This window comes from Lacibacter luteus (assembly GCF_004118265.1).
Classification (GTDB): Bacteria; Bacteroidota; Bacteroidia; order Chitinophagales; family Chitinophagaceae; genus Lacibacter; species Lacibacter luteus.
The window spans coordinates 1-57,671 of the sequence record NZ_SDHW01000001.1 but is presented as its reverse complement, the minus strand read 5'-3'; the positions used below and the strand labels follow the sequence as shown (position 1 = coordinate 57,671).

At 40.2% G+C, this 57,671-nt stretch carries 53 protein-coding genes (1 of these 53 running past the window's edge); 29 read left to right on the top strand and 24 right to left on the bottom strand.

The window, feature by feature from the left end:
* Nucleotides 1-767, top strand: partial view of a cysteine desulfurase family protein gene (locus ESA94_RS00265; RefSeq protein WP_129128861.1) — the 3' portion only. It extends 361 nt beyond the left edge of the window; only the last 767 of its 1,128 coding nucleotides appear in the window; its start codon lies off the left edge, out of view; it ends in the stop codon at nucleotides 765-767.
* Nucleotides 768-771: 4 nt separating this feature from the next.
* On the opposite strand, the gene ESA94_RS00260 is transcribed toward ESA94_RS00265, so the two are convergent.
* Entirely contained in the window at nucleotides 772-1,392 is a 621-nt protein-coding gene (locus ESA94_RS00260) for a T9SS type A sorting domain-containing protein (protein WP_164972580.1), read from the bottom strand.
* Between the two features lie 120 nt (nucleotides 1,393-1,512).
* Here ESA94_RS00260 and ESA94_RS00255 point away from each other — a divergent pair, with 120 nt between their 5' ends.
* Nucleotides 1,513-2,871 carry an alpha-amylase family glycosyl hydrolase gene (locus ESA94_RS00255; RefSeq protein WP_129128859.1) on the top strand — a complete coding sequence of 453 codons (1,359 nt, stop codon included), beginning with the start codon at nucleotides 1,513-1,515 and terminating at the stop codon, nucleotides 2,869-2,871.
* A gap of 134 nt (nucleotides 2,872-3,005) precedes the next feature.
* Here the strand turns inward: ESA94_RS00255 and ESA94_RS00250 are convergent, their stop codons facing one another.
* Entirely contained in the window at nucleotides 3,006-4,061 is a 1,056-nt protein-coding gene (locus ESA94_RS00250) for a tryptophan 2,3-dioxygenase family protein (protein ID WP_129128858.1), read from the bottom strand.
* 139 nt (nucleotides 4,062-4,200) lie between these two features.
* Between ESA94_RS00250 and ESA94_RS00245 the strand changes: the two genes are divergently transcribed.
* The 4 genes from ESA94_RS00245 to ESA94_RS00230 all read left to right on the top strand — a co-directional run bounded on the left by ESA94_RS00245 (nucleotide 4,201) and on the right by ESA94_RS00230 (nucleotide 9,803).
* Nucleotides 4,201-5,082 carry a DUF6089 family protein gene (locus tag ESA94_RS00245; RefSeq protein WP_129128857.1) on the top strand — a complete coding sequence of 294 codons (882 nt, stop codon included), beginning with the start codon at nucleotides 4,201-4,203 and terminating at the stop codon, nucleotides 5,080-5,082.
* A 140-nt stretch (nucleotides 5,083-5,222) separates the two neighbouring features.
* Nucleotides 5,223-7,829, top strand: a complete 2,607-nt coding sequence (gene gyrA, locus ESA94_RS00240) for a DNA gyrase subunit A (protein ID WP_129128856.1) — start codon at nucleotides 5,223-5,225, stop codon at nucleotides 7,827-7,829.
* A gap of 32 nt (nucleotides 7,830-7,861) precedes the next feature.
* Nucleotides 7,862-9,127, top strand: a complete 1,266-nt coding sequence (locus ESA94_RS00235) for a hypothetical protein (protein ID WP_129128855.1) — start codon at nucleotides 7,862-7,864, stop codon at nucleotides 9,125-9,127.
* Nucleotides 9,128-9,203: 76 nt separating this feature from the next.
* On the top strand, nucleotides 9,204-9,803 hold the full coding sequence (locus ESA94_RS00230; protein WP_129128854.1) for an HD domain-containing protein: 600 nt from the start codon (nucleotides 9,204-9,206) through the stop codon (nucleotides 9,801-9,803).
* Nucleotides 9,804-9,864: 61 nt separating this feature from the next.
* Here the strand turns inward: ESA94_RS00230 and ESA94_RS00225 are convergent, their stop codons facing one another.
* Genes ESA94_RS00225 through ESA94_RS00215 form a run of 3 tightly spaced genes read right to left on the bottom strand, consistent with a single transcriptional unit; the run spans nucleotide 9,865 to nucleotide 12,725 of the window.
* The gene (locus ESA94_RS00225) at nucleotides 9,865-10,842 is read right to left on the bottom strand and encodes a GSCFA domain-containing protein (protein ID WP_129128853.1); all 978 of its coding nucleotides are present in this window, start codon (nucleotides 10,840-10,842) and stop codon (nucleotides 9,865-9,867) included.
* Complete coding sequence (locus ESA94_RS00220) at nucleotides 10,842-11,699, bottom strand: hydroxymethylglutaryl-CoA lyase (protein ID WP_129128852.1); 858 nt, start codon at nucleotides 11,697-11,699, stop codon at nucleotides 10,842-10,844. Before ESA94_RS00220 ends, ESA94_RS00225 begins: the two co-directional genes overlap by 1 nt.
* Nucleotides 11,700-11,732: 33 nt before the next feature.
* On the bottom strand, nucleotides 11,733-12,725 hold the full coding sequence (locus ESA94_RS00215; protein ID WP_129128851.1) for a helix-turn-helix domain-containing protein: 993 nt from the start codon (nucleotides 12,723-12,725) through the stop codon (nucleotides 11,733-11,735).
* Between the two features lie 242 nt (nucleotides 12,726-12,967).
* On the opposite strand from ESA94_RS00215, the gene ESA94_RS00210 reads away from it, so the two are divergent.
* The 4 genes from ESA94_RS00210 to ESA94_RS00195 all read left to right on the top strand — a co-directional run bounded on the left by ESA94_RS00210 (nucleotide 12,968) and on the right by ESA94_RS00195 (nucleotide 18,187).
* Nucleotides 12,968-13,618, top strand: a complete 651-nt coding sequence (locus ESA94_RS00210) for a porin family protein (RefSeq protein ID WP_129128850.1) — start codon at nucleotides 12,968-12,970, stop codon at nucleotides 13,616-13,618.
* Nucleotides 13,619-13,901: 283 nt separating this feature from the next.
* Nucleotides 13,902-16,250, top strand: coding sequence for a TonB-dependent receptor (locus ESA94_RS00205; RefSeq protein WP_129128849.1), 2,349 nt, complete (start codon nucleotides 13,902-13,904; stop codon nucleotides 16,248-16,250).
* A gap of 102 nt (nucleotides 16,251-16,352) precedes the next feature.
* Nucleotides 16,353-17,351, top strand: a complete 999-nt coding sequence (locus tag ESA94_RS00200) for an NAD-dependent epimerase/dehydratase family protein (RefSeq protein WP_129128848.1) — start codon at nucleotides 16,353-16,355, stop codon at nucleotides 17,349-17,351.
* Between the two features lie 2 nt (nucleotides 17,352-17,353).
* Nucleotides 17,354-18,187, top strand: coding sequence for an SDR family oxidoreductase (locus ESA94_RS00195; protein WP_129128847.1), 834 nt, complete (start codon nucleotides 17,354-17,356; stop codon nucleotides 18,185-18,187).
* A 4-nt stretch (nucleotides 18,188-18,191) separates the two neighbouring features.
* On the opposite strand, the gene rlmB is transcribed toward ESA94_RS00195, so the two are convergent.
* The 4 genes from rlmB to ESA94_RS00175 form a co-directional block, all read right to left on the bottom strand.
* Nucleotides 18,192-18,986, bottom strand: coding sequence for a 23S rRNA (guanosine(2251)-2'-O)-methyltransferase RlmB (rlmB, locus tag ESA94_RS00190; RefSeq protein ID WP_240670942.1), 795 nt, complete (start codon nucleotides 18,984-18,986; stop codon nucleotides 18,192-18,194).
* 45 nt (nucleotides 18,987-19,031) lie between these two features.
* Complete coding sequence (gene metK, locus ESA94_RS00185) at nucleotides 19,032-20,288, bottom strand: methionine adenosyltransferase (RefSeq protein ID WP_129128846.1); 1,257 nt, start codon at nucleotides 20,286-20,288, stop codon at nucleotides 19,032-19,034.
* Nucleotides 20,289-20,363: 75 nt separating this feature from the next.
* Entirely contained in the window at nucleotides 20,364-21,854 is a 1,491-nt protein-coding gene (locus ESA94_RS00180) for a DUF4270 family protein (protein ID WP_129128845.1), read from the bottom strand.
* A gap of 15 nt (nucleotides 21,855-21,869) precedes the next feature.
* Nucleotides 21,870-22,688 (bottom strand): glycogen/starch synthase, encoded by an 819-nt coding sequence (locus tag ESA94_RS00175; RefSeq protein WP_129128844.1) that lies wholly within the window; start codon nucleotides 22,686-22,688, stop codon nucleotides 21,870-21,872.
* Between the two features lie 107 nt (nucleotides 22,689-22,795).
* Here ESA94_RS00175 and panC point away from each other — a divergent pair, with 107 nt between their 5' ends.
* The 7 genes from panC to panB all read left to right on the top strand — a co-directional run bounded on the left by panC (nucleotide 22,796) and on the right by panB (nucleotide 29,445).
* Nucleotides 22,796-23,644 carry a pantoate--beta-alanine ligase gene (panC, locus tag ESA94_RS00170; RefSeq protein WP_129128843.1) on the top strand — a complete coding sequence of 283 codons (849 nt, stop codon included), beginning with the start codon at nucleotides 22,796-22,798 and terminating at the stop codon, nucleotides 23,642-23,644.
* 37 nt (nucleotides 23,645-23,681) lie between these two features.
* Complete coding sequence (panD, locus tag ESA94_RS00165; RefSeq protein WP_129128842.1) at nucleotides 23,682-24,026, top strand: aspartate 1-decarboxylase; 345 nt, start codon at nucleotides 23,682-23,684, stop codon at nucleotides 24,024-24,026.
* Between the two features lie 15 nt (nucleotides 24,027-24,041).
* Nucleotides 24,042-25,079 (top strand): lysylphosphatidylglycerol synthase transmembrane domain-containing protein, encoded by a 1,038-nt coding sequence (locus ESA94_RS00160; RefSeq protein WP_129128841.1) that lies wholly within the window; start codon nucleotides 24,042-24,044, stop codon nucleotides 25,077-25,079.
* Complete coding sequence (gene rfaE2 / locus ESA94_RS00155) at nucleotides 25,042-25,533, top strand: D-glycero-beta-D-manno-heptose 1-phosphate adenylyltransferase (RefSeq protein ID WP_129128840.1); 492 nt, start codon at nucleotides 25,042-25,044, stop codon at nucleotides 25,531-25,533. The genes ESA94_RS00160 and rfaE2 overlap by 38 nt, the downstream gene beginning before the upstream one ends.
* Before the next feature lie 69 nt (nucleotides 25,534-25,602).
* The gene (gene ppk1, locus ESA94_RS00150; protein ID WP_129128839.1) at nucleotides 25,603-27,702 is read left to right on the top strand and encodes a polyphosphate kinase 1; all 2,100 of its coding nucleotides are present in this window, start codon (nucleotides 25,603-25,605) and stop codon (nucleotides 27,700-27,702) included.
* A complete protein-coding gene (locus ESA94_RS00145; RefSeq protein WP_129128838.1) occupies nucleotides 27,683-28,594 on the top strand; it encodes a Ppx/GppA phosphatase family protein in 912 nt (303 codons plus the stop codon). Before ppk1 ends, ESA94_RS00145 begins: the two co-directional genes overlap by 20 nt.
* 35 nt (nucleotides 28,595-28,629) lie before the next feature.
* A complete protein-coding gene (gene panB / locus ESA94_RS00140; protein WP_129128837.1) occupies nucleotides 28,630-29,445 on the top strand; it encodes a 3-methyl-2-oxobutanoate hydroxymethyltransferase in 816 nt (271 codons plus the stop codon).
* A gap of 49 nt (nucleotides 29,446-29,494) precedes the next feature.
* Here panB and ESA94_RS00135 read toward each other — a convergent pair whose 3' ends face one another.
* The 3 genes from ESA94_RS00135 to ESA94_RS00125 form a co-directional block, all read right to left on the bottom strand.
* Nucleotides 29,495-30,685 carry a pyridoxal phosphate-dependent aminotransferase gene (locus ESA94_RS00135; protein WP_129128836.1) on the bottom strand — a complete coding sequence of 397 codons (1,191 nt, stop codon included), beginning with the start codon at nucleotides 30,683-30,685 and terminating at the stop codon, nucleotides 29,495-29,497.
* 61 nt (nucleotides 30,686-30,746) lie between these two features.
* A complete protein-coding gene (locus tag ESA94_RS00130) occupies nucleotides 30,747-31,499 on the bottom strand; it encodes a DUF4397 domain-containing protein (RefSeq protein ID WP_129128835.1) in 753 nt (250 codons plus the stop codon).
* Between the two features lie 13 nt (nucleotides 31,500-31,512).
* Nucleotides 31,513-32,697 (bottom strand): serine hydrolase, encoded by a 1,185-nt coding sequence (locus tag ESA94_RS00125; protein ID WP_205755879.1) that lies wholly within the window; start codon nucleotides 32,695-32,697, stop codon nucleotides 31,513-31,515.
* A gap of 218 nt (nucleotides 32,698-32,915) precedes the next feature.
* Between ESA94_RS00125 and secDF the strand changes: the two genes are divergently transcribed.
* The gene (secDF, locus tag ESA94_RS00120) at nucleotides 32,916-35,930 is read left to right on the top strand and encodes a protein translocase subunit SecDF (RefSeq protein WP_129128834.1); all 3,015 of its coding nucleotides are present in this window, start codon (nucleotides 32,916-32,918) and stop codon (nucleotides 35,928-35,930) included.
* Nucleotides 35,931-35,993: 63 nt separating this feature from the next.
* Here the strand turns inward: secDF and ESA94_RS00115 are convergent, their stop codons facing one another.
* Together ESA94_RS00115 and ESA94_RS00110 are read right to left on the bottom strand one after the other, a co-directional pair.
* A complete protein-coding gene (locus tag ESA94_RS00115) occupies nucleotides 35,994-36,887 on the bottom strand; it encodes a hypothetical protein (protein WP_129128833.1) in 894 nt (297 codons plus the stop codon).
* A gap of 139 nt (nucleotides 36,888-37,026) precedes the next feature.
* Nucleotides 37,027-37,365, bottom strand: coding sequence for a HesB/IscA family protein (locus ESA94_RS00110; RefSeq protein ID WP_129128832.1), 339 nt, complete (start codon nucleotides 37,363-37,365; stop codon nucleotides 37,027-37,029).
* Between the two features lie 108 nt (nucleotides 37,366-37,473).
* On the opposite strand from ESA94_RS00110, the gene ESA94_RS00105 reads away from it, so the two are divergent.
* The 5 genes from ESA94_RS00105 to ESA94_RS00085 all read left to right on the top strand — a co-directional run bounded on the left by ESA94_RS00105 (nucleotide 37,474) and on the right by ESA94_RS00085 (nucleotide 43,112).
* Nucleotides 37,474-38,058: a DUF7935 family protein gene (locus ESA94_RS00105; protein WP_129128831.1), complete on the top strand. Its 585-nt coding sequence runs from the start codon at nucleotides 37,474-37,476 to the stop codon at nucleotides 38,056-38,058.
* Nucleotides 38,059-38,081: 23 nt separating this feature from the next.
* Complete coding sequence (locus ESA94_RS00100) at nucleotides 38,082-39,629, top strand: acyl-CoA mutase large subunit family protein (protein WP_129128830.1); 1,548 nt, start codon at nucleotides 38,082-38,084, stop codon at nucleotides 39,627-39,629.
* 87 nt (nucleotides 39,630-39,716) lie between these two features.
* Nucleotides 39,717-40,160, top strand: coding sequence for a pyridoxamine 5'-phosphate oxidase family protein (locus ESA94_RS00095; RefSeq protein WP_129128829.1), 444 nt, complete (start codon nucleotides 39,717-39,719; stop codon nucleotides 40,158-40,160).
* A gap of 124 nt (nucleotides 40,161-40,284) precedes the next feature.
* A complete protein-coding gene (locus ESA94_RS00090) occupies nucleotides 40,285-41,799 on the top strand; it encodes a serine hydrolase (protein WP_129128828.1) in 1,515 nt (504 codons plus the stop codon).
* Between the two features lie 26 nt (nucleotides 41,800-41,825).
* Nucleotides 41,826-43,112 carry an amidohydrolase gene (locus ESA94_RS00085; RefSeq protein ID WP_129128827.1) on the top strand — a complete coding sequence of 429 codons (1,287 nt, stop codon included), beginning with the start codon at nucleotides 41,826-41,828 and terminating at the stop codon, nucleotides 43,110-43,112.
* Nucleotides 43,113-43,256: 144 nt separating this feature from the next.
* Here the strand turns inward: ESA94_RS00085 and ESA94_RS00080 are convergent, their stop codons facing one another.
* Both ESA94_RS00080 and ESA94_RS00075 read right to left on the bottom strand, forming a co-directional pair.
* A complete protein-coding gene (locus ESA94_RS00080) occupies nucleotides 43,257-43,979 on the bottom strand; it encodes a LytR/AlgR family response regulator transcription factor (RefSeq protein WP_129128826.1) in 723 nt (240 codons plus the stop codon).
* Complete coding sequence (locus tag ESA94_RS00075; RefSeq protein ID WP_129128825.1) at nucleotides 43,979-45,001, bottom strand: sensor histidine kinase; 1,023 nt, start codon at nucleotides 44,999-45,001, stop codon at nucleotides 43,979-43,981. Before ESA94_RS00075 ends, ESA94_RS00080 begins: the two co-directional genes overlap by 1 nt.
* Nucleotides 45,002-45,171: 170 nt before the next feature.
* On the opposite strand from ESA94_RS00075, the gene ESA94_RS00070 reads away from it, so the two are divergent.
* Nucleotides 45,172-45,816, top strand: a complete 645-nt coding sequence (locus tag ESA94_RS00070) for a dioxygenase family protein (RefSeq protein WP_129128824.1) — start codon at nucleotides 45,172-45,174, stop codon at nucleotides 45,814-45,816.
* A gap of 62 nt (nucleotides 45,817-45,878) precedes the next feature.
* Here the strand turns inward: ESA94_RS00070 and ESA94_RS00065 are convergent, their stop codons facing one another.
* The 3 genes from ESA94_RS00065 to ESA94_RS00055 all read right to left on the bottom strand — a co-directional run bounded on the left by ESA94_RS00065 (nucleotide 45,879) and on the right by ESA94_RS00055 (nucleotide 48,030).
* Nucleotides 45,879-46,133: a hypothetical protein gene (locus ESA94_RS00065; protein ID WP_129128823.1), complete on the bottom strand. Its 255-nt coding sequence runs from the start codon at nucleotides 46,131-46,133 to the stop codon at nucleotides 45,879-45,881.
* Entirely contained in the window at nucleotides 46,130-46,801 is a 672-nt protein-coding gene (locus ESA94_RS00060; protein ID WP_129128822.1) for a YggS family pyridoxal phosphate-dependent enzyme, read from the bottom strand. The genes ESA94_RS00065 and ESA94_RS00060 overlap by 4 nt, the downstream gene beginning before the upstream one ends.
* A gap of 74 nt (nucleotides 46,802-46,875) precedes the next feature.
* Nucleotides 46,876-48,030 carry an acyl-CoA dehydrogenase family protein gene (locus ESA94_RS00055; RefSeq protein WP_129128821.1) on the bottom strand — a complete coding sequence of 385 codons (1,155 nt, stop codon included), beginning with the start codon at nucleotides 48,028-48,030 and terminating at the stop codon, nucleotides 46,876-46,878.
* A 142-nt stretch (nucleotides 48,031-48,172) separates the two neighbouring features.
* Between ESA94_RS00055 and ESA94_RS00050 the strand changes: the two genes are divergently transcribed.
* A complete protein-coding gene (locus ESA94_RS00050) occupies nucleotides 48,173-50,248 on the top strand; it encodes a caspase family protein (protein WP_129128820.1) in 2,076 nt (691 codons plus the stop codon).
* A gap of 208 nt (nucleotides 50,249-50,456) precedes the next feature.
* Nucleotides 50,457-51,041 (top strand): methyltransferase domain-containing protein, encoded by a 585-nt coding sequence (locus ESA94_RS00045; RefSeq protein WP_129128819.1) that lies wholly within the window; start codon nucleotides 50,457-50,459, stop codon nucleotides 51,039-51,041.
* On the opposite strand, the gene ESA94_RS00040 is transcribed toward ESA94_RS00045, so the two are convergent.
* The 3 genes from ESA94_RS00040 to ESA94_RS00030 all read right to left on the bottom strand — a co-directional run bounded on the left by ESA94_RS00040 (nucleotide 51,038) and on the right by ESA94_RS00030 (nucleotide 53,727).
* On the bottom strand, nucleotides 51,038-52,105 hold the full coding sequence (locus tag ESA94_RS00040) for a fatty acid desaturase family protein (protein WP_129128818.1): 1,068 nt from the start codon (nucleotides 52,103-52,105) through the stop codon (nucleotides 51,038-51,040). The genes ESA94_RS00045 and ESA94_RS00040 overlap by 4 nt on opposite strands.
* 106 nt (nucleotides 52,106-52,211) lie before the next feature.
* Nucleotides 52,212-52,952, bottom strand: a complete 741-nt coding sequence (bshB1, locus tag ESA94_RS00035) for a bacillithiol biosynthesis deacetylase BshB1 (protein ID WP_129128817.1) — start codon at nucleotides 52,950-52,952, stop codon at nucleotides 52,212-52,214.
* A gap of 88 nt (nucleotides 52,953-53,040) precedes the next feature.
* On the bottom strand, nucleotides 53,041-53,727 hold the full coding sequence (locus tag ESA94_RS00030) for a DUF4294 domain-containing protein (RefSeq protein WP_129128816.1): 687 nt from the start codon (nucleotides 53,725-53,727) through the stop codon (nucleotides 53,041-53,043).
* A gap of 285 nt (nucleotides 53,728-54,012) precedes the next feature.
* Between ESA94_RS00030 and ESA94_RS00025 the strand changes: the two genes are divergently transcribed.
* Nucleotides 54,013-54,663 (top strand): pentapeptide repeat-containing protein, encoded by a 651-nt coding sequence (locus tag ESA94_RS00025; RefSeq protein WP_129128815.1) that lies wholly within the window; start codon nucleotides 54,013-54,015, stop codon nucleotides 54,661-54,663.
* Between the two features lie 123 nt (nucleotides 54,664-54,786).
* Here the strand turns inward: ESA94_RS00025 and ESA94_RS00020 are convergent, their stop codons facing one another.
* Together ESA94_RS00020 and ESA94_RS00015 are read right to left on the bottom strand one after the other, a co-directional pair.
* Complete coding sequence (locus ESA94_RS00020; protein ID WP_129128814.1) at nucleotides 54,787-55,137, bottom strand: hypothetical protein; 351 nt, start codon at nucleotides 55,135-55,137, stop codon at nucleotides 54,787-54,789.
* A 212-nt stretch (nucleotides 55,138-55,349) separates the two neighbouring features.
* Nucleotides 55,350-56,621, bottom strand: coding sequence for a DNA sulfur modification protein DndB (locus ESA94_RS00015; protein ID WP_129128813.1), 1,272 nt, complete (start codon nucleotides 56,619-56,621; stop codon nucleotides 55,350-55,352).
* A gap of 127 nt (nucleotides 56,622-56,748) precedes the next feature.
* On the opposite strand from ESA94_RS00015, the gene ESA94_RS00010 reads away from it, so the two are divergent.
* Together ESA94_RS00010 and ESA94_RS00005 are read left to right on the top strand one after the other, a co-directional pair.
* Nucleotides 56,749-56,904, top strand: coding sequence for a ribbon-helix-helix domain-containing protein (locus tag ESA94_RS00010; protein WP_129128812.1), 156 nt, complete (start codon nucleotides 56,749-56,751; stop codon nucleotides 56,902-56,904).
* A gap of 33 nt (nucleotides 56,905-56,937) precedes the next feature.
* Nucleotides 56,938-57,645 carry an IS1595 family transposase gene (locus tag ESA94_RS00005; protein ID WP_129128811.1) on the top strand — a complete coding sequence of 236 codons (708 nt, stop codon included), beginning with the start codon at nucleotides 56,938-56,940 and terminating at the stop codon, nucleotides 57,643-57,645.
* Nucleotides 57,646-57,671 lie beyond the last annotated feature (26 nt).

Here is a 57,671-nt window from a genome sequence, read left to right as displayed (position 1 = left end):
TTTTGCCCAATGGTCATATTGATCTGGAGCACCTTGAACAACTTCTGGCTGCAAGCGAAGAAAAAACATTAGTAACCTTGATGCATGCCAACAATGAGATCGGCAACATTACCGATCTGCATGCCGTAGGTAATCTTTGTAAATTATACAACGCCATTTTTCATTCCGATACGGTACAAACCATCGGCCACTTCAACTTCGATCTGCGCAGCACACCCGTGCATTTCATCAGTGGTTCAGCGCATAAATTCCATGGACCAAAAGGTGCAGGATTGTTATACATCAACGAAAATGTACACATCAAACCTTATATCCATGGTGGCGGACAGGAACGTAACATGCGTGCAGGTACAGAGAATGTGTATGGTATTGTTGGCTTTGCAAAAGCATTACAAATTGCTACAGAAAAACTGGAAGAAGAAAGTGCTTATATCCAAGGCATCAAGTATTACATGATCGAACAATTAAAGAAACACATTAAAGGCGTAAGCTTCAATGGCGATCCAATGGGCAGAAGTAACTATACCGTGTTAAATGCAAGCTTCCCTAAATCGGAAAAATCTGAAATGCTGTTGATGAACCTTGATATGGATGGTATTTGTGCATCGGGCGGCAGTGCCTGTACAAGCGGTGCACAACAAGGCTCCCATGTAATTCGTGCCATTAACAGTAACCCCAACCAGATTCCTGTTCGTTTTTCCTTTAGTAAATACAATACAAAAGAAGAAGTGGATGCTGTAGTTCAAAAGTTGAAAACACTTATTTGATAACTCAGCGGATGACGATCTGTTTTTGCATTCGCTCATTTCCGTTCCGCATCTGTACAATGTAATTTCCTTTGGCAAGATTGGTTAAAGAGAACGACATCGTAAGTTCTCCTGCTTTCATTTGCTGATCGATAAACGTATGCACAATACGTCCGGCAAGATCGTACACCTGTATTGAAACTCTCTCTGACTTTTTTAGATAAATATTGATCCACGCATCTGCACTCACCGGGTTGGGATAAACAGTGAAATTAAAGTCCCGTACATTATTTTCACTAATCCCCGATACAACATTTACAACAATCTGTCCTTTCATTCCCGAGCTGAAATGTGCGCTACAACCATAATAAATAGTTGTGCCGGCCATGCCTGCTGTAATGGTTAATGTATAATTGGATGTGGAAGAAAACCCACCTGATAGTTGTGTAGCTTCATTGGCATCCCAGCTGGCCTGGCTTACCTGTAACAGCGGATGAGAACCACTTGCTTCAATAATTACCTGGTCGCCTACGTTTACCGTAACTGTACTTGGCGAGTAGGCTGTTCCAACGATTGTAACATTATATTGTGCTGCCTGCACTGTAACAAAGAAACAGGAAAGCACTGTTGTTAACAGTTGTTTCATATACCTTGGTTTTAATTTAAAATACTTAACAGAGGCAGGAATTAAAAAGGAATTGTTCTTCATGGTTTTTGAAATCCGTATTCAAAAAGTGTCTAAATTTCCTCTTCCAAACTATTGATTATGCCAAGCAAAAAATTCATGAGTGCAGTTACAGCCTTTGCTGTTCTGTTTAGTTCGTGTACCAATCTATCAGACAAGAAGGCCGAACAAACTGCTGCACACACTGTGCCATCTTATGTACTGCAATCAAATATCTACGAAGTAAATGTGCGCCAATATACACCCGAAGGAACATTTAAAGCCTTTGAAGCAAATCTGCCACGTTTAAAAGAAATGGGAGCGGAAATACTTTGGTTTATGCCCATTACACCCATCAGCAAAGCAGACCGTAAAGGCGTATTAGGCAGTTATTATGCAGTAGCAGATTACACCGCAGTTAATCCGGAATTTGGAACAATGGATGATTGGAAAAGCCTGGTGAACAAAGCCCATGAATTAGGTTTTAAAGTGATTACCGATTGGGTAGCAAATCATACCGGTGCTGATAACAGATGGATACAAAGCAATCCTGATTTCTTTGTAAAAAAAGCGGATGGCACATTGGCATTTGCATTCGATTGGAGTGATACACGTGATCTTAACTTTTGGAATCCTGTTTTGCACGATAGCATGATCAACGCCATGAAATTCTGGTTAACCGAAACAAAGATCGATGGCTTCCGTTGCGATGTGGCGATGGAAGTACCACGTAGCTTTTGGCAAAAATGCATTGCTGAACTAAAAACAGTAAAGCCCGATATTTTTATGCTGGCCGAAGGTGATGTGGCCTGGTTACACGATGCAGGCTTTCATGCAAGCTATGGTTGGGATGGTTTTGCAAAGATGAAGAAAGTAGCAAAAGGAGAGGCGAGTCCGAAAGTGCTTGATACTGTGCTTCGTCATTTGGATGAAACTTATAACCCCAACTACATTAAAATGTATTTCACCAGCAATCATGATGAAAACAGCTGGAACAAAGCCGACTATGAAACCATGCCCGGCGAAATACATGCGCCGTTTGCAGTGCTATCACAAACATGGAAAAATACATTGCCGTTAATTTACAGCGGACAGGAAGAACCTTTTCTTGATTCTATTTCATTTTTCTATAAAGACACGATCACGTTTGGTAAATATCAACGTGCTGCTTTTTATAAAACATTACTTGCACTACGTAAGAGCACGCCTGCATTAGCTGTTGATGCAGCTTACACAAAACTGCAATCTTCAAACGATGAAGCTGTGTTTGCTTATACAAGGGAGAAGGGAGGAAAGAAAGTTTTGGTGATCTTCAATCTTTCAAATAAACCACAAACAACAAAACTGCAAGGTGCTATTGCGGGCGAAACACAAAATATCTTTGCCAACAAACACGAACATTTAACCGATGGACAGGATTTTACTTTAGCACCATGGGGTTATTTAGTTTACAGCTATTGAACTAAGAGATAAAGAAGGAGAAAAATAAAAGAGGGATTACAAATATGTATTCCCTCTTTTTTATTGAAATAAAGCAATGATTCTTTTACCACATCTATATTATCTCTTACATCTTTTTTTCTTTCTTCAATCTCTTAGCTAATAAATCCCAACGCCTTGATCAACTCTTCAGGAAGCTTCGGCAACTTTCTCCGTTCAATCAAATAAGTTGAAAGTGCTGCCAGGTCTTTAAAGATATAATGCTGTTGCACGGCACCTTCTAAATAACCGGCGCCACTTGTATTACCTGTGCCCACACGCATACCAATCATACGACGCACCATCACATAATGTTTATGTCGCCAGCCTGCCAGCCAATGATCAATTTCAATTAATGTATCAAGAATCTGAAATGAAGTTTGAAACACAGGAAAATCTCTGTACAGCATAATGAACAATGCAGTACGCATAGCTGCATCGCTGAAAGAACCATCTGCTTGCTTTTCCTGGATGAACTGCGTATCAAAATCAACCAGCTTATGTTGTTCACGTTCCGTTAAACTGTTGGCATAAATGGCCCGGTAATCGTTCCAGAACGGATGAAGTTCTGTTGATGCATATTGTGCTGCATAACCTTTCCAGAATTTTTCATCAAAGAACGGCATACGTTCCAGCCATTGATTGATGAGCTGCAGAATGGTTCTGGAAGCTTCAATTGAATTGATTTCATTAAAATCATTCGGTGCAAAACCACCTTCGTTGGTGCGTTTGTAATAATCATGCTGATGACGCTTTTCCATTTTCAACCCAAGTGTTGCTTCTATTAAGCGGAACTGTTTGCTTTGAAAACCCGAAGCAGGAGTGAGGAGGTTACGAAACTCCAGGAAATCCATCGGCGTCATTGTATCCAGAACCGTTACCTGTTGATTGAGCAATGCAAGAATGCTTGTAACACGCTTTAAACGGTGGCGGCAAAGGTTCAGGTCTTCGCTGTTATCATCCACTTTTTCTTTGCTGAATACTTTTTTTACAAAATCCAGTTCAAATAAGATTTGTTTAAACCACAGTTCATAAGCCTGGTGGATGATGATGAATAACATTTCATCATGAGCAGGAGCTTGCCCTTCTTCAAAACTTAAAGGGTGCTGACTGTCGAGAATTTTTTCTAATTGCAAATAAGAGGGGTAGTACTGTCCGTTATCATTTTTCATATGCTTCGTTTACGGCCGCAAGATTAACTAAAATCCCTCATTCAAAGCATTTGTTTAATTTGATGTTCTATGATTTTTTCTATGTTTGGAAAACAACATTTGAATTAAAACTGGCTTTATTTTTGCACAATTATATACTATGCAAAAGAAACTGCTGACACTCATTTTTACCGCTTCGTCTTTTCTTTTTTCAACAGCACAGGATCTTCGCTTAAATCTGTTTGGCGGTATGGCCAATTACAATGGCGATCTGCAGGCAAAGCCATTAACATTTCAGCAGGCACGTTATGCACTTGGTTTGTGGGCCAGTTACGATATTAATCCCTACATCATGTTGCGTGGTGGATTGCATTTTGCAAACGTAAGAGCCGAAGATCGTTTTCAAACCAATCCATTTAATCAATTGCGAAATCTCAGTTTCAGTACAAATATTTATGAGCTTCATGCCGGGGCAGAATATCATTTTCTTGGTATGGACAGAGGTGCATTCTCTCCCTATGTTTTCGGAGCATTGGCAGGATTTTATTATAATCCTTACGCATACGATCAAACAGGTAATAAAGTTTTCCTTAAACCATTGTCTACAGAAGGACAGGGTTTGCCCGGCTACCCCGACAGGAAGCCTTACAGCTTAACACAATTTGCCGTTCCGGTTGGCTTTGGCGTACGCATGGTTCTAACCGATAGGCTTGATGTGGGTGTAGAAATAGGTTATCGCAAAACCTTTACGGATTACATGGATGATGTAAGCAAAACCTACGTTGATCCGACTGTGTTATTTGCGAATCGTGGTGCAAAAGCTGTTGAGATGTCGTACCGTACACCGGAGCTGCCTACGCACAGTAACGATCCTTATCCACCCAATTTACAAGTAAGAGGTGGCAGTCAATACGACGATAATTATTACTTTTTAGGTGTTACGCTCAGCTATAGAATTACAGGTGGCGACCGAAGTAACTCAGGAGGAGGAAGAGGAGGAAGAAAGCGGTCTTCACTGGGCTGCCCGATCAATGTTTTTTAGTAATTTTTTGAAGCCGGAAATCCTCCGGCTTTTCTTTTCCACATAGGCCGTTAATTTGTTGAAAAACAGTGTAAATAAACGCTTGTTGAAGTGCGTATTGCCCTCGCTTTTCGGTATCTTTGACCGCTTTATTTTTTACTATGGATCAAACAGAAAATACAATGGAAAACGGCCAGGATCGCAATGGCCGCATTATTCCGGTTAATATTGAAGAGCAAATGAAAACAGCCTACATCGATTATTCGATGTCGGTAATTGTTGGCCGTGCACTTCCCGATGTAAGAGACGGTTTAAAACCTGTTCATCGCCGCATTTTATTTGCCATGAACGAATTAGGGCTTCAATACAACAAAGCCTATAAAAAAAGTGCCAGGGTAGTTGGTGAAGTGCTGGGTAAATATCACCCGCATGGCGACAGCTCGGTATATGATGCCATGGTGCGTATGGCCCAGGAATGGAGCATGCGTTACACATTGGTTGATGGCCAGGGTAACTTTGGTAACCAGGATGGTGATGGTCCGGCGGCAATGCGTTACACAGAGGTACGTATGGAGCGCCTTACCGAAAGTATGCTTAACGATATCGACAAAGAAACAGTCGACTTCAATAATAACTTCGACGATTCGGAAACAGAACCATCTGTGCTTCCTTCTCGTATTCCGCAATTGCTTGTAAATGGCTCAAGTGGTATTGCTGTAGGTATGGCTACCAACATGATGCCGCATAACCTCAGTGAAGTTATTGATGGTTGCGTTGCGTACATCGATAAGCGTGATATCAGCATTGAAGAATTGATGCACTACGTTAAAGCTCCTGATTTTCCAACTGCAGGAACCATTTTTGGCATGGAAGGCATTAAAGCCGGTTATCACACCGGTCGTGGCCGTGTTGTATTGCGTGGTAAATTATCGGTTGAAACAAAAACCAGTGGTCGTGAACAGATCATCATTACCGAAGTTCCTTACCAGGTAAACCGTGATGCCTTGACCGATAAGATCGGCCAGCTTGTAAACGATAAAGTAATTGAAGGCATTGTTCATGTAAACAACGAAAGTAACCAGAAGGAAGGAACACGTATTGTGGTTGATCTGAAACGTGATGCAGTAGCAAACGTTATCATTAACCAGTTGTTCAAATATACCGAGCTGCAAACTTCTTACGGCATCAACAACGTGGCACTTGTAAAAGGACGTCCGAAAACGCTCAACCTGAAAGACATGATTTCAGAGTTTGTGGAGTTCCGTCACGAAGTGGTTGTGCGCCGTACCAAATACGAATTACGAAAAGCGCAGGAGCGTGCGCATATCCTGCAAGGCTATTTGATTGCATTAGATCATCTCGATGAAGTAATTGCACTCATCCGCAGTTCTGCTACTCCCGATATTGCAAAAGATAACCTTATCAATGCAGGATGGGGACTTGATGAAATACAGGCAAAAGCAATTCTTGAATTACGACTTCAGCGTTTAACAGGCATGGAGCGTGATAAGATCAAGATGGAATATGATGAATTGATGAAACTCATTGCCCACCTGAACGAACTGCTGTCGAACGAAGGCATGCGTTTCGATTTGATTAAGACCGAACTGCTGGAGGTAAAAGATAAGTTTGGAGATGAACGTAAAACAGAGATCACTTACCTCGATAACGAAGTTCGTATCGAAGATTTGATCAAAGAAGAAGATGTGGTTATCACCATCTCACACCACGGTTATATTAAACGTACTTCGGCTACAGAATACCGTCAGCAGAAACGTGGCGGCAGGGGAGCAATCGGCAGTAAAACAAGAGAAGAAGATTATGTAGAACACCTCTTTGTTGCATCTACCCATCACACATTACTTTTCTTTACTGAAAAAGGAAGATGCTACTGGCTGAAATCGTACGAAATTCCTGAAGGTGATAAAACTAGTAAGGGGCGTGCTATACAAAACCTGATGCAATTACCGCCGGATGATAAGGTGAGAGCAATCATAGATGTAGCTAATCTTGACGATGAGGAATTTGTGAAGAATCACTACATTGTACTGTGTACAAGAAAAGGAATTATTAAGAAAACACTTTTAGAAGATTTTAGCAGACGCCGTGCAACCGGTGTTAATGCTATTACCATCGTAGAAGGCGACCAGTTACTGGAAGCAAAGATGACCGATGGTAACAGCGAAATTATGATGGCGGTGAAGAGCGGACGGGCCATCCGTTTCCCTGAAGAAAAAGTAAGACCAACAGGTCGGGGTGCAATTGGTGTTGCAGGTATTGAAGTGGATGATGAAAGCGACGAAGTGGTTGGTATGATTTGTGTAAACAGGGAAGACTCTACCAGAACGGTATTGGTGGTAAGCGAAAAAGGCTATGGTAAGCGTACGGCAGTTGATGAGTATCGTATTACCAATAGAGGCGGTAAAGGTGTTAAAACCATCAATGTTACCGATAAAACAGGTCCGTTAGTAGGTATGCTTGAAGTAACCGAAAAAGAAGACCTGATGATCAGTTGTAAGAGCGGAATTACCATCCGGATGAAGGTGGCACAGATCAGCGAACAAGGACGTGCAACGCAGGGTGTAAAACTGATTCGTGTTGATGATGGCGATGAAATTGCAGCAATTACACGATTAGATGATAGTGAAGACGAAGAAGTAACTGATGTTGAAAATGCCGATGCAACGGATACCACCACTGAATCATCTAACGAAAACATAACGCCAACCGACGAACAAGCAAACACTGAACAAACTGACAATCAATAGACAAAACAATAATTATCAAAATAAAAAAGAAAATGAAAAAATTTCTTTTCGCAGCGCTTGCTGTAACGTTTGCATTGAGTATTTCGGCTCAGGATGTTAAGAAGATCCGCAGCGCCTACGACAAAAAAGACTGGGCAAAAGCAAAAGAAGCTGTTGACTTAGCCCTGGCTACCGAGAAAGAGCAAAAGAACTGGGAAGCCTGGTATTACAAAGGAATGGTTTATGGCCAGATAGCAAAAGATGCCAATCTCAAAGCAACAGTTCCCGATGCATGGATGCAGTCGTTTGAAGCTTACCAAAAAGCAATGGAGCTGGATAGCAAGCAAACTGAAATTGGTATGATGACGAAAAGCTACCCGGTTTTCGAAAACTACCTGGAATTACAAAAAGAAGCAAATAGTTTATACAACACCGGCAACTACCAGGGAGCATTGGATAACTATAAGAAGGCTGATAAAGTTGGACGTTTCATTTTCAAAAACAAATGGGCCCTCAGCGAAGTTGATACAATCCTGTACTATTACGCAGGTGCAGCTGCAATGCAACTTGAAAACAAAGAAGAGGTTGTTTATTTCTTCCAGAAAATTGCTGATGCAAAGATTGGCGGAGAAGGATTTGATGTAGTTTACCGTTACCTCGCATATTATTTTGAACAAAAGAAAGATGCTGATAACGCTAAAAAATATGCTGATATCGGTCGCCAGCTTTATCCAAAAGACTCTTATTACGATAAAGTAGAGCTGGACAAAATGCGAAAAAACGGAGCTGACCCGATTGAAGTTTTCAAGAAATATGAGACCATTGCCAATTATGATCCTAAAGACTACGAAGTACGGTATGATTATGCTGCCGAAATCTTCAACTGGATCTATATGGATCTGAAGGCAACTCCGGAGCAACGTCCTGTTTATTTCGATAAAATGATTTCAATCCTCAAAAACTGTGTTGAATTGGATGCAAAACAACCAGACGCACATTTGTTAATGGGTAAAATCTATTATAACGAAGCTGCAGCTATTCAGGATGAAATCAAGAAAATTAAAGGAACTACACCGGCTGATACGCAGAAGAAAAACGACATGAAGAAGAAAATGGATGATCGCATGAAAGAATCAATTCCTAATCTTGATAATGCTTACAATATCTACAGCGCTATGACTGCAGATCAGTTAAAAGACAGACGTACAAAGAACGAATACAAATCAACTGTATATCTTTTAACCGAAGCACATCGTTTCCTTGGCAACAAAGACAAGGAAAAAGAATATGACACAAAATATCAGGCATTAAATCAATAATAACTGATTATCAATAAAAAAGGCTGTTCGTTTGAGCAGCCTTTTTTATTACATTTAAGTACGAAAATCAAATACGATGTCGCTGCAATTGAACCGAACCAGCTTTGGAGATCCTTTGAATACCGGAAATGTATTAAGTAAGGAACAAGCTAATACATTGTTGAACGAATGGGTTAAAAACGACCGGCTGAAACTACATATGCACCAGGTAGCTTACTTGATGAAAAGCTGGGCCGCCGAAAAGGAAGGTCTGAACGAAACTGATCAGTGGCGTTGGGAAATGGCAGGTTTACTGCACGACGCAGACTGGGACCAATGGCCGGAGCAACATTGTCGAAAGATCATAGAAGAACTTGAAAGCAGAAATATTGATCCTGAGATTATAAGAGCAATTGCCAGTCATGGACCAAATCATTTTGGTGTGGAGCCGGTTACACGAATGGATCAAATGCTGTATGCATTTGACGAGCTTAGCGGCCTGGTTCATGCTTACAGTTTAATGCGACCTGAAGGATATTCCGGCATGGAACTGAAAGGTGTTAAGAAACGTTTGAAAGAAAAAAGCTTTGCCGCTAACGTTAACAGAAATGAAATAGCCGATGCATTAAACAGGGCAGACCTTGAACTCGACAACCTAATTCCATTCATCATCGAGAAGCAGCAAATAACGATTTAAATTTGTCTTTTACCTGTTTAACATAATATTAATTATAAGAAAATAATTTTCTAATCTATTACTAACCAGGCTTAAAGTACTTTAGCTCATTTTGCAAATCCAGGTGTGGATGCTCTTGGAGCAGCTTCAAGGTTTTCTCATAATGTTGTCGCAGAAACTGCTCGTGTTGTTTCGAATCGGGATGAAATGCTTTATGATTTTTAGCCGTTACAACTTGTTTAATGTCTTTAATTAAACTCTTTGTAGCATCTGTAAAAGCACACTCACTGAACTTATCCATAACAAACTGTGTAGCGGCATAATTCGGATGCGCCAAGTCTATATCGTAAAAACGATAATCCCGCAACACATCAATTACTAATTCATAAGCCGGGAAATAAAACAACCTGTCGAACTTGTTTACCAGGTGATGAACCGTTTCAAGCAAACGGGCTTTGCTGCGGTTATTCTCAACAACACCATCCCTTAAATGCCTTACCGGGCTGATGGTAAAAATGATCTTCAACTTCGGGTTAAAATGAAATAATTGATGAATCGTATTATCAAGCAAAGCAATCTGCTCATCAATTGGCAACAGATGCTTTGTAAACCATTGAGCTGGTGCTTTATGGCAGTTCGCAACAAAACGTGCTTCATCGTTTAACTTGTAAACAAAGGAAGAACCCAAGGTTATGATCAACCAGTCTGCATCCTTTAAAAACGAGTGCGCCCGGGTTTGCGACTGGTTAATGCCGGCTAAGGCAGCTTCCTGCGATGGATTTGAAAAACGACTATGATGGTTCCAACTCTGCCAAAGCTCATTATATTGAAACAAATCTGCTGCTGTATATTGTTTGTTTTGAATATACGAAACCAAACTGCGGGCCACGCTTTCAGTTTCAAACAAAATACCATTTGGATTTTGTAATATATTAAATTTCAAATCACTAAGATTATTTCCTATATGTTCTGTAAAACAACTTCCAATGAGTAAAAGCTTATGTTGATGCGTTATGGGCATCGGCAATGGCTTCAGGTCAATATGTGCAAAAAAGTTCATCAGTTAAATATTTCAGCCGCTAAGTACAGGCTTAGCTGCAGGGCTTCCGCATTAATTTGTAAAGGCTCTTTTCCTTCAAAAAAGTCGAGCAGTTTGGCTGTATCCATATTTCCCACCAATTCATCGTTTGCCATTGGGCAGCCGCCAATTCCCAAAAGCGCAGAATCGAACCTGCGACAACCGGCTGTATAGGCAGCCTGTAGCTTTTCTTTCCAATTACTGATGGTGGAATGTAAATGAACACCAATTTCAACGTTGGTCATTTGTTTTACCAGGTAGCCGGTCATTTGTTCAACTTGCCCGGCTGTAGCTAAACCAACGGTATCTGCAAGCGAAATAATCGTTATTCCCATTTCTGCAAGTTCATTGGCTTTTTCAAAAACAATATCTTCCGACCATGCATCGCCATACGGATTACCAAAACCCATTGAGAGATATACAACAAGTTGCTTGCTGTTATTAATGCAAAGCTCCTGTATTGCTTCTACCCTTTTTAGCGATTCTGCAATTGAACTGTTGGTGTTTCGTTGCTGAAATGTTTCTGAAACAGATAAGGGAAATCCGAGGTAGCTGATTGCATCACAACCAACAGCTTCTTCTGCTCCACGTTCGTTTGCTACAATACTGAGAAGTTTCGATTTAGAACCGGCCATATCAAGTCCTGCGAGCACCTGTCTTGTGTCCGCCATTTGAGGAATAGCTTTGGGTGATACAAAACTGCCGAAATCGATTGTATCGAATCCTACTTTCAATAAAGCATTGATATAAGCTACTTTCTTTTGGGTAGGAATCAAGTGTTTCCACCCCTGCATAGCATCACGTGGGCATTCGACAAGCCTGATGGGTTGTTGTACCATAGTTGCCTGCAAAATTAAGCGAAGAGAGCCGTATTAATTTTTAAGGGCCGCCACCTTTTCACGCATCGTATTAAAAAACCGATTGCGCTCTTTTTCTCCTGTTGCACTTATTTGCGATGACCTGCTCACCAGCGTAAAGAAGTTGCCGAATGATTTTTCGTTGAAGCGGGGATCCTTGGTAATAAGATAACTGAGTACATTATAAGTTACAAACGAGAGCTTTTCATCATCAAGTTCCACAAGTATGTTGTTACTGCCGATTATTACTTCATTAATGTAGAACTGTAAAGGTGCACGGTAAACAATTTCCGAATCGCCGGGCATAAACTTTATTCCTTTCTCTACTTCCAGTTCAATATGATCGAGACAAAGCTGAAACGAATCGAGAATAATATCCAGGTCGTCGGGGTTTTTAAAATAACCGCCTTCTTTATAATACTTTATCTGGCTGAGTGTGCTGTTGATGCTTTCTGCATTCCATAGTTCCAGCGATGGGATTTTGTTGTACTCCCGAATAATCTGTTGCCCCAATTCAAAACAATCTGTATGCGGATACTCTTCAAGAGAATAAAGCTTGCCTTTATACTCAGGCAGATCCTTGATCGTTTTACTCCAGAAAAATGTTTTAAACGAAGCAATTTCCGGATATAAATAAAAATGAAAAAAGGTAATGTCTTTACAGAAGTACAGCATGCGTTTCTTTTCAAACGTATTAAAGTACTTCATATACTCCAGCATCCCTCTTAAGTAATCTGCCAGTGAAACCCGTTCGGAATTTATCTCCGGTGCACGAAAAACCACCAGCTCATTTTTTAACTGCAATACCTGGTCCAGTGAAATTTTAAAATGATCGCTGAGCATCTTTAATTCTGACAGGGAGATTTCCTTCTCTCCTCTTATACGCCTGTAAGCACTATCGTTACTGATATTAAGCAGATCGGCCACTTGATCAACCAGTGAAACATGACCGGGCAAGGAGGTCTTTATATACTGAAATAACAGTACCTGGGGGTGGTTTGTGTCCATATGTGTAAGTTTTGGGATTTTCTGCAAAGCAGCCTCTTTCCTTTTGCAGAACTTAATAACCATTAGTAAGATAACGACATTTTTTGCAAGTAACAATAGCTGCATAGGAGCGTATGCCCCGCTTTGTGGTAGTGTACAAAGTTGAGCGAACGCACAGCAAGGATCAATTATGAATCGGCTTCTGGCAGAAGTAGGTTTGATTTGTCAATTGGCACATTCACTAACAATTTAAACCTAAAACAATGAAAAAGATTTTCGCACTTACAGCAGCTCTGTTTCTGTTTGCAGGATTATTAAACGCACAGAACTCTTCATTCGGCTTCCATGCCGGCATGGCAATGAGCAAAATTTCAGCTAAATCAGACAACATAAGCTTTACTACAGATGATTTATTTGCTTTACAAGCTGGTTTTGTTGTAGACCTTCCTATCGGCAAAAGAATAAGCTTACAACCGGGTTTGTCCTTTTTACAAAAGGGAGGCAAAACTTCTGAAGAGTATGCCGGAATAACTGAGGAATCAAAAATCAGGATTAATTACATTGAAATTCCAATGAATGTTCTCTTCAATGCGAGAACGAAAAGTGGAACATTTTTCGTTGGTGCCGGTCCATCAGTTTCGTTTGCGATGTCTGGAAAGTCAATTTACAAATTCGACGGTCAGGAAGACAAGGAGAAGATTAATATTGGTAACGATGAAGAAAACGACGACATGAGAGGATTAGACTTTGGAATTAATACATTAGCAGGCTATCGCTTTAAATCTGGACTTTTTCTTGGAGCCAGCTACAATTGGGGATTACGCAACCTTAATCCAGGAGGCAACAAAGACGACGGAACAGCTCAAATGAGTTATTACGGAGTAAGACTTGGCTTTATGATTGGCGGCAAGTAATCATTTTACAAATAACCCCACATTAATGGAGCACAATTTTAATCCAAACAAAGGCGATTACAAATACATTCTGGAAGAAATACGCCGTAAAGAAACCGGGGAGCCAATAACTCCCCCGGTTTCCAAAAATCAAAAAAAAAGCAGCAGCTTATGGAAACGGGCAGTTTCACTAATCCAAAAACTTACAAAGCGAAAAAGTAATATCAACACTTCCTTTATTCTTTTTCTTGAAGTATTTTATTAGACAGAGTTATTCAATAATCACAACCAAAATCGAACAACCATGCGCATACTACATTTCTTCCTGCTTTCTTTTTTATACTGCGAGGCAGAAGCAAAAGCTCAACAACAAACTCCTGTGCAAACAATTCGTGGCCGTATAGTGGATGTTGAGTCACAATCGCCTGTTAAAGGTGCTACAGTAAGTATTGCAGAAGGTAAGTTTACCACTATTTCCGACTCTGCCGGAAACTTCATTCTCAGAAATATTCCTGTAGGACGTCAGCGTGTGCAGGTAAGCTTTGTTGGTTATCAAACTTACTTTTCCGACCATTTTATTCTTAATGCAGCTAAAGAGTCGGAATTACTGATAACACTTGTTGAAGAAAAGAAAAGCCTTGGTACGATAAACATTACCGGTATCCGAAACCCGAAACTACCTGTAAATAAACACGCACTTGCAAGTGGTAGATCTTTTAACCCGGAAGAAGCGCAGCGTTTTCCGGCAAGTGCTAACGATCCGGGCCGAATGGCGATGGGCTTTCCGGGCGTGCAGCCCAGCAGAGACAGCCGTAACGATATCATCATTCGCGGAAATAATCCTGTTGGTATGAACTGGCGTGTTGAAGGACTTGACATACCTAATCCTAATCACTTTGCTCGCAGAGGCAGCAGCGGTGGTGGCATTACTATTTTCAGTTTAAGTGTTTTGGATAATTCTGATTTCTATACAGGAGCCCTTGCAGCTGAATATGGCGATGTGCTAAGTGGTGCATTTGATGTGCACTTTCGCAAAGGAAATCAGCAAAAAGCCGAACACACATTTAAAGCAGGTATGATCGGTTTAGAATTTGCAACGGAAGGACCCATTCAAAAAGGAAGAAGTTCTTACCTCTTTAACTACCGGTATTCGTTTCTTGATATTCTCAATGCATTTGGTTTGCATCTTGTTGATGAACGTGAGCGGAATAAATTTACAGATGCATCGTTTAATGTAGCGTTCTCAAATAAAAAGAATACAGTACAAACAAATATCTGGGGAATGGGTGGCTACAGCAAAGAAACGTTTCTTGCTGTTGAAGATACTGCACTATGGAAACAATACGACGATTATGCAGTTTACGACAGTCGTACCTGGATGGGTGTTTTTGGCATTGGACAAACCATCAACATCAACAAAAAATCATTTCTTAAAACGTCGGTTGCTTTTATGGGACAAAAATTAACCTGGGTTGATGACACCTTAACCAAGCAGCAGGTTGCCACAAAAGTGAACGATGAATTGTATAACAATAACAGGATATCATTCGCTACCTCGTACAGTTTAAAAATGAATGCTACTGTAAATTTTAAAGCAGGCGTATATGTAAACATGCTCGATTATAAGTTTAATAAAGGCGAATGGGATTACAGCAACAACAATTATAAATCAAATGTAATTAACGGCGAAGGCAACAGCTGGTTAATTCAACCATATATACAGTTTAGCTTTAAACCAACAAGCAAACTACTTATAAACCCGGGAGTACATACCATGTACTTTGCATTGAACAAACAATTTGTTACCGATCCCCGGCTTTCGGTACAGTATCGCTTTACACCCAAAAACAGCATTACTGCTTCTTATGGATTGCACAGCAAGTTGCTGCCATTGGGCTCTTATTTCTACAAAGAGGGAAATTCATTTCCGAATATGAATTTGAAAATGATGCGCTCACACCATTACATTCTTGCATACGATCAGTTATTGGGTAACAGATGGCGGTTTCATGCAGAGGCCTATCACCAGCAATTATTCCAGGTGCCTGTTGTTAATGATGCAAACCGCACATTCTGGATACTTAATGAAATGGAAGGTTATGCAAGCCAGGCATTGGTGAGCAAAGGCGAAGGAAGCAATACCGGCGTTGATCTTTCATTGGAAAAGTTTTTCAACAAAGGACTTTTTATGATTGCTTCATTTTCTGTTTTCGATTCGAAGTTCAAACCGCTTAATGGCAAAACATATAACACCCGTTTCAATTCACGTACCAGTGGTTCTTTTGTAGGAGCAAAAGAATGGAGTATGCGAAAAAACAAAGTATTACAGGTTGGATGGAAGATGCTTTATAATGGAGGTGTACCCCTCACCCCTCTTGCAGCGGTGCAAAACGGAAGTACCAAACAGCCTGTATTGGATGAAACAAATCCATACAGTGAATTTATACGTCCGTATTTCAGAACCGATGGAAGAATCAGTTTACGAAAAGATAAAAAGCATATCAGCTGGCAGTTGGCACTCGATATACAAAACCTGTTTGCACAGGAAAATGTTGATGGTCTCAGCAGAAGATATGATCCCACAACAAACAAATGGACTTTTAAAACTCAATCAGGCATTGTGCCGGTATTAAGTTACCAGATCGATTTTTAAACGAAGTAAACATTCTCATTACTAAACTGGCTACAACAATACAACTGTCTTGAAAAAGGCATAAGGCATGTTATTTCATTTTCTTACCCAAATCATAACTATATGCGAATACTTATTACAGGTGCAACAGGTTTACTTGGAAGTAATCTTGTACGGTTATTGGTTGAGCGTGGCTATTCTGTTGGTGTTTTCATTCATACTAGATCGTACACGAAAACATTGCAGAACCTGCCCATTAAAAAACACTTTGGTGATATACTTGATCCGGAATCAGTTGAAGCTGCAGTTCAGGAATACAACGTGGTCATTCATGCAGCTGCCATTACCGAGTTCTGGCCATCACGTTCAAAAAAAATCAGGGAAGTAAATATAGAAGGAACAAGAAATGTTGTAGAAGCCGTAAAGAAATTCAACATTCAACGGCTTATTTATATTGGTTCGGGCAGTTCTGTAAATGCTCCCGACGATCATCCTGAAAAATATGAACTCAGTTTTATTGGTGCAAAATACGGACTTGATTATGTTGACTCGAAGTATATAGCGTTACGATATGTATTGGAAAAAGCAAGACAGGATGGCTTGCCCGCCTTAGCAATTCTTCCAACATTTATGATTGGGCCTTACGACTCGCTGCCCTCGTCAGGAAAGTTAATACTTGCGCTTGCAAAACGGAAACTGAAATTCTATTCAGGTGGCGGAAGAAATTTTGTACATGTCAGGGATGTTGCAACAGCAATTGCCAACAGTATTGAAAAAGGCCGTGTTGGAAAATATTACGTGGCAGGAAATGAAAACATGACATACTCTGAGTTTTTTGAAAAGGTGACAAACATTGTTGGTGTACAGCCGCCGCAATACAAACTATCAGACAGGGTTATTCAGCTTGCCGGCTTTTTGAGTGGTTTAAGTAGTGAATTAATGGGCAACAAACCAATTCTCAGTTATCCAACAGCAAAAATAGCATGCGACAAATTGTATGTCGATTGTAATGATACGATCGAAGAGTTAGACATGCCGCAAACACCTATTGAAACAGCCATCACCGAATGTTACGATTGGCTGAATAAAAATGAACATCTTATTCAATCACCTACGTTTTAGTTATGCACTATAACTGGCAAAATAAAGTTGTACTTATTACCGGGTCTGCCATGGGAATTGGATGGCAGCTTGCACAGGAATTTGCACAGGCAGGTGCAAGTGTTGTACTAAATGCGAGAAACAAAAAACGGTTGAAATTTAAAGAACAGTTGCTTGCAGAAAAAGGTTACAAAGTAACATCGTTTTGTGGAGATGTTTCTGATGCACATACCTGCAAACAAATGATTGAACATTGCATTACAACTTTTGGAAAAATTGATATACTGATCAACAACGCAGGACTTTCTGCAGAATCAAACCCAGTAGAAGAAATAAATGTTGATGTTTTTGCTGAGCTTGTAAAAGTTAATTTTCTTGGTGCTGTTTATTGTTCAAAGGAAGCGCTGCCGTACTTAAAAAAAACAAAAGGACATCTGTTGTTTATCAGCAGTGTTGCAGGCATCCATGGGCTTGGCAATTATGCAGCTTATTGCAGCAGTAAAATGGCGTTAACCGGTTTTGCAGAATCGTTACAAAAAGAATTATGCGATCATTCCGTTTCTGTTGGCATAGCCTATATCGGTTTTACCGAGAACGATCCCGACAAACAAGTAGTTGCAGGCAACGGCATTTATATACCACAACCGAAACGAAACTTAAAAGTTGCTTCAGCAAAGCAGGTTGCCATCCGCCTTATTAAAATGATTGAACAAAAAGAAAAAGCAGTTGTGTTTTCTGCAATGGGAAAACTCTTATGGTATTTAAACCGATTATCACCTGCTATAACAAATAAACTACTTGTGCTTCTGTATCGGAAAGAACAAATGAAAAACCAGCAGCAATTGCAGCATGCATAAAAAACTATCCTCTTTGTTTCATTGCTTCATACAAAATCATGGCCGTTGCTACACCTACATTTAAACTTTCAAAATCTCCTTTCATGGGGATTTTGAAAGTTTCATCGCAGATCTTCATTAAACCCGGAAAAACACCTTTTTCTTCACCACCCATTACAATAGCACAAGGCTCCTTAAAATCACAATCGTAAATACTTTTCTTCGCTGTCATTTCGCTGGCCAGCACTTTAATACCATTGAGGTGCAGATCATCCACAGCTTTCATTAAACTATTTACACGGCAAACAGCAATCAGTTCCAATGCACCGGCACTTGTAAGAATCGCATCTTCATTCAATGCCCCTACTCCCTTATCAGGAATAATAATTGCCTGTGCTCCGCAGCATAAAGCTGTTCGTGCAATACCGCCAATGTTACGCACATCTGTAACGCCATCAAGAATAACAAACATTGGTACTTGGCCTTTGTCAACAACCCAATCAATAACCTGCTGCAGATCCTGGTAGCGAATTTTTGAGAGCTGTGCAATTACACCTTCATGATCGTTTACATTAAAACTGTTCAGCTTTTCAACAGGAACTTTGTTAATTGGTATCTGTTGTTTGTATGCAAGCTTCTGTATCTCATCCGCAACATCGCCACGTAAATTACTTTGTATATAAATACGATCGAGCTGCTTCGCCTCCTGTAATGCTTCAAGCACAGCAATTCTACCGATTACTAATGAAGATTTTTTCGGACGCTGTTGTTTTTGACGGAACTGTTTCACCCTGCAAAGAAACAGAAAAAAGAAACCCACAAACCTTTCGGTTTATGGGTTGAACCACATTGATGGTTTATTGGGTTATTTTAAACCGAAAGCTTTTTTCACTTTCGATACATAATCTAATTTTTCCCAGGTAAACAATTCCACTTTTACTTTTTTCACTTTACCATCAGGGCTTTTGAAACTTTTTTCAACAACTTCAGGCACACGACCCATATGACCATAAGCAGCTGTTTCGCTATAGATCGGGTTACGTAATTTCAAACGTTGCTCAATAAAGTAAGGACGCATATCAAAGATGCCTTCAACGATCTTTGCAATTTCGCCATCGCTTAATTCAACGTTTGCAGTACCGTATGTGTTAACGTTGATAGAAGTTGGTTTCGCTACACCAATTGCATACGAAACCTGAACGAGTACCTCATCGCACAAACCAGCCGCAACTAAGTTTTTTGCAATATGGCGAGTTGCATAAGCAGCAGAACGATCTACTTTAGAAGGATCTTTACCGCTGAATGCACCACCACCGTGTGCACCTTTACCACCGTAAGTATCAACGATGATCTTACGACCGGTTAAACCTGTATCACCGTGTGGTCCGCCAATCACGAACTTTCCGGTTGGGTTAATGTGGTACTTAATATCGTTGTTAAACAGTTTAGCGTATTTCTTGTATTTCGACTTAATGCGAGGAATCAGGATGTTGATCACATCAGCCTTGATCTTCGCCAACATTTTAGCTTCTGCATCAAAATCATCATGCTGTGTAGAGATTACAATTGCGTCGATACGAACCGGGCGGTTGTTGTCATCATATTCCAAAGTTACCTGGCTCTTTGCATCGGGGCGTAAGTACGGCATCTTCGAATTCTTTTCACGACGGATAGCTGCCAATTCAATTAACAGGTTATGTGCAAGATCGAGTGCCAATGGCATGTAATGCTCTGTTTCGTTGGTAGCGTAACCAAACATCATACCCTGGTCGCCTGCACCTTGTTCTTCTTTCTTTTTACGATCAACACCTTGGTTGATATCAGCGCTTTGCTCATGAATGGCACTTAACACACCACATGAGTTTGCTTCAAACATATACTCACTCTTTGTATAGCCAATCTTCTTAATTACACCACGGGCAATATCCTGCACATCCAGGTATGCTTTCGATTTTACTTCACCGGCTAATACAACCTGTCCGGTTGTAACCAATGTTTCGCAAGCCACTTTCGACTGGGCGTCAAATGCAAGAAAGTTATCAATCAATGCATCACTGATCTGGTCTGCAACTTTATCAGGATGTCCTTCAGAAACTGATTCAGATGTAAATAAATAAGGCATAAAATAATGAGTTTAGATGTTCCGCTGTTTTATCCCGGAAAGCCGCAAAGATAAGCTGCGAAACAATTCAAAAAATTATTGCTTAGAGTAATAGATACGCACATACATTTTTTGAGTAGAATGTGCGCCGCCACCTAGTTGAACCCTTCCGTAAGCAAGAGGGTTAAGATAGGTTGAGCCAATTTGCTTATTACTGAAACGGGGATAATATGGAGCAGAAAGTTTAAAATCTCTGCGGGTAGCTTTTCCGTTTACAAGGTTCTGCACATAGCTCGTCATGTTTAAATGATATTCTGCTATCTGGTTATTTACATTGTCTCTGATATAGTTCGGATTACCTCCTGTATAAGCAGTTTCAATGTTAAACGATGTATCTAACTGGCGGGGATTAAGAAAATACGTATTGGTAAAATAATAGGGTTGATCGAACGGAATTGGCTCAACAGCATTTGTTGAAGAATAGCTGAACAGGTGCAGATAAGGAGGAACAAAAATATTCTCCTGGGCCAAAGGTCCTTGATATACTTGTTGCGCAACAAGCTCAGCACGGTGAATGATGTACTCTTTATTACGGATAGTATCTAAACCGGGAACAGAAATACGCACTGCTGTGCCGGGACCACTTTGCAGATATACAAGGCTTGAAGGCGTTGTATTTATAAGATAAGCAGCAACTGTGCTGCCTGTATAGTTACGGTAAACTTTATTTGCGCTGGCGCTTCGTACAGTGTCGGCTACGTAATTAAAACTGATAGAAGTGGTATCTGTTTTTCCTTCTCTGTTCAACTGACGATAATACAAGTTGATTCTTGTTTTAGCATTGCTCAGCTGAAAATAGCTGATAGCATTACCGCTAACTGCAGTATCAGGTACAATCGCTACACCATTAAAGAAATTTTTAAAGATGGTATCGTTACGGAAAGCGCCATTTACATTATCCTGATCGAGTAACAAACGACCAAAGGAGTTATCTAAACGAATACGCAGTTGATTGAAAATGCTATCGTCGGTATAACGGGTATTGTATTTTTTGTTACGTATTTCAGCAACCGTGTACGATGTTGAACCTAACAGATCACCTGTTGAAAAATTCGGTAAAAATGATAACGGATAATAAACGTTCGATTTAAATGTTGGATCGGTTAGCTTATACACATTTACTTTCGTTACTGCATTGGTATCGCCATACAAACCATTAAATGAAAGTGAAAGCACGCAGGAGTCTAAAAACAGACTGTCCTTTGCCACTGCATAAGAAAACGGATACGATGATGGCAGAAACTGCATCGAAATAGATGCACTTGTTGTACCAAACATTGGATCATTTACCCAACCGAGCAAATACTGCTCACTTTTATCTAACAGAATGGAATCCTGATCGAGAAACGAATGGGTTATTACAGGAAGAACAATCGTATCGGTTATAAGCCTGTCGCTGCCAGGCAACAAGTCGCCACCCAATCTTGTACTCTCGAGCTTGGTACAACCGTTCAGAATAAAAACAAACAAAAAAGAAACAGCTAAAAACGTAGTACTTCTGCGCATCTCCGGTGTGAGAAAGTTCATAGAATGATGACAATATTATTTCGCCGAAAGGTCGGTATATAGTTGTAAATAGTCTGTTAAATCACCATCAGGATTAAATGGCAACACTTTTTTACCACGCACTTTACCAAACTCTTCAAGCAGTTTTTTATCAACTTTCTCTGCTCCAAAAGTAATCGCATCAGCATACGTAGCACCACCACGGAACATGGCTGTGTTGTTGGTATCCTTGTATGGCTCAAGATCTTTGTCTTTAATACTTGCATGAATGTTTGCAAGCTTTAAAAACTTAGCACCAAGCTTTTCTTTAAATGTATTTTGACCAACAGTAAAAATGAGTTTGCTGTTACCAAAAACAGGTTCTTTCTTATACGCTGTCTGCAGGTACATTGGAATTAAACCTGTCATCCAGCCACTGCAATGAATAATGTCCGGAGGCCAGCCGAATTTCTTCACAGTTTCTAAAGCGCCTTTGCAGAAGAAAATCGTACGCAGATCGTTATCATCAAACCATTTCTCATTTTCATCATGATAAATGAACTTGCGTTTAAAGAAGTCTTCGTTTTCGAGGAAGTAAACCTGCAAACGTGCATTGGGCAACGATGCTACTTTGATCTGCAATGGATAATCGTCGTTATCAACCGATACATTAATACCGCTCAAACGAACCACCTCGTGTAAACGATGACGGCGTTCGTTGATTACGCCAAAGCGTGGCATTATGCAACGGATCTCAAAACCACTATCATTTGCTTTAATTGCCAGTTGATTTACGATGGACGAAAAATCTGTTTCCTCCAGATACGGAGACATTTCACTGGCAATGAATAAAATTCTTTTCTTTGCTGCTACCATTACTGATTGTTAAAGAAACGTTACCTGTTAAATAAGGTGTGCAAAGGTAGTGGATTTTATGCAAAAGGCTTTGATTATGGCTGTTTTGCACGCAAAAACAATACTTTATGCTCATTTTTCATACAATTTCGGAGTTACAAACCTATTTGCGAAGCGCAAGAAAAAAAGGTCTTAAAACAGGTTTTGTGCCTACCATGGGCGCCTTGCATAAAGGGCATGTTTCACTGCTGCAACAGGCAAAATCCTACACCGATATAACCATTTGCAGCATTTTTGTAAATCCTACCCAGTTTAACGACCTAAATGATTTTAAAAAATACCCGGTTACGATTAACGCTGATATTGAAAAACTGCTCGGCTTTGGCACCGATATCCTGTTTCTGCCGTCGGTAGCCGAAATATACCCAAACGGTACAACCGATCTCCCCCACTTTGAACTCGGTTTTCTTGAAACAGTTTTGGAGGGAAAGTACCGACCCGGTCATTTCCAGGGAGTGTACCAGGTAATGAACAGGTTGCTGCAAATTGTGGAAGCCGATGATTTGTTTATGGGTCAGAAAGATTACCAGCAGTGCATGATCATTCAACACCTCATCAAACAAGAAAATAGTAACACACGGCTACATATTGCTCCCACCCTTCGTGAAGAAGATGGATTGGCCATGAGCAGCCGCAACATACGTTTAAGCGATGCACAGAGAACAACAGCTGCATATATATATAAGGCCTTGCAACAAATGAAACAGCAATTGCATCAAGGCGATCTTAAAAACATAAAAGAAGCAGCTTCCGGACTTCTAACCTATAACGGGTTTATAGTTGATTATACCGAACTCGCCAATGCTTCCACACTTGAACCGCTGGATAATTGGAATGGAACAGATCCGGTAGTTGCCTTAATTGCCGCACATCTTGGCGAAGTACGTTTAATCGACAACATGGTATTAACGCACTAAGCAATTTCTTTAAAAAGATTCCTTATAACTTTGCCGCATGGAAATTGAAGTATTAAAGTCGAAGATTCATCGTCTTGCCATTACCGAAGCCAATCTGCATTATGTTGGCAGCCTTACATTAGACGAAGACCTGATGGATGCAGCGAACATGATCGAATATGAAAAAATTCAGGTGGTAAACGTAAACAACGGTAATCGTTTAGAAACATATCTCATAAAAGGTAAACGTGGAAGTGGTGTTTGTTGCCTTAACGGACCTGCCGCCCGGCAAGGTGCAGTTGGAGATGTGGTAATTATCATATCTTACGCAACCATGAAGTTTGAAGAAGCAAAGAACTTTAAACCATGGGTAGTATTTCCAAAAGAATCAAATAAACTCTAACGAGTATTCATTTTTATGCTGAAGAAACGAATCATCCTCGCAGCGCAATTCCTTTTTTTTCTCGGGCTTGGTTTGTTTCTTGTATGGTGGATGGCCAGGGGTATTGATGATAAAGGCTGGCAACAGATACGCACATCGTTGAAGCAGGCAAACTACTGGCTGTTCATTCCTGTGTTTGCAATGCTACTCCTCAGTCATTATGTGCGTGCATTACGCTGGAAAATTTTAATGGAGCCGTTAGGTTACAAACCCGGCACTTTTAATGTATTTAACGCAGTAATGATCGGCTACCTCGCCAATCTTGCTTTTCCACGTTTAGGCGAAGTACTGAAATGCACATTGCTTGCACGTTACGAAAAAGTAGCTCCCGATAAATTAGTTGGCACCATCGTAGCTGAAAGAGCGATTGATCTGGTATGTTTGATCACTGCATTTGTAGTAACGATTTTGCTGCAGATTGATACCGTTGGCAACTATGCCTTATCGCTTTTACAAAACACATTTAATGGTAATGGCAAAGAATTTTCCTGGCTGCGTGCAGGAATGATCCTTGGCATCATCGTTTCATTTCTTTTCATCAGCTATTGGTTGCTCAAACGCTTCAGCCATATCCGTATTATTGAACGCATTAAAAATGTAATCAAAGGTATCTGGCATGGGCTAAACAGTGTACGGTATATCAAACAACGTCGTTTGTTCATCATCCATACCATTCTTATCTGGAGTTTGTATTTTTTCAGCAGCCGTGTTGGTTTTTATGCAATGGAAGAAGTATCGCACCTTGGTACAAGAGAAGCATTCTCCATTCTTTCATTTGGCAGCGTTGGTATGATTGCTACACAAGGCGGTATTGGCGCTTACCAGTTTATTGTGCAGGAAATTTTAATGCTGTACGGTCTTTCGCAGATCACCGGCTTCACCTTCGGCTGGATATTGTGGATTGCACAAACACTGGTAATTCTGTTAGGCGGCCTCATCTGCTTTATTCTTCTACCTATCATTAATCGTAAGAGCAATGAAATCAGTCAAACACATTCAACAGAAAATACATAATGAACATCAGTTGCAACAGGAATTGATGCGGTGGCGCAAGTTTGGTAAAACAGTAGCGTTTACCAATGGCTGTTTTGATATTTTACACGCCGGGCACATTCATTCGCTCATGCAGGCTGCTTCGTTTGCAGATATATTGATTGTTGGCTTAAACAGCGATGCTTCTACCAAACGGTTAAAAGGCGAAAACCGTCCTGTAAACAACGAACAGAACAGAGCGTTGCTGCTTGCATCGTTGGTAATGGTTGATGCTGTTGTTTTGTTTGATGAAGACACTCCCCACAAATTAATTACATCTGTTATGCCTGATGTATTGGTTAAAGGCGGCGATTATTCAGTTGATACGATTGTAGGTGCAAAAGAAGTGATGGCTAACGGAGGTAAAGTAGAAATTATTCCGTTGGTTGAAGGATTATCTACAACATCACTGCTGCAAAAAATTGAGCGTCTGTAAGTTTTGCAAAAACTTAATGTTGTAACAAACTGATGCTGCGTACTTTTAGAGTAAGTATACCCGGTAGTTATGGCTTCAGAAAAACGTAAGACGATCGTTCGTGATATCAGCTGGCTTTCTTTTAATGCAAGGGTTTTGCAGGAAGCCAACGACGCATCTGTTCCCCTTCGTGAACGTGTTCGCTTTCTCGGCATTTTTTCCAACAACATGGATGAGTTTTTTCGTGTGCGTGTAGCCACACTTAAACGCATGACGGAGTTTGAAGAGAAGGTAAAAGGCAAAATGCATCTCGAAAAAAATCCGCAACAGATCCTTGAACAGATACAAGAAGTGGTTTTGCAACAACAGAACGAGTTTAACCGTATCTGGAACCAGGTGCAACAGGAACTGAAGAAAGAAAAGATCTTTCTCATTACCGAAAAGCAATTAAGCCGGGAACAAAAGAAATTTGTTGAAACTTTTTTTGATGAAGAAGTAAGACAGGAAGTGATTCCGATGATGATTGAAAGCAACCCGCAAGTGCCTTACCTGCGGGAACGATCGTTGTACCTCGCTGTTGCCATGAGTACAAAGAGTACTGCCTATAAAAAAAAGTATGCACTTATTGAAATACCGGCCAAGTATAAACGCCGTTTTGTAAAACTCCCCTCGCCTTCCGGTCAGCATCACATTATTTTAATGGAGGATATTATCCGCCATTGTTTGCCAAAGATTTTTTCCTTTCTCGGCTTTAACGAATACAGTGCACACATCATTAAAGTAACAAAGGATGCGGAGATTGATATGGATGCGGATGTAAGTACAACACTTATTCAGAAAATTGAAAAAGGATTAAAGAACAGACGTAAAGGAAAACCAGTTCGTTTTATTTATGATAAAGAAATTGATGCGGGATTGTTGGAGTACCTTATTCGTCGTTTAAACTTAACACGAAGAGATGCGATTATTCCGGGCGGACGGATACACAACTTCCGACACTTTATGGATTTTCCCGGCGATGTATTTACAACAAAGCAGGAACGCAAGAAGCCCTTTCTTCATCCACGGTTTCAGAAAACGATCAGGGTAACAGATGAGATCATTAAGGAAGATTTGTTACTGCACTTCCCCTATCATTCCTTTAATACTGTAATTGATCTGTTGCGGGAAGCTGCAATGGACCAGGATGTAAAAGAAATCAAGATCACCGCTTACCGCCTTGCAGAAACTTCCAAAATAATCAATGCATTGATTAATGCTGCCCGTAACGGAAAATCGGTAACTGTTATGCTGGAGTTGCGTGCACGTTTTGATGAAGAAGCCAATCTTGAATGGAAAGAAAAACTGGAAGAAGAAGGCATTCGTGTATTGATTGGTGTGCCCAACATGAAAGTGCATGCCAAACTTTGCATAATTAAAAAGCGGATAAAAAATAAAACCATTCAATACGGCTTTGTAAGCACAGGCAATCTCAACGAAGGCACATCGAAAGTGTATGGCGATCATTGTTTGCTTACTGCCAATAGAAAAGTAATGGCAGACATCAATCGCATTTTCATGTACCTCGAACATCCGGTATTAAGTCGGGTAAAATATTTACGCCAATGTAAAACGCTGGTTGTTTGTCCAACCGGAATGCGCCAGCGTTTTTTGCATCATATCGATACTGAGATCAATAATGTAAAGAAAGGATTGCCTGCTTCGATCATTTTAAAAATGAACAGTCTCAGCGATACACAGCTGATAGAAAAACTGTACGAAGCAGCAAGAGCCGGGGTAGAAATTAAATTGATCGTAAGAGGAATTTTCTGCATGCTTACCGAAAGCAGCAAGTACAAAATAAAACCGTATGCTGTAAGTATTGTTGATCAGTACCTCGAACACAGCCGGGTGTTGATATTTCACAATAATGGTAAAGAGAAAGTTTATCTATCTTCGGCAGACTGGATGATACGCAACCTCGATCACCGAATTGAAGCTGCTGTTGAAGTTACCGGCAAAGCGCTGAAAGAGGAACTGAAAGAGTGCATCAACATCCAGTTAAAAGATAATGTAAAAGCGAGGATACTGGATAACCAACTGCAGAATGTTTATGTAAACCGGAAAGGGAAAACAATACGTTCGCAGGTGGAGATCTACAATTTCCTCCATCAAAAAATTCTGAAACAAGTTGAAACTGGCAGCAATTGATATTGGAAGTAATGCGGCAAGATTACTGATTTCCGAAGTGGAAGAAAACGGCAAAGGCTCTCCCTCTTTTAATAAATTAAACTTAGTTCGTGTGCCGCTGCGTTTAGGTTTTGATGTGTTTGAGACCGGCGATATTTCCAAAACCAAGATCAACAAGGTTGTTGAAACCATTAAGGCATACAAACACCTGCTGAATATTTACGAAGTACAATACTTAAAAGCATGTGCCACTTCGGCCATGCGTGACGCAAAGAATGCCGACGACATTATCCGCAAAGTAAAAATGGAAACAGGCATTGAGATCAAGGTCATTAGTGGTGATGAAGAAGCTTCGTTTATTTACGAAAACCACATAGCTGAAAATCTGGCAAAAGACCACTCCTACCTGTACATTGATGTAGGCGGCGGCAGTACTGAACTTACTTTTTTTGATGATGGCAAGCTGGTGTTTAAAGAATCGTTCAACATCGGCACCATCCGTTTGCTGAAAGGTTTGGTAACCGATAAGCATTGGGATGAAATGAAAAATTACATCAAGCTTGGCACAAAAGGCAAGAGTGATATGATTGCTATTGGTTCTGGTGGTAACATCAACAAAGTATTTTCGCTCTCAAAGAAAAAAGAAGGCAAGCCTTTATCGCTTGAGTTGTTGAGAGATTATCATAAAGAACTCAGCAGTTTCACCTTGGCCGAACGGATGAAACAGTACAAATTACGTGAAGACCGTGCCGATGTTATTCTTCCTGCATTGCAGATATACGTTAATGTTATGCGCTGGACAGGCATTGAAGAAATCTATGTTCCAAAGATCGGTTTGGCCGATGGCTTGGTGCATATGCTTTACGAGGAAGTGAAGAATAAAAAACTTCATGCTTCTACGGTTGTATTGTAATTTCATTCCCCAATTACCAAATTCCAAAATTAAACATGTCTGTTAATAAAGAAGTAAAACGGATCACCACGAATACGCTGCAGAAAATGAAATCGAACGGCGAAAAGATCTCGATGATCACGGCCTACGATTATTCCTTTGCCCGCATTTTTGATGCAGCCGGAATTGATGTGATCCTTGTTGGCGACAGTGCAAGTAATGTAATGGCCGGGCATGAAACGACGCTGCCGATCACACTCGATCAGATGATCTATCATGCCCAATCGGTATTAAGAGGCATTCATCGTTGTTTGGTTGTTGTTGATCTGCCTTTTGGCACCTACCAATCTAACTCCGATATCGCACTTGCTTCTGCCATTCGCATTATGAAGGAAACAGGTGCACACGCCATTAAACTTGAAGGCGGCGAAGAAGCAATCGATTCAATTAAACGTATTGTGGCTGCCGGCATTCCTGTAATGGGACATTTGGGATTAACTCCACAATCGATTTACAAATTCGGCACCTACACTGTTCGTGCAAAAGAAGAAGAAGAAGCAAACAAGTTGAAAAAAGATGCATTGCTTTTACAGGATGCAGGTTGCTTTGCTATGGTGCTTGAAAAAATTCCTGCAAATCTTGCAAAAGAAGTGAGTGAAAGTCTGCACATTCCTACGATTGGTATCGGTGCAGGTAATCATTGCGACGGACAGGTGTTGGTAATGCACGATATGCTGGGCATTAATACCGAATTCAAGCCAAGGTTCTTACGTCAGTATCTGAACATGCACGAACAGATAACCGGTGCAGTACAGCAATATATAACCGATGTTAAGAGCAGCGATTTTCCAAATGAAAATGAATCGTATTAAATAAAAAAGGGAGCAATTGCTCCCTTTTCTTTTATGGCTGCTGTTTAGCTTAGTTCAACTTTGCCAACGCAGTTTTAATACGCTTGTACGCTTCTTCAATTTTCGGAAGGCTGTTTGCAAACGATAAACGAATACAATCCGGTGTACCAAATGCACGACCTGTAACGGTAGATACGTGTGCTACATTCAACAGGTACATACAAAGATCATCTGCATCGTTAATGGTAGTTGTACCATCGCTCTTACCAAAGTATGCACTCACTTGTGGAAATACATAGAACGCTCCATCAGGTTCTGCCAATTTCCAACCGGGAACTTCGCTTACCAGTTCCAATACACGTTTTTTACGACGTTCGAACTCTTTGGTCATTTCCAGTGTTGGTGTTTGATCGCCAACCAATGCATCGATAGTTGCACGTTGTGTAACAGCGTTGGTACCACTGGTAAACTGACCTTGCAATTTCTCACAACCTTTAGCTACATCTACGTTTGCAGCAATATAACCCAAACGGTAACCCGTCATGGCATAACCTTTACTCAAACCGTTTACAATGATCACCTGGTTTTTGATGGCATCAAACTGCGCAATGCTTTCGTGCTTACCAACAAAATTGATGTATTCGTAGATCTCATCAGAGATGATGAAAATTTCAGGATTCTTTGCAAATACATCTGCAAGGCTCTTCAGCTCATCATAATTATAAACCGAACCTGAAGGATTACAAGGAGACGAGAACAGGAATACTCTTGTTTTAGAAGTGATAGCTGCTTCCAGTTCGGCTGCAGAAATTTTGTACTTATTTTCCATTTTAGTTGGAAGAATTACAGGAATACCTCCCGCAATCTTTACCAGCTCAGAATAAGTAACCCAGAACGGAGCAGGAATAATTACTTCATCACCCTGATCAACTGTTGCAAGAATTACATTCGCCAGACTTTGCTTGGCACCTGTTGATAAAACGATATTCTCAGGTTTGTAATCAAGATTGTTGTCACGTTTCAACTTAGCACAAACTGCTTCACGGGCATCGAGATAACCAGGTACAGGTGTGTAGTGACTGTAGTTGTCATCAACCGCTTTCTTAGCAGCAGTTTTAATGTGTTCGGGTGTATCGAAGTCCGGTTCGCCCAGGCTTAAATCAATTACATCTACACCTTGTGCTCTTAACTCACGGCCAAGCTTGGCCATTTTTAACGTTTCAGGTTCGCTGAACCTGCTCAACAGGGATGAAAGTTTCATTTTTGTATTCTGATTAGTAGGAAAGTTTTGCGCAAGTTACCGTATCTGCAGCTATTAGTTGTTAGTTATGTTTGATAACTGAAAGCGAAAGTGAATCAGCATCTGTTTTAGCAGCATAGCCCTTCACTAAAATGGAATAAACAGCGCCTTTTGTAAACTGCAGTTGGTACTGCTTCAAAATTGCTCCGCTTGTTTTCTTTCGCAGTTTGATGAACACGGTTGTATCGGCATAAAAATTCTGAAATGTGGAAGTTGTGGCAAGCTCAGTTGCGGTTGCATTTCCATCATACGCCCTTTCACTTACCAGCACCGAATCTTCGAGCAGGTTGCTTGGTTTTGTTGTAAGCAGTTCCAACACATCTGCATCTGGACTTGTATGCACCAAACGTATTTTCGATTGTTTTCCCAAGCCTGTTGTATCAAACGCATCTTCAAGGAAAAAATATTTTAGTTTGGAGGAGGTTGCTGTATCGCAGATGAAAAACGAATACCTGCCACTGGTGTTTGTAAAGAACCATTTTGCCAGTTCTGTATTACTTAAACGTAACCTGTAATCGTTAAACCCACTATCGACGTTACGATACGCAGCATTCGCACTAAGTCCGGTTAAATAACTGAACGACCCAATGGATCTTAAATTTTGCAATAATTCAATACTCCCCGATCCTACCGATGCATTTACCACATGCACCTGCATTTGCGCACCCCTCACCATATCTTTTTTGCAGGAATAAAATAAACTGCTCACCACACCCAGCAACAAAAACAGTTGCAGCAGTTGCTTACGGTCTTTTTTCATACTTGTTCTGTTCATCGAGGCTGCAAATTTATTTATCGTAGTTTACTTTAAACACAGAAAGATCGGGTTGATGTTTGCGCTTCCGTTTTACCTCGTAAGCATAAATGGTTTGTCCGAGTTTTTCAAGAAACGGCAAGCCTACAGTATTGTAATCGTATTTATCATCGTTAAGAATACCATCGCTGTTACAGTAAATTGTTGCGCTTAGCATAAACTCTACATTCTTTTCAAAATCCACGATGTAAGCTACATCGGTTAAGAATCCATACGACCAACCGGGTTTGTTAAAACTGCGGATATGCTTAGGCAAGGATTTGTGCTTTTGTGTTCCGAACAATAAAAATTTACAATACGCATCATAAAACGCACTTGTATCATACTCGGGGTAACGTGTTTCCGATGGCAATTGACTCATATACTGATAAAGAAAGCGATAATCTTCCTGCTTTAAATCAAACCTTTCTTTTTCGAGCACAGCTGCAGGAAACAAAACACTGCGTAATACTTTATGTAAATCGTACAGATAGACCCTGTTTTTACGGCTGAAATCCATCGGCTCATTTACTAACACTTCGCTATCGTTCATATAACCCTTTCCTAAAAAATCGTGCCGCTGTAAATATTCCATGTTGCTGTTTTGCAAAGGCTGTTCGTAAAGTAGTTTACCTGAAGTATCAAGAAACCGAACAGGGTTGGTTATCCTGTGCAGACTTTCGGGCATTGCGATTGCAAGGCGGCGAACAATCTGTGCATCTGGATAACCTTTAGTTTTCAGCTGATCGTGCAGGTATTGCTGATCTAAAAATTCGTAGAGACGATTATTGGCATCGTTATCACTAACCAGGAATATTTTTTTTACATAATGCGCCAGTGAGGGTCGCCCATCGGCAGTAGTTGGATCATTGTACACAGCCGATAAACCTTCCTGTCCTTTCTCTGTGATCATTGTTGACAAAAGAGGAATACCCAGTTTATTCGCCTTTTCCATGGCAAGAAAAGCCACCGGCATTTTTACGGTTGATGCTGGGTAAAAATAAACAGCGTGTTTATAATTGAAGAAGTAATCGGTAAAATGCGGACGGTTCTGCTTGTCTCTGTCTATCCGGGTGTACACGATCTGTACCCGCATCGAATCACGGTTATCAAGTATTGCTGCAAAGTCGGTTGGGTTTGCCTGCATCAGGCTTTCAAGGAAATTTTCGTTGGATGCCACAGTTTTAGAGGGTTTACAGGCGCAGAGCAAAGCCGTTACGGCTAAAAGTACACAACCGGAGAACACAGTTTTGAACATCTTCAAAAATAAGACTTAAACCCTTACGCCAAAAGCTGCTGAGAACGGTGGATAACAGTGATTTTGAGCCTGTTCTCTTTCGCATCGAATCCCCTATCTTTGCCCTCCTTAAAAAAAAGAACCCAAATTATTAATCTACTATGGCACTGAAAGGTTTGGTAAGGTTTTTTGCGATTGTTTTGATCATTATCTCGGTTTGGCAGTTAAGCTATACCTGGATTGTGAACAATTTTGAGAAAACACAAAAAGCCAGAGCTGAGAAATTTGTAAAGAACAATTTTGGTACTGCTTCCAAAGAATCAAAAGACTCTGCTGTAAACGCTGTTTACCGCAGATACATTGACAGCCTGAAGGAAAAAGTGATCATGAATGTTCCTTTGATCTACCCCAATTTAACGTATCAGAAAGCAGTTGAGCAGGAATTAAATCTTGGTCTCGATCTTCAAGGTGGTATGAACGTAACACTTGAAGTTGGACTTGATGGTTTGATCAGTTCAATGAGTAACAATCCAAAAGACGTTACGCTTAAAAATGCACTTGCAAGTGCAACACAACGTAAAGAAAACAGTGATGCTGATTTTGTAACACTCTTTGGCGAAGAATACAGCAAAGCAACCGGCAACGGACGTTTAGCTCCATTATTTGCAGGTGGCAAAAACAAAACACTTAAAATTGATGCAAGCAATACTGCCGTTTTAGATGCTATTCGTGTAGAAGCACGTGATGCGATTAAACGTACTTACGATCGCTTAATGGCACGTATCGATCAGTTTGGTGTTGCACAACCTAATGTTAGCTACGATGAGAATAAAGGCATCATCAACGTAGAACTGGCAGGTATTGATGATCCTGTTCGTGTACGTAAATTCTTACAGGCAACTGCCAACCTCGAATTCTGGGAAACATACAGCAACCAGGACCCCGTTGTAGGACAAAGTCTGCAACAGATGGATGCGAAAGTAAAAGCATATTTAAGCGGTACTACCGATTCTACTAAAGTTGACAGCAACGGTGTTGCCATTAAGGATACAACAAAAACTGCAACAGCAGGCGATCAACCTGTAACGGCCCTCATCAGCCAGCAGGTAACCGGTACAGCACAAGGTTACAGTTCAGCTACAATCGGTTTGATCCGCTTGGCAGATACAGCAACTTTCTCCAACTACATTAACCTCGATGTTGTAAAAGCATCTATCCCTTCAACCATGCGTTTTATGTATGGTGCGAAGCCAACAGGTAAAAATGCACGTGGCGAAAGTTTACTGGAAGTTTATGTAATTAAAACCGTAGCCGGTACAGATCAACCAAAACTGTCTGGTGAATTTATTACCGATGCACGCCAGGACTTCGACCAACGTAACAACGAAGTACAGGTGCAAATGGAAATGAACAGCAAGGGTGCCAGCATTTGGGAAAAAATGACCGGCGACGCCTTCAGCAACAAATATGCAATTGCTATTGCGCTTGATAACTACGTTTACTCTGCCCCCGGTGTTAACAACGGTGCAATCAGCGGAGGTATCTCGCAGATCAGCGGTAACTTCTCTATCCAGGAAGCACAGGATCTTGCCAGCGTATTACGTACAGGTAAATTACCTGCTCCTGCACACATTGTAGCAGAACAGGTAGTTGGTCCAACACTTGGTGCAGAAGCGGTGAAAGGCGGTTCAATGTCGTTCATCATTTCATTTGCGGTAATCTTCATCTTAATGCTGGTGTATTATAACACCGGTGGTTGGGTTGCAAATATTGCGTTGATCCTAAACCTTCTCTTCACCATTGGTGTATTGAGTGCATTTGGTGCAACATTAACTGCTGCAGGTATTGCAGGTTTGGTGTTAACCATTGGTATGGCGGTTGATACCAACGTAATCATCTTTGAGCGTATTAAAGAAGAACTCACCAAAGGCAAGAGCTACCAAATGGCTGTTGAAGATGGTTATAAACGTTCACTTGCACCGGTATTGGATGCACACGTTACTACCCTCTTAACTGCACTTATCCTTTTATACTTTGGTTTAGGTCCTGTAAAAGGTTTCGCTACAACACAGATCATCGGTATTCTGTTGAGCTTGTTCTGCGGTATCCTTGTATCACGCCTTATTACCGATTTCTGGACAAACAAAAAACGTCACTTCGAATATTTCACAGCAGTATCACGCCGCATCTTTAAACATGCAGCATACAAATTCATTGAGTACCGTAAAATAGCTTATGGTATTTCATTGGTTGTACTGTTACTTGGTATTGCAGCTATCTTCAACGGTTTCGATTATGGTGTTGAATTCCGTGGTGGACGTAGCTATACTGTTAAGTTCGACCGTGAAATGAATAACGAAGAAGTTGCAAACGCTTTAAATAAAGAGTTTGGCAAATTCCCGATCATTAAAACGGTTGGTACAAGCAAACAACTGAACATTACTACTGATTACCTGATTGAAAAACAAGGCCAGGGAGTAGATGCGCAGGTTGAAGCAAAACTGTTTGAAGGTTTGAAATCGTTCCTGCCTTCAGGTATTACCTATGCGCAATTTGATACACAGTATAAACAAAGTTCACAAACAGTACAGGCAACCATTTCGGATGATTTGAAGAAAGGTGCATTGTGGGCAACCATTCTCGGTTTGCTGGCAATTACATTGTACATCTTTGTACGTTTCCGTGATTACCGTTATTCTGTTGGTACTATCATTGCCCTGATGCACGACGTATTGGTAACATTGATCGTGTTCTCCTTCTTACGCAACATTGTACCGTTCCCGCTCGAAATAGATCAGCACTTTATTGCGGCTATTCTTACGGTTATCGGTTTCTCGATGAACGATACGGTAATTGTATTCGACCGTGTGCGTGAATACAGTGCAAAGATGTTTGGACAGGATAAAGGAACCATCCTTAACAAAGCTATCAACGATACATTGGCACGTACCATCATGACATCATTAACCGTATTCCTCACGCTTCTTATCCTCTTCATCTTTGGTGGTGAAGTAACAAGAGGTTTTGCGTTTGCAATGTTGATTGGTGTTGTAACCGGTACTTATTCTTCAATTTTCGTAGCAGCTCCGATCTTAATGGATTTTGCAAAAGACAAACCATTAGGTGAACCCGAAAAAGATAAAACACTTGCAAAAGCAAGACACAGCATCAGCTAATAAAGCAGCTGCATAAAAAAAATCCCCGATCGGTTTGATCGGGGATTTTTTTATGCCTTTACATTATCTGTAACCATACCAGTAACGTTCATTCTTATCGAACAACCAGTAAATACCATTCGCATACGAAAAGTTGAAATAGGTTTCAATTGCAAACTCAGCAGGAATTTTGATCGTTTGTTTCATATAACCGGTTTTGATATCGTACAACTCAACCTGTTTTTTAGCAACATTCAGTACCCCTATCTCAACTCCTTTTGTTCCGGTGAAAATAAGAGAACGGATGTTATAGGTATTTTCAAAATCTGCAATTGACAACTGTGTATCATCTGCCGCACTTGTTGCACCAAAATGAATTTGAATGGTTTTACGCTTATCGGTACCATCGGTATTGTAGCACACGATATTCAATCCCGAAAGAAACAACACTTCATTATCGTTTGTATTTAAAACGCCTGCACTGTTTGCATCAGGTTGGCTCAACCCCTGCTTTTGAACTTTTACTTTTTCGGGTATTCCGTTCTTTCCCATTTCGTATGTAAACCAACCATTATCATTGTATCCGTTACCCTCCATATCCTTGGTTTTAGGATTGTACCAAAGCCCACGCACATCAATCATGGTTGTCTGTTCCTGATCTGAAATAACAGCTCCGTCTTCATCAAAAATCACCAACGGGAAATTCATATTACCCGCCTGTGCAGCGTAATACTTTTTTGTTTTAGGATTATACACAACCGAAGCTGCATTTGCTCCCCCAGACGGAATTTTAATTTTCATTACCTGCGATGCTGTAACGGTTTTTATTCCGCTATTGTTACTATTCTCATTTTTCTTTTCTTCCGCAGCAGATTCTGTTCCCATAATGGCCGAAACCGCAGCTGGTTTCTTTTTTTGTGCAGTTGCAGCAGTACTTAACAACAATAGCAACGCTGCCGATAACAGCTTATGTTTCATACAATAAATTTTTAGCTAATTACCAACATTGCTACTGCTGTACAATACCCTTGAGATGGTATATTTAACGTCCTGACTGTATAAAAACAAAAACTGCGGCCAAAGACCGCAGTAATAAAATAAATCTTGCTGTAGTTATTTACACCGCAAAACTGGTACCACAGCCACAGGTTTTGCTGGCGTTGGGATTGGTAAATGTAAAACCACGATTGTTTAATCCATTATCCCAGTTAATTTCCATACCAAACAAATACATGCCATGGCTTTTTTCCATTACACAGGAAATGCCTTCAATCACATACAATTCATCGTTTTCCTTTTTCTCATCAAACTCCAGTACATAACTTAAACCGGAGCAGCCACCGCCTTTTACACCTACACGCAAAAACTTTCCTTCTGCCTGTTGTGCATATAAACGCTGCAACTCTTCAATAGCAGAAGTTGTAAAAGTAACCGGGGCCTGGCTAACTGTTTCCATACTTTGTGTTTTTGCAAATTTACAACTGAAACAATCAACAACCATCAATCCAGCCCTCAACTTGTTTTCTGCTGCAAACACTTATTTTTGTTGCAACTCTTATTATTTATGTTAGAACCTATTTACTACTACGTTTTTGGTGCAGCCGCCGTTGTTTTTATTACTCTTGCTGTTTATTTGCGTATTAAAGGAAAAAAAGAATTACTTGAAGAACGCAAACGTGAAGCTGCTGAGCAGGAAGTATTGCAACAGCAGCAACAGGCTGTACGCCCACAGCAACCGAAGGCACCTGCAGCTAATCCCGAAATGGTACGCCTACAATTACAGGCTTATGAACGTATGACGATCCTTTGCGAACGCATTGGTCTCAACAACCTGTTAGGCCGCTTGCCTGTTAACCAGCTTTCAGCATCAGAATTGCAGAACCTGATGGTACAAAGCATTAAAACAGAGTTTGAATACAATATCAGTCAGCAGCTTTATGTTTCGCAGGCTACATGGGATGGCGTAAAGAACCTGAAAGAACAAAACATGTTTATCATTAACGAGCTGGCATCAACACTTCCTGCAACTGCAACCGGTACAGAGCTGAGTAAAAAGATTGTTGAACTGCTTTCGCATGAAGATCATGTATCGCTGCAGAATATTGTAAGCACGCTCATTAACCATGAAGCAAAACAGCTGATGAGCTGATTTTATATTTAACGATTCTTGCTATGGATGAAAAAAAACTTTACACCGACTCCGGCATTGAAGTAAAGCCATTGTACACCGCAGACGGTGAACAGGAGCTACCGGGACAATTTCCGTTTACACGTGGTGTACAGCCCGATATGTACAGGGGCAAACTGTGGACCATGCGCCAGTATGCCGGTTTTTCTACTGCTGAAGAAAGCAACAAACGCTATCACTATTTATTATCGCAGGGTGTAAATGGTTTAAGTGTTGCGTTCGATCTGCCTACACAAATTGGTTACGATAGTGATCATGCATTGGCAGAGGGTGAAGTTGGGAAAGTGGGTGTTGCAATTGACAGTATTGAAGACATTAAAACGCTGTTTAACGGTATTAAGCTCGAAGATGTTTCAACATCTATGACCATTAATGCTACAGGTTTTATTCTTCTCTCCTTTTATGTGGCATTAGCCAAACAACAGGGTGCTGATCTGAAAAAAATTTCCGGCACTATTCAAAACGATATTCTGAAAGAGTATGCTGCAAGAGGCACTTATATCTATCCGCCTAAACCAAGCATGCGCATTATTACCGATATTTTCGAATGGTGCAGCCATGAGTTACCAAAGTGGAATACGATTTCCATCAGCGGTTATCACATTCGTGAAGCAGGCAGCACAGCTGTACAGGAAATAGCTTTTACATTGGCAAACGGAAAAGCTTATGTGAAAGCAGCCCTGGAAAAAGGATTAGACATTAATGTATTCGGCAAACGTCTCTCCTTCTTTTTCAACTCGCATAACAACCTGTTTGAAGAAGCTGCAAAATTCCGTGCAGCACGCCGTATGTGGGCACAAATGATGAAAGAACTGGGTGCTACCGATCCGAAAGCTATGATGCTGCGTTTTCATACACAAACCGGCGGAAGCACTTTAACTGCACAACAACCACTCAATAATATTTCAAGAGTAACCATTCAAACATTGGCAGCTGTGTTAGGTGGTACACAATCGTTGCACACCAATGGATATGACGAAGCCCTGAGTTTACCTACCGAAGAAGCTGCACGCATTGCTTTGCGTACACAACAGATCGTTGCCTTTGAAAGCGGTGCACCCGATACGGTTGATCCGCTGGCAGGCAGTTATTATGTAGAAGCGCTTACCAGCGAAATAGAACAAAAAGCATGGGATCTTATTTCGAAGATCGATGTAATGGGCGGAAGCGTAAGTGCAATTGAAGAAGGTTTTATACAGGATGAAATTGCAAGAAGTGCATACGAGTATCAGCGTAATATTGAAAACGGATCCAAGATTATTGTTGGTGTAAACAAATTTCAGGTGCAGGAAGAAAACAGTACACCTGTGTTTAAAATTGATGACAGCATCCGTGCCATACAAACAGAAAAGCTTCACCGGTTGAAGAACGATCGGGATCCGGGCAAAGTAGATCAGTGCCTGCAGGAAATTAACGATCGAGCAGCAAGCGGCGAAAACCTGATGCCCGCTGTAATTACAGCTGTTGAAAACAAATGTACACTTGGCGAAATTTCGGATGAGTTAAGAGCTGTATTTGGAGAGTATAAATAAGGCGGCATATAACAATCAGTTGACACACTAATATAGATTAGTCTCCTTGTTTGTATATTCATGCAACTTTAGCCCAAATTATTTTATATGAATACATCAACCAACTCTCCTGCAATGCCCGAGCAGATCGTTACTTTTCTGAATGAACAAACAGTGGTAACCATTGCAACATCTGTTAACGGTCAACCTTACTGTGCATCCTGCTATTACGCATATGTTCCCGGCGATAATCTGCTTGCTTTTAAAAGCGATAGCGATACAAGGCACATTGAAGAAGCTTTGCAAAACAACCAGGTTGGTGGTACTGTATTGCCCGACAACGTAACTAAAGTAAAACCCAAGGGCGTTCAGTTTACCGGTATTTTCAGTAAGGCAGAGGGCAGTGTTGGCGATAAAGCGAAGAAGGCTTATTTAAAAAAATATCCTGTTGCGGGCATCTTCCGTGGCGATATCTGGATCATTGAATTATCGAAAATAAAATTTACAGACAATACACTTGTATTTGGAAAGAAAACCTTGTGGGAACGATAAGCAAGCCCTATCTTTTGTTAAGCAGTTGCAATTTGCAACTGCTTTTTTTTGCTTTCTAATTTATAAAGATGGAACAACCCGTCGTTTTTCATTTTTCTGTATCTTCCTTTAAACAAACTGCTCAATGAAATACTTATTTGCAGCGCTGCTATTTATTGCTACCTCTGCTTCTGCTCAACAAGCTCCTGCTTTTATAACCGACAGCCTCGATAAATACATCGAACGTGGAATGAAAGACTGGAATATTCCGGGCCTTGCTATTACTATTGTAAAAGATGGTAAGATCGTTTTTATTAAAGGTTACGGTGTGCGTGAAGTTGGAAAGCCGGAGAAAATTGATGGCAACACATTGTTCATTATTGCATCTAACTCCAAGTTATTTACAGGCACCAGTCTTGCATTGGCAGAAAAAGAAAAAAAATTATCGCTCGATGATAAAGTAACAAAATATATTCCCTGGTTTCGCTTGTACGATTCAACATCAACACAACTGGCAACGGTAAAAGATATGTTGTGCCATCGTTTAGGTACAAAAACTTTCCAGGGCGATTTTACTTTCTGGAACAGCAACCTGCCAAAAGATTCCATCATCTGGAAAATGCGTTTGCTGAAACCTGAAGGCGAATTTCGTCAGAACTATGGTTATTGTAATGCGGGCTTTTTGGTTGCCGGTGAAATTTTACAAAAAACTACAGGAAAAACATGGGAGCAGTTTGTACAGGAACGCATCTTAAATCCTGTTGGTATGACCAACACTTTTATGAACACAGCAGGCATGGGCAGTAAATCAAATGTTGCAGTGCCCTACTCCAATTCATTTGGACCGTTGAGCCGTTTGCCTTATGATGAAATTGATAATCTGGGTCCGGCAACAAGTATGGTAAGTTGTGTAAACGATCTCAGCAAATGGTTGCTGTTTCAATTAGACAGTGGTAAATTAAACGGACAGGTTGTTATTCCCTGGGATGTGTTACAAAAAACAAGAGATGGAAATATTTTAACCGGTACACGTAAATCGCCTTACTATCCTTCGCATTTTCGTGCATATGGTTTAGGTGAATACATGACCGATTATAACGGACGACAAGTGTACTGGCATACAGGCGGTGCATTTGGTTTTGTTACCAATGTATGTTTCATTCCGGAAGAAAAACTAGGCATCAGCATTTTAACCAATAACGATAACCAGAATTTCTTCGAAGCTTTACGTTACCAGATTATGGATGCTTACCTGGGTGTTCCATATGTAAACCGCAGCAAATTTCAAATGCAGTTTCACGAACAGAATAAAGCCATGACCGATTCGAAAATTGAAGGCTGGGAAATAAGAGCAAAGAAAAAACCTACCTTACCTGTAAGTGCAGATGCTTTCGTGGGTACATATTACAATCACGTGTATGGTGATATGCAGATTGTAAAAGAGAATAACGAATTAACGGTACTGCTCAGTCATCATCCAAATTTAAAAGGCAAACTGGAATACATTGATAATAAAAATTTCCTGCTTACATGGAATCACGCATCATACGGAAAGTTTGCAGTGCCTTTTGAATTACGCAACGGAAAAGTAAATGCCATTGAAATTAAAGCATCTGATTTTGTAGAATACGACGGTTATGTGTTTCTCAAAAAAAATTAAATTGAAATTTTAATACATAAGCAAGCATGAGAAAATTGTTCCCACTATTTGCATTGTTGCTGTTAAGCATCAGCAGCAAAGCACAAAACATTCAGCAACTCATCGATCAGAAAGCAAAAGCATTATTACCAAAAGTAATTGAATGGCGCAGGCATATTCACCAAAACCCCGAGTTAGGTAACCGTGAATACAAAACAATGGAATACATTGCTGCACATTTAAAAAGCCTTGGACTTGAAGTAACAACCGGTGTTGCAAAAACAGGTGTTGTTGCAATATTGAAAGGCGGCAAGCCTGGTTCGGTTGTAGCATTGCGTGCCGATATTGATGGGCTGCCGATTTTGGAACGTACCAATGTTCCTTACAAATCAACAGTAATGGCGGATTATCTTGGCCAGCAGGTACCAGTAATGCATGCATGCGGCCATGATACGCATGTGGCCATTCTGATGGGTACTGCAGAGGTTTTAGCATCCATGAAAAAAGATGTGCCCGGTACTGTTAAGTTTATTTTTCAACCTGCTGAAGAAGGTCCTCCCGGAACAGAAGAAGGTGGCGCTGCACTAATGGTAAAAGAAGGTGTAATGGAAAATCCAAAGGTGGATGCCATTTTTGGTTTGCATATTTCGGCCGATACTGAAATTGGTAAGATCACTTATAAGAGCGGTGCATTTATGGCCAGCAGCGATTGGTTTACCATTAAAGTAAAAGGTAAAGGAGCGCATGGCTCTGCACCATGGACGGGTATTGATCCCATCATGATCTCTGCACAAATCATCAACGGTTTGCAAACCATTGTAAGCCGTAGCTCCGATTTAACAAAAGCACCTGTTGTAATTACCGTTGGAAAATTCAATGGTGGCGTTCGTGAAAATATTATTCCCGAAGAAGTAACCTTCAGCGGCACTATACGCACTCTCGACAGTAAGATGCAGAAAGAAGTGCATGAAAAAATTAAGCACACTGCAAAAACAATTGCTGAAGCGTATGGTGCAACTGCCGAAGTAGTGATCGATACCAAAACACTGGTAACGTATAACACACCTGCCCTTGTTACAAATACATTGCCTTCGTTGCAACGTGCTGCAGGCAACGAAAACACAGTGGAAGAAACCTGGACAACAGGTGCCGAAGACTTTTCTTATTTCGGAGAAAAAGCTCCTGCATTTTTCTTTAATCTTGGTGGTATGCCTAAAGGTGCTAAATCAACAAGTCATCACACACCCGACTTTTTAATTGATGACAGCATGCTGGATGTTGGTGTAAAAGCTTTCTGCAATATTGTGTTTGATTACGGGAAAGTGAAGAAATAAAAATAAAAACACTGATTGAACTGATTGAAGCGGATGGGTACAGATTAGAACCTGTATCTATCCGCTTTCTGTTTCTTACCAAGTATGCCATATCTACCAACAGCAACAAACAGCTTACGATTCCAGATAGATATGGCATACTTATTACCGTTTCAGAAACTTATTCTTCAGCAATAACTCCATCACTTCTTCTTTTTCGCTGCGGCTGATGGGAATACGGTGTTGAGAAAGACGAATTTCATTTCCTTCAATCGCATCGATCTTTGCTGCATTTACAATAAACGATTTATGTGTCTTGATGAATTGAACTGCAGGTAAATATTCCTCCACTGATTTCATGGTAAGGTAGCTGATATATTTTTTCTCAGCCGTATAAATACAAACATAATTCTGCAGCGCTTCAACAAACTGTACATCATTAAAAGCAATACGTACAAACTGATTATCGGCTTTAATATAAAAATCGGTTTGTTGCTCTGCTGTTGGTACAGCTTTATTTTGTTGCCGCAGCTCGTAGTATTCTTTTGCTTTCATAGCTGCTTTCAAAAAACGATCGAAAGAAATTGGCTTTACCAGGTAATCCAATGCATTCAGTTCAAAACCATCTAATGCATACTGCGGATAAGCCGTAGTAAAAATTACAGGTGGCGCCTGTTGCAGCGATTTAAAAAAATCAATGCCCGTAATCTTTGGCATTTGTATGTCGAGCAAAAGCAACTGTACTTCGCCTTTGCTGATGAGATCGGCCGCTTTCAACGGATGATCGAACTCACCTACCAGCTGCAGAAAGTCCACATCTGCCACATACTCTTTCATTCCTTTACGGGCAAGCGGTTCGTCGTCGATGATGGCAACTTTTATCAACATTATACATGCAGTTTAAGATGAACAGTATATACTTCTGCCCCGTTTTGAATTGACAGATCGTATTTACCGGGATAAAGTAGTTCCAATCGTCGTTGTACATTTTGTAAACCGATGCCGCTGTTCTTATCTGTTACAATTATGTTTTCTTTTGAATTTTCCACAAGAAAGTCAAGCGCACCGTTTGCTTTCGACAATTTTACTTTTACATAATTGGCTTCGTTGCTGTGATGTGAAATATGCTTGAATGCATTTTCAACAAACGAAACCAACAGCAGGGGTTCAATAGAAAATCCTTTTACCTCGGGTGCAGCGGAAAAGTCAACAAGATAACGCTCATCTTTCCGGATCTTTTGCAGCGCCACATAATCGTTCAGAAAAGAAATTTCTTTTTCAATCGGTATCTTATCATCCCCTGCTTCGTACAACTGGTACCGCAACATTTCTGAAAATTTATGCAGTGCCTCTCTTGCTTCTTTGTTTTCTTTATCAATTAAAAAATAAACAGCGTTGATGGAATTAAACAGAAAATGCGGATTGATCTGTGATTTCAGAAAACCCAGTTCAGCTTCAGCTTTTTCTTTTGCCATATCAGCCATTTTCGTTTGCATGGCGGTGTAATCGAACATCAGCTTAAAGGCAACACCTGCCAACACTAAAAAGAAATGCGGTATTACATTATCATATACCCTGCCCTTCCAGTTACCTGAAAGATGGAGCAAGGCAGGATTATTGGTAACACGGCCGATGATGTTCATTTTTATATAACTGCTCAAAAGAATAATGCAGATGAGAATAACTGCAAATAGTACATAGTGCTTTTTATACAGCAACTTTGGAACAAGCAGATAATTGGTGAAATATACAAGCGCTGCGAGGTCAACCACTTTAATAAGCGTTACTTTAAATGCGGTTGCAGGCAGACTATAATCTTCGTAGCGGAGCATAAACCATGTACCGAAAATGAGCATCCAGATAACAACATGATGCAGATTGTACTTCAAAAAGAATTTTGCGTTGTGCATACCTCAAAATAAATGTACAAAATCTGCCTGTTAAAAAGCTTTACAGCTATTGCTGCTTTTTGCTGATGAACTGCAAACTCACCGTTTGTCAAGTATTCAGCGCTGAAGATGTAAATGAGTTGTGATAAGCTTTGGCTTTTTGCAAGCTTTGTGTTACTAAATCGGTTTGTATGAATCATATCATTATCGTAGTAGCATTTGTTTTTCTTACAAATTTACCTGCGAGCTCCTGTGCGCAACAGCAAACAACAAACGATGTAAAAGTTGGTGATGGTTGCGAAGGCTGCGAAGCGATCTATGAAAGTCCCACGCCATTTGAAAAACTGGAATCAATGGTATGGCTTGCAGACTGGACACTTCCCGGGCAAAAACTTGCAGTGAACGGAACAGTGTACAAAGCAGATGGCAAAACACCAGCTGAAGGAGTGATCATTTACATTTATCACACAGATGGTAACGGTATTTATCCAACCAAAGGCGATGAGAAAGGCTGGGCCAAACGACATGGTTATTTGCGTGGCTGGATGAAGACCGATAAAAATGGTTTTTATAAATTCTTTACACTGCGGCCCGGTTCATATCCCAACAGTAAGAATCCTGCACACATACACATTACCATAAAAGAACCGGGTAAACAGGAATACTGGATCGATGAATTTGTTTTTGATAACGATCCTTTCTTAACAACAGAACAACGTAGCCGTTTACAAAACCGAGGAGGAAGCGGCATACTTACGCATAAGCCGGGCGGAAGTATGGTAAAAGCAGAACGCAATATTTATCTGGGTAAGAATATTCCAAACTATCCTTTATAGGAAGCATTAGCTATTAAACCTTATACATTGGTCGGCACGGTTGAAAACCGTCAGAGCATTTGCTATTTTTTTTCTTTTCTTTTTGCTTTAGAAGGAAGAAAAAGAAATATCAATATTAATGTAGAGAAAAGTGCAACGATAAGCGCAGAAAAAACATTTGCTGTACCCATGCTAACTGTACCATATTTACTAACCTGTAACATTGAACCAGTTTCGCCGGTAATCAGAAAAAAAATAACTGCCCCCCATGAAAGTAAAGTGAGGAACAGCCATAACTGCCTGAATGCACCTAAATAATCTGTTGAAGGTTTTCTCATTTCGCATAATTTCTTGCACCAAACAACAAACTTCCAACACGTACCATTGTACTTCCTTCTTCTACAGCAATTTTGTAATCACCACTCATGCCCATAGAAAGTGTGGTGAATTTTTCAGTGCATTGATCAAACAAGATTTTTAAGTTGCGAAACTCTCCCCTCACCTTTTCCATATCATCGCTGAAAGAAGCCATACCCATCAAACCATTTATTTCAACATTTTTATACTTATCCATCTGATTATATTTCTTGATGGTGTTTAGCGTTAAATGCAATTCATCACCACTAAAGCCAAATTTTGTTTCCTCGTCAGAAATATGAACTTGAAAAAGACACTTTACTTCTCTATTAATTTTTGAAGCTTGGCTGTTTATCTCGTCAAACAACTTGAAACTGTCCACTCCGTGAATCATGTGGACAAAGGGCACTATGTATTTTACTTTATTTCTTTGCAGATGACCAATAAAATGCCATCGTATATCTTTCGGTAATTGCGCTTGCTTATCTACCAGCTCCTGTACATAGTTTTCACCAAAATCACGTTGCCCCAAATCGTATAATGCAAGAATGTCTTCCACAGGTTTGGTTTTACTCACTGCTACGAGTGTAACCTGTTTAGCGTCCAGTTCTTTTTTGATCGATTGATATGCTTCTGTATTAACTGCCATTGCGCAAAGTTGCTGAAAATAAAAATGTGCTGATCATTTTCAAATCAGCACATTTACAAATTCTCAAATTAAGTTTATTTCAAAATACTTCTGCTTATCACGATTCTTTGCACTTCACTTGTTCCTTCGTAGATCTGTGTAATTTTTGCATCACGCATTAAACGCTCTACATGGTATTCCTTTACAAAACCATAACCACCATGTATCTGCACCGCTTCAGTTGCTGTCCACATGGCTGTTTCGCTGGCAAATACTTTTGCCATAGATGAGCTGAGTGTATAGTCAATATGCTGATCTTTTTCGTAAGCTGCTTTCAGGCATAATAAACGTGATGCTTCGATCTTTGTCGCCATATCGGCCAGTTTGAACTGGATAGCCTGGTGATGCATGATCTCTTTACCAAAAGCTTTGCGTTGTTTTGAATAAGCCAAAGCCAGTTCATACGCACCACTGGCAATACCTAAAGCCTGCGATGCAATACCAATACGTCCGCCTGCCAATGTTTTCATAGCGAATTTGAAACCAAAACCATCTTCACCAATTCTATTTTCCTTGGGCACTTTTACATCCTGAAACGAAATGCTGTGTGTATCGCTTCCTCGTATGCCGAGTTTGTTTTCTTTTGCCCCAACACTTACACCCGGCCAGTTTTTTTCAACAATAAATGCATTGATGCCCTTGCTGCCTTTTGCTGCATCAGTTTGTGCAATTACCAAATACACAGAAGCAGAGTTGCCGTTTGTGATCCAGTTCTTGATACCATTGATGAGATAATGATCGCCTTTATCTTCAGCTGTTGTTCGCTGCGATGTTGCATCACTGCCTGCTTCGGGTTCGCTCAACAAGAAAGCCCCGATGTATAATTCGCCGTCTTTCTTCCCTTGTGCAAGGGGTGTTAGATATTTTTGCTTTTGTTCTTCACTCCCATACTCCTGCAAGCCATAACAAACAAGGCTGTTGTTCACACTCATTACCACACTCACACTTGCATCGATCTTGCTGATCTCTTCCATGGCCAGCACATAGCTTACCGTATCCATACCCGAACCGCCGTATTCAGGCTTTACCATCATACCCATAAAACCCAAATCGGCCAGTTTGCTGATCTGTTCTTTGGGAAACTTCTGCAGCTCATCACGCTCAATTACACCGGGTAAACATTCGGTTTGGGCAAAATCTCTCGCTGCTTTTTGTATCATCAGCTGTTCTTCTGTCAATTGAAAATGCATATGACTTGATCGTTTTTGCCAAAGATAAGGGATACTAACAGTTGAAAGTTTTTTATTCAATATTGCAACTATTTAAATACCAACCATTGGGTATTTGTACCTTTAGGATAACCATTATCTTCAACCCAAAAATATCCACGGCATGAAAGCCTTTATTTTCACCTTTCTGTTATCCACCATTTTTTTGTCGCAATCTTCTGCGCAAACCTGTCTCAGCGGCAATTGCAGTTCCGGCTTTGGTAAATTCAAATACGAAAACGGCGATATCTACGAAGGCGAGTTTTACGATGATAAGCGTGAAGGCTTTGGCGTATATATCTGGAAAACCGGCGAAAAATTTATTGGCGAAAGTCTCGGTAATGTTTTTAGCGGCTTTGGTGTAATGGAGTTTAAAGATGGAACCAAATACATCGGTGATTTTAAAAACGGCGAGTTTGATGGTGAGGGCGAAAAAACCTATAGCAACGGCACAGCACAAATAGGCATTTTTGAAAAAGGCAAATACCTTGGCAATATCTCCTATTACGGTAAAGCTGTTGGCACCACGGGTTGCTTAAATGGCGATTGCGATGCCGGTTATGGCATGAAGTATTACAGTGGCGACGATCGTTACTTTGGTTATTTTAAAAACGGAAAACGTGATGGATATGGAGCTTATTACTGGAATGATGGTACACGTTGGGTTGGACAGTTTGAACAAAACCTGTTAACCGGTTATGGCACTTACTTTTTTATTACGGGTGAAAAATATGTTGGTTATTTCATCGATAGCAAGCGTAACGGCTGGGGTATAAATTACGATCCCAATACCGGTGTAAAGAAGATCGGTTTCTGGAAAGATAACAATCTCATTACGCCAAAATCAACATTGGTAACGAACGGCAATGCTACCGGATGCATCAGCGGCGATTGTAAGAATGGTTATGGCAAGTATGTTTACAACAATGGTTATTACGAAGGTTATTTTAAAAACGGTTACAGAGATGGTGAAGGGAAGTATTATTTCGATATTGGTGATTTTTATGTTGGAACTTTCGACGATAACAAGTTTAACGGAAAAGGTACTTATTACTATACCAATGGCGAACGTTATACCGGCGAATGGAAAGACCAACGCACACATGGCAAAGGTGAGTTAGTTCAGTTTGACGGTACATTAAAAGTCGGTTATTGGAAAGAAGGTACTTACCAGGATAAAACAACCCCGCCTCCCGGTTACGATGCATGGGTACGAAACAATTATCAATCTTCAACAGGCGGTAATACCGGTAACATTGCTTCTAACACAAGCAATACAAACAGTAATGTTACCAATAACAAACCGCCAACAAATCAAACCAATACAAAACCGAATAATACCACAAAGCCAAATAACAGCGGCAATAACAACACTACAACAGCTAATAATAACAAGCCGAATGTAAATAACAACAATACAACTACCGGCAACAACAACACGAAGCCAAACAATAACAATAATACCAATGTAAGCACCAGCAATACCAGCGGACTTGTAACTACCAACTTTAAAAAGAAACTGGCGCTTATTATCGGCAACCAATCTTACCAATATGCCACAGCATTGCGCAATCCTAAAAACGATGCACGCTCAATGGCCCAGGTTTTACGTGCCTGTGGTTTTGAAGTGATAGAAGTAATTGATGGCAGTGCTGCACAAATGAAATCGGCGATTCGTGATTTTGGGGCAAAGATCGTTGGTGCCGATGTGGCTTTATTCTATTACTCGGGCCATGGTATGCAGGTCGATAACTCCAACTTTATGATTCCGATTGATTTCAAACTGCAAACAAAATCGGATGTTAAAGACGATTGCCCGAACATCAACTGGGTATTGGATCGTATGCAAAGAGCATCAACAAAACTCAACATTGTTATTCTGGATGCGTGCCGCAACAATCCATTCGATCGTGGTTCGTTTGGCGATGATGATGCCAACGAAGGTTTAGCTTCTATTACACCTCCCGATAATACCGTGATCTCTTTTGCTACCGATCCCGGTTCTGTTGCCAGCGATGGTGTTGCCGGATCCAATGGTTTGTACACAGGTTCATTGATCAAATACATTGCTTCGCCCAACATGCAGCTTGAAAATGTATTTAAGTTAACAGGCCGTGAAGTGCGTGAAAAATCGAGCGGTAAACAAAAACCCTGGCTTAACTCTAACTTCTACGACATCTTTTATTTTAAAGCGCAATAAAGCATTACAAATGCAAAAAGCCGGAAGAGAGTTTTATTCCTTCCGGCTTTTTGTTTAGAAGCCGTCACAAAAGGTCGTCATTGCGAATAATAATGAAGCAATCTCAGAATTAGACTGCTTTGTACATCGCAGTGACGGTCACGTTGTGAGGAATTGCGACCTTTTGAGACAGCCTCTTTTCTATTTTCATCTTTGCTAACTTTAAACAATGTCATCAACAATTTTAAATGCCGATTACTGGAGCAATCGCTACCAGCAAAAAGATACAGGTTGGGATATTGGCTACGGCTCCACTCCCCTTGTTGAATACCTGCGAACGATAACAGATAAACAGCCGGCTATTCTTATTCCAGGTTGTGGCAATGCTTATGAAGCAGAATGGTTGCTGCAAAATGGATTTACCAACGTAACGGTATTGGATATTTCACCCGTGTTAACAGCTGCATTGCAGGAAAAATTTAAAGACAAGCCGGTACAAATTATTACTGCAGATTTTTTTGAACATAAGGGCCGGTACGATCTTATACTTGAACAAACTTTCTTCTGTGCACTCGATCCTGCTTTGCGCAACAACTATGTACGACAGATGCAAGAATTGCTGAAACCCGGCGGTAAATTGGTGGGAGTTTTATTCAACCGTATGTTCGATGCTGGTCCGCCCTTTGGCGGCAGCAAAGAAGAATACGAAGAACGTTTCAGCCCTCATCTGCACATAAAAAAAATGGAGTTGTGTACCAACTCCATTCCCCCACGTAAAGACGCAGAATTATTTTTTATTGCTGAAAAAGTTTAACCTCTTCCCATGTCACGCAGGTAAGCTACATGCGATGCAATAGCCATACGCATTTTTGGATATTCAATATACTCTACATTAAACTCCCTGCAGGTTTGTTTAATAATACGGCTGATTGCAGGATAGTGCACATGTGAAATTTTTGGAAACAGGTGATGCTCTACCTGGAAGTTTAAACCACCAACCAGCATTGAGATCAATTTATTTCTTGTAGCAAAGTTGGCTGTTGTTTTTAACTGATGGATAGCCCACTCATCTGCAAGGCGGCCATCTTCTTCACTTGGCATCGGGAAATGCGTATGCTCAACAGTATGTGCCAACTGAAACACAATACTGATAACCAAACCTGCGAATAAAGTAGTTACAAGAAACCCTACCAGCCACGCTGTAAATCCGGCAAAGTAAATTGGAATACCAACGAATATGATGAGGTGAATAAACTTAAACGACCAGAATACAACATGATCTTTTACTTCCATTTTCTTTAATGGCATGTTACCGATCTTTTGTTTAAAATATTTCTGATAGTCCATTACAAAAATCCAGAGGATGTAAAGCAACGAATACAAAAACCAGAAATAATAATGTTGATATTTATGCAGCTTGTATTTTTTCTGTGTGCTGCTCATTCGTAACCAAGGCTGAATATCGATATCATCATCCACACCATCAATATTGGTATAAGCATGATGAATAATGTTGTGTTTAAAATTCCACATAAAGCTGCTGCCACCTAACATGTTTAACGAAAACGCAGCCATCATATTAACAACCTTGTTGGTGCTGAAACTACCATGTGCCCCATCGTGCATTACATTAAAGCCTATGGCTGCAATTAAACCTCCTAACACCAGCGACTCTGCAATACCCAACCACAGTGCAGGTGTAAAAAACACCAGATGAACGTATACAGCAACCAAAGCAACACCAAAACCAATTGCTTTAAAATACAGGTTGAAGTTTCCTGTTGGCTTTTTTCGTTGTTCTTCGAAGTAAGTATTTACCCTTCTCTTTAATTCTGTGTGGAAGGATTGCGCCTTAACGGCAAATTTTGGAGTGCTCATTATAACGATAAATAAATTGGCGCAAAGGTAACTTTTCTCAGCTTTGGTTGAGCAGCTTGTTGAAGGAATGACCCATAAATGATACGTTAAACTACCCTGATCTTCGTCAGGTACTTATTTTAATTAATGCATCGAACGTACGAATGCCTATTCGTTTTTCCGTAATAAAACCTTCACCGTATTCAACACCAATGCGTTTGCCAAACATTTTGTGGCGTGAAATAATGGTATCGAAATAAGCGGGTGTTGAAATATAGGTTTGCGGTTCGGCATCGTTAGGATTTACGCCTGCATTACTAAACTGAGTACCATAGGCTTTAATGCTTTCTACCTTACGTTCAAAAACAGATGAAATATCAAAAATAAAATCAGGCTCTGCATAGCGGTCCTGTATGTAATGAAACACATATTTGGGTCGCCATGCTTCCTGTGCTACCCCATCCTGTGCTGTTTCGATTTTGCGTAAGCCGGAAAGAAAAGCTGCATCTGAAACCAGTTTAGAAGAACGGCCATGGTCGGGATGGCGGTCTTCCAGCGCATTACAAATAACGATCTCGGGCTTGTACTGTCGTATTTTTTGAATGATCTGGAGCTGATGCTCTTCATCGTTCTTAAAAAAGCCATCACGCATACCTAAATTTTCACGTACATGCAAACCCATAATTGCTGCAGCAACAGCCGCTTCTTGTTTACGTGTTTCGGCTGTACCTCTTGTACCCAGTTCGCCACGTGTAAGATCAATAACACCAACTTTTTTTCCATTGTTGATTTCAACCATCAATGTACCTGCACAACTTAATTCCACATCATCGGGGTGAACGCCAAAAGCGAGTATATCTAATTTCATCGAATAAAATTTTGGAGTGTAAAAGTAGTGGATATACCAAAAGCAGAGCCCTGAAAAATCAACAGGTTATTCTCTACAGAACAATTAACTATTTCTTTGTGGTTGAAGTAAAGCCGGGATAGTTGTAATACATGCGGTCGATCTCCTGTACAATTTCTTCGATCTGTTTATCAAACTGTTCTTCCTGCGGGTTCCAGCCTTGTTTTAAACTGGTACCGGCAAAAAACATGAGTGTTTGATAAAAACCTGCAGTAAAGCCGCCCTTCATTTCCCGTACAATTTCGTAACAGTTGTTGCCTGTCTGGCGGTTGATGAGTTTCATCAACACACGGCCCTGGTAAATAGAAAGATCGGTTACCTTATCGGTAAAGCCTGCACGCAGATCTTTTTCTCTTGATTTGATGTACTTCTTACGTTCAGCTTTGCTGTTGATGTTTTCGAGATGTTTGTTTACATCGTTCATAACCACACCTGCCGAACGTGCATAAGGATAAGTAAGATAAACGGCGTTGCGAAGTCTTGTCCAGTTGGCCCAGTATTTTGCTGCTTCTTTCGGATCGCCGCCCCATACCAGCACTTCGCTTATTTCCCTGCCGCCCAAAAGTTCGCCATTGATGATCATGGCTTTTACAAACACGGTATCATTGGGACCATATTCAACCTTCACTACTTTTTTTGTACTAACCGAATCAGTTGATTGTGCAAACACAAACGGCCCAACTGTAAGTAAGCAGATGAGTACAGATAAACGAAATATGTGTTTACGGCCGGCCATGAACTGTGTAAATTACGAAATACTGCTGTTTATACAAAAGACAAGACCGTTGTAACCTTTGCTGCCTTGTGAAGATTTTCTTAATTCGGTGTCAGGACGTCGCAGAAGTCAGACACCTGGACTCTGCGTATTTACAAGAAGTTCCGAACTTGTTTTGTGTTGTTTGTTGAAATTTGAGATGTGTATCAATTGATTTTTAAACAAGTTGGTGCGTATATTTAGGTGTTGGTAGCAATTTAATTGAGCCTCAAAATTCTCAGGAAGTAATCGGACAACTTAATAAATATGGAAGAACAGACTGGAACTGTTTATAATTATCTTGATTTCAGCGAGACTGAGTACGGAAGTGCTGATTACAGGAACGACATAAAGAATAAGAAATTCCAATTTATTTCCTTTAACAAGTCAAGCTTTCAAAATTGTAACCTGACAAATGTAATTTTCAAAGATTGTCATTTTACTAGATGTGACTTTACAGAAATTAGACAATGGAATTGCGTGTATGAAAATTGCAAATTTTTCGACACTAAATTTTACAACTCTGCAATGGGGGTACAAGTAAAATATTCAAACTGTCAATTTGTAAAATCAAAGCTGACTGGAAAATATTTCACCTTTGGACAAAACACTGAATTTAATAAATGCACTTTTGAAAAGTGCGACATAAAATCTACTTGGATACTTTCTATTATTTTTAAAGAATGTGCCTTCTCAAGCAGGTTAACAAATGTAAGGTTCAGCGGAGAGAAAGAAGCTAAAGTTTCATCAACATCTGGTCATTCAGAATTCCCTGCGACATTTATAAACTGTGACTTTAGTAATTCAATATTCGAAGACCTTGAGATAATGGACGGTGCAATTCTAACTGACTCGTTGTTGCCTAATCAGCATAGTAAAAGATTTAATAATGACAGGATTTATTTCCCTAAAGAATAAACTGTTCAGCTGTTGTTGGCGTCCCCGCCAACTAACCAGATGAATCATTTTTAAATTTAACCTACTGCACGTTGGCGAGGACGGGTAACTATATACGTGTTAGACCACGAGGGCTAAAAAAAATCACTTTAATTCTTTCATCATGATTTGCTCGCTTACATATTCAACCATTGTTCCTATTTTCCCTTCTGTAACGTTGTGAAAGGTATCATGTCTGAATGAGAATGATTTCGGTATTTGGGGTAAATCTTCGTGATTATGGGTCACATTAAAAGTCCAATACCTGTCTATTTTCTGTTTATCTGACGTTTTTGTGATTGAATAGTTGAACGTACAAGTTTTCCCAAGAACATTTAATTGTATTGTTGACATAGTTTTGTTTTTGTTAGGTTTTGGGTTGCCTTTCACCGATGCAGCCATGATGCTATGAAATGTATTAGATGCTTCGTCTGGTTTCTTTTTATCTTTTGCCATGATTACAAAGTTATATAGTTTAACTATCTTTGTAAAACAACAACACCCCTGCTTTCGTAGCACCTCCGATACAAAAGGAGAATTACTACTTACACAGAGGGTTGTCGACTTTTGGTTGTGGTCTTTTACACCACGTCTCAGACACAGTACCTCGAATACTGGATTTGTCAGCTAATGAGACCGTCCCTGACCCAACATTTTCAATTTGTTTATTAGGGGCTGAAAAGCCCCGTTTTTATTTCGCTAACAAGTTCATTTAGCTTTATCTCTCTTGCAACATTTTCGTATGCTAATTTTATCGAACTGTTTGAAGTAGAAATTTTTAAGCCTCTTGAACCTTGTGTTACAATATTATTTCTCCAAATTTCAGCGTCTTTCTTCCAGTCAATTTGAGATAAAGACTTAATTACTTGGCTAATCTGCGCTTCGCTTGCTTTATTTTTAAAAAGTACAGAAGCAACACGCCCAACAATATTTAGTCCAGCTGAATTCAAAATCAAATACTGGCTTCTGTATTCCGGTATTCTGCCCATTGTCGCTCCTTCACCCGTCAGACTTGCTACCTCTTTTAAAATTGGCGTTTTATCTGTCAATTCATTTATGAAATCTTTAAATCGGTTAAAGTCGTCTTTGTAGATAGTAGTATTTATATCACTATATTTTTCCTCCATTCTTGTTTCAAAATCTGCGTCACCGGCAGCAGAACCACTTCCTGTTAATTCTTTAACGAAGGCACGTACTTGACTTACCAACAAAAGCTTTGTTGATTTTTTCGATAACGTTGATCTTGTTGCATCTACCTTATTAGACAGTAATGGGCAATGAGTAATTAAGTCTAAAACGAAACCATTTGCTGGGTTTCTCTTGTCATATACAGCAATCAAACTCTTAGGAAGTGGTTTTGTTTTAGAGCAATCTGCAAAATCTTGATGAATTTGGTCTATATCGTTTTCAATTGTTATCATTACGGGAATGCCATCATCTTTTAATTTATCGTATTCTTCAGGGGTTAATTCCTTAAACAAATCATCCAAAGCTTTTTTTCGATGCTGCCCATCTGTAACCGAAAACTTAATTGTATAGGGTACAATCATATACCCGGGAGTAGTTGCAGTACCCGGCACACTAACCGTGTAAACCACCACCGCATCTTTAATATTAAGAGTCATTGCGGGTAGGATATACTTATCATTATAGTTGCGCTTGATATATTCCTTTGTCACACGAGCATGTGGCAAATCAAGCGGTCGGTTCATAGCCTGCCTAACATCTTTTATACCCCTATCTTTCTCGCTTGAATTAAATTTTAAGTTATTCACAATGAAATGAACAGGGAATACAGTTGAAATAAACTTCCTTGTTCCTTGTTTAAATAAGGTTACAGGGAACAGCGTTGCCATTCCAACATCGTCAGCTAAAGCCCTTGCTTTTGAACGGGCATCATCCAGCGTATCACAGTATTTTATTTCAACATCATTTGCCATGGTCCATGTTTGTAGTTCCAAAATTACGTAGATAATTTCGGAAAGAACAAAACTTTTCTACGTTATTTTAAAAAAAAGTTGTGTTCAAATTTGAAAATACTAATAATAGTTGTAAATTTGTCTTACAATGAAAGACAGTAAAACAGAATCTATTACATTCAGAACAACTAAAGAGTTGAAGGAGTCACTTCAAGCGTTGGCTGAAAAAGAGAGCCGCACACTCAGCAACATGATTGAAATGTTACTGGAGCAGGCGGTTAAATCCTCAAAAAAGAAGGCATAATTTTTTTAATTACATTGTAAGACAAAGTAAGACATGAAAACATTCAAGAATATATTTGACTTTCAAAAAGAGTTCAGCACAGATGAAAAGTGCAGGGAGTATTTAGAACAGCAACGCTGGAACGGTACGCCTGCTTGCCCTTTTTGTGGCTCATTGAATGTTCATCGTTTCCCAAATGGTAAAATATTCAAGTGCCGTGAAAAGCAATGCAGAAATAAGTTCAGTGTAACCGTTGGAACGATCTACGAAAACACAAAAATTCCTTTGCAAAAATGGTTCTTAGCTACTTACATTTTATCTGTTCACAGTAAAGGAATAAGCAGCTTACAACTTGCAAACTGGTTAGGTGTAACACAAAAGACAGCGTGGCATTTAAACCACCGTATTAGAGTTATGCTCACAGATAACGCACCTGAATTATTAGAAGGTATTGTAGAAGTAGATGAAACCTATGTAGGTGGTAGTTTAAAGAACGTACATGCAAGTAAGAAGGAAGCTAAAAAAGGGCTTGATAACAAGACTATGGTATTTGGTGCGGTGCAACGCAATGGGAAAGTAAGAACAAGAGTAATACCTCAAACCAATATTGAGAACGTTAGCAAAGCGATTGAAGATTTCGTAGCAGTTGACAGCACTATGGTGGAAAATCCACTCAAATTGACCCCCTGCTACCGGCTTAATGTGACCCCCATTCGCCAGACCAATGTGACCCCCTGCGGCCATTTCAAACTGACCCCCTGAAGTTGATAAAAAGATTAGTTGTTTTT

Excerpts from the sequence above, each read along its gene's own strand:
- ESA94_RS00040 (WP_129128818.1), bottom strand. The coding sequence starts at position 52,105 with ATGAGCACTCCAAAATTTGCCGTTAAGGCGCAATCCTTCCACACAGAA.
- ESA94_RS00070 (WP_129128824.1), top strand. The coding sequence starts at position 45,172 with ATGAATCATATCATTATCGTAGTAGCATTTGTTTTTCTTACAAATTTA.
- ESA94_RS00220 (WP_129128852.1), bottom strand. The coding sequence starts at position 11,699 with ATGGTACAACAACCCATCAGGCTTGTCGAATGCCCACGTGATGCTATG.
- secDF (WP_129128834.1), top strand. The coding sequence starts at position 32,916 with ATGGCACTGAAAGGTTTGGTAAGGTTTTTTGCGATTGTTTTGATCATT.
- ESA94_RS00095 (WP_129128829.1), top strand. The coding sequence starts at position 39,717 with ATGAATACATCAACCAACTCTCCTGCAATGCCCGAGCAGATCGTTACT.
- panB (WP_129128837.1), top strand. The coding sequence starts at position 28,630 with ATGTCTGTTAATAAAGAAGTAAAACGGATCACCACGAATACGCTGCAG.
- panC (WP_129128843.1), top strand. The coding sequence starts at position 22,796 with ATGCTCATTTTTCATACAATTTCGGAGTTACAAACCTATTTGCGAAGC.
- ESA94_RS00225 (WP_129128853.1), bottom strand. The coding sequence starts at position 10,842 with ATGAACTTTTTTGCACATATTGACCTGAAGCCATTGCCGATGCCCATA.
- ESA94_RS00160 (WP_129128841.1), top strand. The coding sequence starts at position 24,042 with ATGCTGAAGAAACGAATCATCCTCGCAGCGCAATTCCTTTTTTTTCTC.
- ESA94_RS00245 (WP_129128857.1), top strand. The coding sequence starts at position 4,201 with ATGCAAAAGAAACTGCTGACACTCATTTTTACCGCTTCGTCTTTTCTT.
- ESA94_RS00020 (WP_129128814.1), bottom strand. The coding sequence starts at position 55,137 with ATGGCAAAAGATAAAAAGAAACCAGACGAAGCATCTAATACATTTCAT.
- ESA94_RS00215 (WP_129128851.1), bottom strand. The coding sequence starts at position 12,725 with ATGGACACAAACCACCCCCAGGTACTGTTATTTCAGTATATAAAGACC.
- ESA94_RS00085 (WP_129128827.1), top strand. The coding sequence starts at position 41,826 with ATGAGAAAATTGTTCCCACTATTTGCATTGTTGCTGTTAAGCATCAGC.
- rfaE2 (WP_129128840.1), top strand. The coding sequence starts at position 25,042 with ATGAAATCAGTCAAACACATTCAACAGAAAATACATAATGAACATCAG.
- metK (WP_129128846.1), bottom strand. The coding sequence starts at position 20,288 with ATGCCTTATTTATTTACATCTGAATCAGTTTCTGAAGGACATCCTGAT.
- bshB1 (WP_129128817.1), bottom strand. The coding sequence starts at position 52,952 with ATGAAATTAGATATACTCGCTTTTGGCGTTCACCCCGATGATGTGGAA.
- ESA94_RS00210 (WP_129128850.1), top strand. The coding sequence starts at position 12,968 with ATGAAAAAGATTTTCGCACTTACAGCAGCTCTGTTTCTGTTTGCAGGA.
- ESA94_RS00005 (WP_129128811.1), top strand. The coding sequence starts at position 56,938 with ATGAAAACATTCAAGAATATATTTGACTTTCAAAAAGAGTTCAGCACA.
- ESA94_RS00115 (WP_129128833.1), bottom strand. The coding sequence starts at position 36,887 with ATGAAACATAAGCTGTTATCGGCAGCGTTGCTATTGTTGTTAAGTACT.
- ESA94_RS00025 (WP_129128815.1), top strand. The coding sequence starts at position 54,013 with ATGGAAGAACAGACTGGAACTGTTTATAATTATCTTGATTTCAGCGAG.
- ESA94_RS00260 (WP_164972580.1), bottom strand. The coding sequence starts at position 1,392 with ATGAAACAACTGTTAACAACAGTGCTTTCCTGTTTCTTTGTTACAGTG.
- ESA94_RS00195 (WP_129128847.1), top strand. The coding sequence starts at position 17,354 with ATGCACTATAACTGGCAAAATAAAGTTGTACTTATTACCGGGTCTGCC.
- ESA94_RS00090 (WP_129128828.1), top strand. The coding sequence starts at position 40,285 with ATGAAATACTTATTTGCAGCGCTGCTATTTATTGCTACCTCTGCTTCT.
- ESA94_RS00205 (WP_129128849.1), top strand. The coding sequence starts at position 13,902 with ATGCGCATACTACATTTCTTCCTGCTTTCTTTTTTATACTGCGAGGCA.
- ESA94_RS00045 (WP_129128819.1), top strand. The coding sequence starts at position 50,457 with ATGTCATCAACAATTTTAAATGCCGATTACTGGAGCAATCGCTACCAG.
- ESA94_RS00200 (WP_129128848.1), top strand. The coding sequence starts at position 16,353 with ATGCGAATACTTATTACAGGTGCAACAGGTTTACTTGGAAGTAATCTT.
- ppk1 (WP_129128839.1), top strand. The coding sequence starts at position 25,603 with ATGGCTTCAGAAAAACGTAAGACGATCGTTCGTGATATCAGCTGGCTT.
- ESA94_RS00075 (WP_129128825.1), bottom strand. The coding sequence starts at position 45,001 with ATGCACAACGCAAAATTCTTTTTGAAGTACAATCTGCATCATGTTGTT.
- ESA94_RS00055 (WP_129128821.1), bottom strand. The coding sequence starts at position 48,030 with ATGCATTTTCAATTGACAGAAGAACAGCTGATGATACAAAAAGCAGCG.
- ESA94_RS00105 (WP_129128831.1), top strand. The coding sequence starts at position 37,474 with ATGTTAGAACCTATTTACTACTACGTTTTTGGTGCAGCCGCCGTTGTT.
- ESA94_RS00180 (WP_129128845.1), bottom strand. The coding sequence starts at position 21,854 with ATGAACTTTCTCACACCGGAGATGCGCAGAAGTACTACGTTTTTAGCT.
- ESA94_RS00065 (WP_129128823.1), bottom strand. The coding sequence starts at position 46,133 with ATGAGAAAACCTTCAACAGATTATTTAGGTGCATTCAGGCAGTTATGG.
- ESA94_RS00235 (WP_129128855.1), top strand. The coding sequence starts at position 7,862 with ATGAAAAAATTTCTTTTCGCAGCGCTTGCTGTAACGTTTGCATTGAGT.
- ESA94_RS00100 (WP_129128830.1), top strand. The coding sequence starts at position 38,082 with ATGGATGAAAAAAAACTTTACACCGACTCCGGCATTGAAGTAAAGCCA.
- ESA94_RS00255 (WP_129128859.1), top strand. The coding sequence starts at position 1,513 with ATGCCAAGCAAAAAATTCATGAGTGCAGTTACAGCCTTTGCTGTTCTG.
- ESA94_RS00030 (WP_129128816.1), bottom strand. The coding sequence starts at position 53,727 with ATGGCCGGCCGTAAACACATATTTCGTTTATCTGTACTCATCTGCTTA.
- ESA94_RS00015 (WP_129128813.1), bottom strand. The coding sequence starts at position 56,621 with ATGGCAAATGATGTTGAAATAAAATACTGTGATACGCTGGATGATGCC.
- ESA94_RS00250 (WP_129128858.1), bottom strand. The coding sequence starts at position 4,061 with ATGAAAAATGATAACGGACAGTACTACCCCTCTTATTTGCAATTAGAA.
- ESA94_RS00050 (WP_129128820.1), top strand. The coding sequence starts at position 48,173 with ATGAAAGCCTTTATTTTCACCTTTCTGTTATCCACCATTTTTTTGTCG.
- ESA94_RS00175 (WP_129128844.1), bottom strand. The coding sequence starts at position 22,688 with ATGGTAGCAGCAAAGAAAAGAATTTTATTCATTGCCAGTGAAATGTCT.
- ESA94_RS00060 (WP_129128822.1), bottom strand. The coding sequence starts at position 46,801 with ATGGCAGTTAATACAGAAGCATATCAATCGATCAAAAAAGAACTGGAC.
- ESA94_RS00110 (WP_129128832.1), bottom strand. The coding sequence starts at position 37,365 with ATGGAAACAGTTAGCCAGGCCCCGGTTACTTTTACAACTTCTGCTATT.
- ESA94_RS00080 (WP_129128826.1), bottom strand. The coding sequence starts at position 43,979 with ATGTTGATAAAAGTTGCCATCATCGACGACGAACCGCTTGCCCGTAAA.
- gyrA (WP_129128856.1), top strand. The coding sequence starts at position 5,223 with ATGGATCAAACAGAAAATACAATGGAAAACGGCCAGGATCGCAATGGC.
- ESA94_RS00130 (WP_129128835.1), bottom strand. The coding sequence starts at position 31,499 with ATGAACAGAACAAGTATGAAAAAAGACCGTAAGCAACTGCTGCAACTG.
- ESA94_RS00230 (WP_129128854.1), top strand. The coding sequence starts at position 9,204 with ATGTCGCTGCAATTGAACCGAACCAGCTTTGGAGATCCTTTGAATACC.
- ESA94_RS00135 (WP_129128836.1), bottom strand. The coding sequence starts at position 30,685 with ATGAAACTTTCATCCCTGTTGAGCAGGTTCAGCGAACCTGAAACGTTA.
- ESA94_RS00010 (WP_129128812.1), top strand. The coding sequence starts at position 56,749 with ATGAAAGACAGTAAAACAGAATCTATTACATTCAGAACAACTAAAGAG.
- panD (WP_129128842.1), top strand. The coding sequence starts at position 23,682 with ATGGAAATTGAAGTATTAAAGTCGAAGATTCATCGTCTTGCCATTACC.